54 protein-coding genes (2 of these 54 cut by a window edge) are annotated in these 54,900 nt (G+C 69.5%); 31 read left to right on the forward strand and 23 right to left on the reverse strand.

Features of this window, described 5'->3' with window-relative positions; translation table 11 throughout:
- From KF910_RS02470 to KF910_RS02490, 5 genes are all read left to right on the forward strand, one after another.
- A protein-coding gene (locus KF910_RS02470) for a leucyl aminopeptidase (protein ID WP_292258630.1) crosses the window boundary here: on the forward strand, positions 1-582 show its end. It extends 861 nt beyond the left edge of the window; only the last 582 of its 1,443 coding nucleotides appear in the window; its start codon lies beyond the left edge, outside the window; the stop codon is at positions 580-582.
- 88 nt (positions 583-670) lie between these two features.
- Positions 671-1,069 (forward strand): endonuclease domain-containing protein, encoded by a 399-nt coding sequence (locus KF910_RS02475; protein WP_292258631.1) that lies wholly within the window; start codon positions 671-673, stop codon positions 1,067-1,069.
- Complete coding sequence (locus tag KF910_RS02480; RefSeq protein WP_292258632.1) at positions 1,066-1,518, forward strand: DNA polymerase III subunit chi; 453 nt, start codon at positions 1,066-1,068, stop codon at positions 1,516-1,518. Before KF910_RS02475 ends, KF910_RS02480 begins: the two co-directional genes overlap by 4 nt.
- Positions 1,519-1,577: 59 nt before the next feature.
- Positions 1,578-1,829 carry a hypothetical protein gene (locus tag KF910_RS02485; RefSeq protein ID WP_292258633.1) on the forward strand — a complete coding sequence of 84 codons (252 nt, stop codon included), beginning with the start codon at positions 1,578-1,580 and terminating at the stop codon, positions 1,827-1,829.
- A 21-nt stretch (positions 1,830-1,850) separates the two neighbouring features.
- Positions 1,851-2,135 (forward strand): hemolysin, encoded by a 285-nt coding sequence (locus tag KF910_RS02490; protein WP_292258634.1) that lies wholly within the window; start codon positions 1,851-1,853, stop codon positions 2,133-2,135.
- 4 nt (positions 2,136-2,139) lie between these two features.
- Here the strand turns inward: KF910_RS02490 and KF910_RS02495 are convergent, their stop codons facing one another.
- Positions 2,140-4,071: an ATP-binding cassette domain-containing protein gene (locus tag KF910_RS02495; protein WP_292258635.1), complete on the reverse strand. Its 1,932-nt coding sequence runs from the start codon at positions 4,069-4,071 to the stop codon at positions 2,140-2,142.
- 45 nt (positions 4,072-4,116) lie between these two features.
- Between KF910_RS02495 and KF910_RS02500 the strand changes: the two genes are divergently transcribed.
- From KF910_RS02500 to KF910_RS02515, 4 genes are all read left to right on the forward strand, one after another.
- On the forward strand, positions 4,117-4,404 hold the full coding sequence (locus KF910_RS02500; protein ID WP_292258636.1) for a type II toxin-antitoxin system Phd/YefM family antitoxin: 288 nt from the start codon (positions 4,117-4,119) through the stop codon (positions 4,402-4,404).
- A complete protein-coding gene (locus KF910_RS02505) occupies positions 4,404-4,829 on the forward strand; it encodes a PIN domain-containing protein (RefSeq protein ID WP_292258637.1) in 426 nt (141 codons plus the stop codon). Before KF910_RS02500 ends, KF910_RS02505 begins: the two co-directional genes overlap by 1 nt.
- Before the next feature lie 76 nt (positions 4,830-4,905).
- A complete protein-coding gene (gene ndk / locus KF910_RS02510; protein ID WP_292258638.1) occupies positions 4,906-5,325 on the forward strand; it encodes a nucleoside-diphosphate kinase in 420 nt (139 codons plus the stop codon).
- A gap of 115 nt (positions 5,326-5,440) precedes the next feature.
- Positions 5,441-5,659, forward strand: coding sequence for a hypothetical protein (locus KF910_RS02515; RefSeq protein ID WP_292258639.1), 219 nt, complete (start codon positions 5,441-5,443; stop codon positions 5,657-5,659).
- A gap of 67 nt (positions 5,660-5,726) precedes the next feature.
- Here the strand turns inward: KF910_RS02515 and KF910_RS02520 are convergent, their stop codons facing one another.
- From KF910_RS02520 to purM, 3 genes are all read right to left on the reverse strand, one after another.
- On the reverse strand, positions 5,727-7,796 hold the full coding sequence (locus KF910_RS02520; protein ID WP_292258640.1) for a M13 family metallopeptidase: 2,070 nt from the start codon (positions 7,794-7,796) through the stop codon (positions 5,727-5,729).
- 103 nt (positions 7,797-7,899) lie between these two features.
- A complete protein-coding gene (purN, locus tag KF910_RS02525; protein ID WP_292258641.1) occupies positions 7,900-8,481 on the reverse strand; it encodes a phosphoribosylglycinamide formyltransferase in 582 nt (193 codons plus the stop codon).
- A gap of 4 nt (positions 8,482-8,485) precedes the next feature.
- Positions 8,486-9,523, reverse strand: a complete 1,038-nt coding sequence (gene purM / locus KF910_RS02530) for a phosphoribosylformylglycinamidine cyclo-ligase (protein WP_292258642.1) — start codon at positions 9,521-9,523, stop codon at positions 8,486-8,488.
- An 82-nt stretch (positions 9,524-9,605) separates the two neighbouring features.
- Here purM and rnd point away from each other — a divergent pair, with 82 nt between their 5' ends.
- On the forward strand, positions 9,606-10,757 hold the full coding sequence (gene rnd / locus KF910_RS02535) for a ribonuclease D (RefSeq protein WP_292258643.1): 1,152 nt from the start codon (positions 9,606-9,608) through the stop codon (positions 10,755-10,757).
- Here the strand turns inward: rnd and KF910_RS02540 are convergent.
- Genes KF910_RS02540 through KF910_RS02555 form a run of 4 tightly spaced genes read right to left on the reverse strand, consistent with a single transcriptional unit; the run spans position 10,754 to position 15,593 of the window.
- Complete coding sequence (locus tag KF910_RS02540; RefSeq protein ID WP_292258644.1) at positions 10,754-11,119, reverse strand: VOC family protein; 366 nt, start codon at positions 11,117-11,119, stop codon at positions 10,754-10,756. The genes rnd and KF910_RS02540 overlap by 4 nt on opposite strands.
- Positions 11,120-11,168: 49 nt before the next feature.
- Positions 11,169-12,653: a Ppx/GppA phosphatase family protein gene (locus tag KF910_RS02545; protein WP_292258645.1), complete on the reverse strand. Its 1,485-nt coding sequence runs from the start codon at positions 12,651-12,653 to the stop codon at positions 11,169-11,171.
- The gene (locus tag KF910_RS02550; protein ID WP_292258646.1) at positions 12,653-14,863 is read right to left on the reverse strand and encodes an RNA degradosome polyphosphate kinase; all 2,211 of its coding nucleotides are present in this window, start codon (positions 14,861-14,863) and stop codon (positions 12,653-12,655) included. Before KF910_RS02550 ends, KF910_RS02545 begins: the two co-directional genes overlap by 1 nt.
- 52 nt (positions 14,864-14,915) lie before the next feature.
- Positions 14,916-15,593, reverse strand: coding sequence for a DnaA ATPase domain-containing protein (locus KF910_RS02555; RefSeq protein ID WP_292258647.1), 678 nt, complete (start codon positions 15,591-15,593; stop codon positions 14,916-14,918).
- Positions 15,594-15,795: 202 nt separating this feature from the next.
- Here KF910_RS02555 and aspS point away from each other — a divergent pair, with 202 nt between their 5' ends.
- Positions 15,796-17,577, forward strand: a complete 1,782-nt coding sequence (aspS, locus tag KF910_RS02560) for an aspartate--tRNA ligase (protein ID WP_292258648.1) — start codon at positions 15,796-15,798, stop codon at positions 17,575-17,577.
- A 32-nt stretch (positions 17,578-17,609) separates the two neighbouring features.
- On the opposite strand, the gene KF910_RS02565 is transcribed toward aspS, so the two are convergent.
- From KF910_RS02565 to KF910_RS02575, 3 genes are all read right to left on the reverse strand, one after another.
- On the reverse strand, positions 17,610-18,539 hold the full coding sequence (locus tag KF910_RS02565; RefSeq protein ID WP_292258649.1) for a pentapeptide repeat-containing protein: 930 nt from the start codon (positions 18,537-18,539) through the stop codon (positions 17,610-17,612).
- A 59-nt stretch (positions 18,540-18,598) separates the two neighbouring features.
- Positions 18,599-19,093 carry a pentapeptide repeat-containing protein gene (locus KF910_RS02570; protein ID WP_292258650.1) on the reverse strand — a complete coding sequence of 165 codons (495 nt, stop codon included), beginning with the start codon at positions 19,091-19,093 and terminating at the stop codon, positions 18,599-18,601.
- A 74-nt stretch (positions 19,094-19,167) separates the two neighbouring features.
- Positions 19,168-21,912, reverse strand: coding sequence for a TSCPD domain-containing protein (locus KF910_RS02575; RefSeq protein ID WP_292258651.1), 2,745 nt, complete (start codon positions 21,910-21,912; stop codon positions 19,168-19,170).
- Between the two features lie 217 nt (positions 21,913-22,129).
- Here KF910_RS02575 and KF910_RS02580 point away from each other — a divergent pair, with 217 nt between their 5' ends.
- Positions 22,130-22,522, forward strand: coding sequence for an NADH:ubiquinone oxidoreductase subunit NDUFA12 (locus KF910_RS02580; RefSeq protein ID WP_292258652.1), 393 nt, complete (start codon positions 22,130-22,132; stop codon positions 22,520-22,522).
- A complete protein-coding gene (locus KF910_RS02585; RefSeq protein ID WP_292258653.1) occupies positions 22,519-23,217 on the forward strand; it encodes a DUF2155 domain-containing protein in 699 nt (232 codons plus the stop codon). Before KF910_RS02580 ends, KF910_RS02585 begins: the two co-directional genes overlap by 4 nt.
- On the opposite strand, the gene aat is transcribed toward KF910_RS02585, so the two are convergent.
- The 4 genes from aat to KF910_RS02605 all read right to left on the reverse strand — a co-directional run bounded on the left by aat (position 23,184) and on the right by KF910_RS02605 (position 26,378).
- Complete coding sequence (gene aat / locus KF910_RS02590; protein ID WP_416354675.1) at positions 23,184-23,885, reverse strand: leucyl/phenylalanyl-tRNA--protein transferase; 702 nt, start codon at positions 23,883-23,885, stop codon at positions 23,184-23,186. The genes KF910_RS02585 and aat overlap by 34 nt on opposite strands.
- Before the next feature lie 135 nt (positions 23,886-24,020).
- Positions 24,021-25,370, reverse strand: a complete 1,350-nt coding sequence (accC, locus tag KF910_RS02595; RefSeq protein ID WP_292258654.1) for an acetyl-CoA carboxylase biotin carboxylase subunit — start codon at positions 25,368-25,370, stop codon at positions 24,021-24,023.
- 5 nt (positions 25,371-25,375) lie between these two features.
- Positions 25,376-25,885: an acetyl-CoA carboxylase biotin carboxyl carrier protein gene (gene accB, locus KF910_RS02600; protein ID WP_292258655.1), complete on the reverse strand. Its 510-nt coding sequence runs from the start codon at positions 25,883-25,885 to the stop codon at positions 25,376-25,378.
- Positions 25,886-25,925: 40 nt separating this feature from the next.
- The gene (locus KF910_RS02605; protein WP_292258656.1) at positions 25,926-26,378 is read right to left on the reverse strand and encodes a type II 3-dehydroquinate dehydratase; all 453 of its coding nucleotides are present in this window, start codon (positions 26,376-26,378) and stop codon (positions 25,926-25,928) included.
- Between the two features lie 101 nt (positions 26,379-26,479).
- On the opposite strand from KF910_RS02605, the gene thiS reads away from it, so the two are divergent.
- The 3 genes from thiS to KF910_RS02620 all read left to right on the forward strand — a co-directional run bounded on the left by thiS (position 26,480) and on the right by KF910_RS02620 (position 29,268).
- A complete protein-coding gene (gene thiS / locus KF910_RS02610; protein ID WP_292258657.1) occupies positions 26,480-26,677 on the forward strand; it encodes a sulfur carrier protein ThiS in 198 nt (65 codons plus the stop codon).
- A 43-nt stretch (positions 26,678-26,720) separates the two neighbouring features.
- Positions 26,721-27,497, forward strand: a complete 777-nt coding sequence (locus KF910_RS02615; protein ID WP_292258658.1) for a HisA/HisF-related TIM barrel protein — start codon at positions 26,721-26,723, stop codon at positions 27,495-27,497.
- Between the two features lie 67 nt (positions 27,498-27,564).
- Positions 27,565-29,268 carry a hypothetical protein gene (locus KF910_RS02620; protein WP_292258659.1) on the forward strand — a complete coding sequence of 568 codons (1,704 nt, stop codon included), beginning with the start codon at positions 27,565-27,567 and terminating at the stop codon, positions 29,266-29,268.
- 26 nt (positions 29,269-29,294) lie between these two features.
- Here the strand turns inward: KF910_RS02620 and KF910_RS02625 are convergent, their stop codons facing one another.
- The 3 genes from KF910_RS02625 to KF910_RS02635 form a co-directional block, all read right to left on the reverse strand.
- Complete coding sequence (locus KF910_RS02625) at positions 29,295-30,065, reverse strand: thioredoxin domain-containing protein (protein WP_292258660.1); 771 nt, start codon at positions 30,063-30,065, stop codon at positions 29,295-29,297.
- A gap of 57 nt (positions 30,066-30,122) precedes the next feature.
- Positions 30,123-31,529, reverse strand: coding sequence for a M48 family metalloprotease (locus tag KF910_RS02630; RefSeq protein WP_292258661.1), 1,407 nt, complete (start codon positions 31,527-31,529; stop codon positions 30,123-30,125).
- 182 nt (positions 31,530-31,711) lie between these two features.
- The gene (locus tag KF910_RS02635) at positions 31,712-34,330 is read right to left on the reverse strand and encodes a ribonuclease E/G (protein ID WP_292258662.1); all 2,619 of its coding nucleotides are present in this window, start codon (positions 34,328-34,330) and stop codon (positions 31,712-31,714) included.
- A 496-nt stretch (positions 34,331-34,826) separates the two neighbouring features.
- Here KF910_RS02635 and KF910_RS02640 point away from each other — a divergent pair, with 496 nt between their 5' ends.
- Positions 34,827-36,020 (forward strand): N-acetylmuramoyl-L-alanine amidase family protein, encoded by a 1,194-nt coding sequence (locus tag KF910_RS02640; protein WP_292258663.1) that lies wholly within the window; start codon positions 34,827-34,829, stop codon positions 36,018-36,020.
- A gap of 4 nt (positions 36,021-36,024) precedes the next feature.
- Here KF910_RS02640 and KF910_RS02645 read toward each other — a convergent pair whose 3' ends face one another.
- Entirely contained in the window at positions 36,025-36,687 is a 663-nt protein-coding gene (locus tag KF910_RS02645; protein WP_292258664.1) for a J domain-containing protein, read from the reverse strand.
- A gap of 46 nt (positions 36,688-36,733) precedes the next feature.
- On the opposite strand from KF910_RS02645, the gene KF910_RS02650 reads away from it, so the two are divergent.
- The 7 genes from KF910_RS02650 (at position 36,734) to KF910_RS02680 (ending at position 45,222) form a co-directional block, all read left to right on the forward strand.
- Positions 36,734-37,036 carry a BolA family protein gene (locus tag KF910_RS02650; RefSeq protein WP_292258665.1) on the forward strand — a complete coding sequence of 101 codons (303 nt, stop codon included), beginning with the start codon at positions 36,734-36,736 and terminating at the stop codon, positions 37,034-37,036.
- A gap of 89 nt (positions 37,037-37,125) precedes the next feature.
- Entirely contained in the window at positions 37,126-38,946 is a 1,821-nt protein-coding gene (locus KF910_RS02655; protein WP_292258666.1) for a response regulator, read from the forward strand.
- A 123-nt stretch (positions 38,947-39,069) separates the two neighbouring features.
- Complete coding sequence (locus KF910_RS02660) at positions 39,070-39,522, forward strand: RcnB family protein (protein ID WP_292258667.1); 453 nt, start codon at positions 39,070-39,072, stop codon at positions 39,520-39,522.
- Between the two features lie 83 nt (positions 39,523-39,605).
- The gene (locus tag KF910_RS02665) at positions 39,606-41,291 is read left to right on the forward strand and encodes a cisplatin damage response ATP-dependent DNA ligase (RefSeq protein WP_292258668.1); all 1,686 of its coding nucleotides are present in this window, start codon (positions 39,606-39,608) and stop codon (positions 41,289-41,291) included.
- 50 nt (positions 41,292-41,341) lie between these two features.
- The gene (locus KF910_RS02670; protein WP_292258669.1) at positions 41,342-42,274 is read left to right on the forward strand and encodes a mechanosensitive ion channel family protein; all 933 of its coding nucleotides are present in this window, start codon (positions 41,342-41,344) and stop codon (positions 42,272-42,274) included.
- 1 nt (position 42,275) lies between these two features.
- Entirely contained in the window at positions 42,276-43,292 is a 1,017-nt protein-coding gene (locus KF910_RS02675; RefSeq protein WP_292258670.1) for a threonine aldolase family protein, read from the forward strand.
- Between the two features lie 46 nt (positions 43,293-43,338).
- On the forward strand, positions 43,339-45,222 hold the full coding sequence (locus tag KF910_RS02680) for an ABCB family ABC transporter ATP-binding protein/permease (RefSeq protein WP_416354676.1): 1,884 nt from the start codon (positions 43,339-43,341) through the stop codon (positions 45,220-45,222).
- Here KF910_RS02680 and KF910_RS02685 read toward each other — a convergent pair.
- Complete coding sequence (locus KF910_RS02685; RefSeq protein WP_292258671.1) at positions 45,219-47,285, reverse strand: transglycosylase SLT domain-containing protein; 2,067 nt, start codon at positions 47,283-47,285, stop codon at positions 45,219-45,221. The two genes, KF910_RS02680 and KF910_RS02685, sit on opposite strands and share 4 nt — an antisense overlap.
- 99 nt (positions 47,286-47,384) lie before the next feature.
- Here KF910_RS02685 and dapA point away from each other — a divergent pair, with 99 nt between their 5' ends.
- Positions 47,385-48,269, forward strand: a complete 885-nt coding sequence (dapA, locus tag KF910_RS02690) for a 4-hydroxy-tetrahydrodipicolinate synthase (RefSeq protein WP_292258672.1) — start codon at positions 47,385-47,387, stop codon at positions 48,267-48,269.
- Positions 48,269-48,739 (forward strand): SsrA-binding protein SmpB, encoded by a 471-nt coding sequence (gene smpB, locus KF910_RS02695; RefSeq protein ID WP_292258673.1) that lies wholly within the window; start codon positions 48,269-48,271, stop codon positions 48,737-48,739. Before dapA ends, smpB begins: the two co-directional genes overlap by 1 nt.
- Before the next feature lie 9 nt (positions 48,740-48,748).
- Here smpB and KF910_RS02700 read toward each other — a convergent pair whose 3' ends face one another.
- Both KF910_RS02700 and KF910_RS02705 read right to left on the reverse strand, forming a co-directional pair.
- Positions 48,749-48,946, reverse strand: a complete 198-nt coding sequence (locus tag KF910_RS02700; RefSeq protein WP_292258674.1) for a hypothetical protein — start codon at positions 48,944-48,946, stop codon at positions 48,749-48,751.
- Positions 48,947-49,079: 133 nt separating this feature from the next.
- The gene (locus KF910_RS02705; protein ID WP_292258675.1) at positions 49,080-49,628 is read right to left on the reverse strand and encodes an NYN domain-containing protein; all 549 of its coding nucleotides are present in this window, start codon (positions 49,626-49,628) and stop codon (positions 49,080-49,082) included.
- Between KF910_RS02705 and folK the strand changes: the two genes are divergently transcribed.
- From folK to KF910_RS02725, 4 genes are all read left to right on the forward strand, one after another.
- Positions 49,627-50,172: a 2-amino-4-hydroxy-6-hydroxymethyldihydropteridine diphosphokinase gene (folK, locus tag KF910_RS02710; RefSeq protein ID WP_292258676.1), complete on the forward strand. Its 546-nt coding sequence runs from the start codon at positions 49,627-49,629 to the stop codon at positions 50,170-50,172. The two genes, KF910_RS02705 and folK, sit on opposite strands and share 2 nt — an antisense overlap.
- Before the next feature lie 107 nt (positions 50,173-50,279).
- Complete coding sequence (gene rpoZ / locus KF910_RS02715; protein ID WP_292258677.1) at positions 50,280-50,639, forward strand: DNA-directed RNA polymerase subunit omega; 360 nt, start codon at positions 50,280-50,282, stop codon at positions 50,637-50,639.
- A gap of 146 nt (positions 50,640-50,785) precedes the next feature.
- The gene (locus KF910_RS02720; protein ID WP_292258870.1) at positions 50,786-52,939 is read left to right on the forward strand and encodes a RelA/SpoT family protein; all 2,154 of its coding nucleotides are present in this window, start codon (positions 50,786-50,788) and stop codon (positions 52,937-52,939) included.
- Between the two features lie 29 nt (positions 52,940-52,968).
- On the forward strand, positions 52,969-53,709 hold the full coding sequence (locus KF910_RS02725) for a TIGR00730 family Rossman fold protein (RefSeq protein ID WP_292258871.1): 741 nt from the start codon (positions 52,969-52,971) through the stop codon (positions 53,707-53,709).
- Between the two features lie 3 nt (positions 53,710-53,712).
- Here the strand turns inward: KF910_RS02725 and KF910_RS02730 are convergent, their stop codons facing one another.
- Positions 53,713-54,213: a hypothetical protein gene (locus tag KF910_RS02730; protein ID WP_292258678.1), complete on the reverse strand. Its 501-nt coding sequence runs from the start codon at positions 54,211-54,213 to the stop codon at positions 53,713-53,715.
- Positions 54,214-54,327: 114 nt separating this feature from the next.
- Between KF910_RS02730 and pyrE the strand changes: the two genes are divergently transcribed.
- Positions 54,328-54,900: the 5' portion of an orotate phosphoribosyltransferase gene (gene pyrE, locus KF910_RS02735; RefSeq protein WP_292258679.1), read on the forward strand. The gene runs 15 nt beyond the window's last position; 573 of the gene's 588 nt are visible here — the first part of the coding sequence; the start codon lies at positions 54,328-54,330; the stop codon falls past the right edge of the window.

The raw sequence follows: 54,900 nt of genomic DNA on the forward strand, positions 1-54,900 counted from the left end.
GTCAACGCCGTCGGCGTGCTGGGCCTGGTCGAGAACATGCCGGACGGCAAGGCCCAGCGTCCGGGCGACGTGGTGGTCTCCATGTCGGGCCAGACGGTCGAGGTGATCAACACCGACGCCGAGGGCCGCCTCGTCCTGGCCGACGCCCTCTGGTACACCCAGGACCGGTTCAAGCCGAAATTCATGATCGATCTGGCCACCCTGACCGGCGCCATGATCGTGTCCCTGGGGCTGGAATACGCCGGGGTGTTCGCCAATGACGACGCGGTGGCCCAGGGCGTCCTGGACGCCGGGCCGAAGGTCGGCGAGAATTTCTGGCGCATGCCCCTGCCGGACATCTACGACCGCCACATCGACAGCCCGATCGCCGATGTGAAGAACATGGGCAACGGGCGGGCCGGCGGCTCGATCACCGCCGCCCTGTTCCTGAAGCGATTCGTCAACGACACCCCCTGGGCCCACATCGACATCGCGCCCACCGCCTGGGTGGCCAAGAGCCAGAGCCCGGTGGTGCCCGACGGCGGCGTCGGCTTCGCCGTGCGGACCCTGGACCGGATGGTGGCGGATAGTTACGAACTCTAAAAACCTTCCCCCCTTGCGGGGGAAGGTGGCTCGCGGAGCGAGACGGATGGGGGGTGTCGTTGCGACATTCCCCGTCTAGGCTGGCGCCATGGCGATCCATTTCGACAGGGCGGGACAGACGGCGCGGCGGCTGCGCAAGGAACCCACATTGTCGGAAGCGGCGCTTTGGCGGTTGCTGCGAGGCAAGGCGCTGGCGGGCCTGCGCTTTCGTCGGCAGGTTCCCATCGGGCCGTACATCGCAGACTTCTGTTGTTTCTCTGCCCGCTTGATCGTGGAAGTGGACGGCGGCGTCCATCATTTCACTGAGGATAGGGACGCCGCGCGGGATGCCTGGCTGGCGACACAGGGATTTAGGGTGCTGAGGCTTTCGAACGAAATGGTCCTGTCGCACCCGGATCAGGCGCTGGAGGACATTCGCGGCGCGGCCAGTCCCCCCATCCGGCCGGCTCCGCCGGCCACCTTCCCCCGCCAGGGGGGAAGGGAATGAGTTGCGAAATCTGGTTCTATCACCTGGAGCGGTCGTCGCTGGACCAGGTGCTGCCCGGCCTGCTGGAGAAGACGCGGGAACGGGGCTGGAAGGCGCTGGTGCGGGCCGATGACGTTGCCCTGCTGGCCCATGTCGACGACCACCTGTGGACCTGGCGGGACGACAGCTTTCTGGCCCATGGCCGGGAGGGACAGCCGCATGCCGAGCGCCAGCCGGTGCTGCTGAGCGAATCGGGCCAGAACCGGAACGGCGCTCAGGCGCTGTTCATCCTGGACGGCGCAGACCTGGGTCCGACAGAGGGTTTCGAGCGATGCTTCATCATCTTCGACGGACGCGACGAGACGGCGCTGAACGGCGCGCGGGCGCGTTGGAAGGCGTTGAAGGAGGCCGGGTCGGACCTGGCCTACTGGCGACAGGATGGGGACGGGCGCTGGGAGCGGGCGGCCTGATCCTGGCCCTGGCGGCCTGTTCGTCGTCGGCGCCGACGGTTCCGGCCACCGCGCCGCGGATGGTTGAACATGCCGAACAGACGCGCCCCATCGGCGATCATCAGCCGCCGGCCGAGGCCGATCTGTGCCGGGCGCGCGACATGCAGTGGCTGGTCGGGAAACCCAAGGCCGAGATTCCCGTTCCGGTCCAGGTGGTGAACCGGCGGGTGACCTGCACGACCTGCCCCGTCACCGAGGACTATTCGGCCCACCGGCTGAACATCTTCTATGATCGTGAAACCGGCCTGGTCGAACAGGTCCGGTGCGGCTGAGCCGCGCAAAGGAGACGCCGAATGAAGATCCTGCTGATCCCGGCCCTCGCCGCCGTGGCCGGTCTGGCCGCCTGCAACGGGGCGACGCCGCCGCCTTCGGGCGAGCCGACCCCCATCGCCTGCAAGGCGACCGACTATCAGGGCTATGTCGGGCGCCAGCGGTCGGACATCCCGGCGGCGCCGGCGGGGCGCATCTTCCGGGTGCTGTGCTCGACCTGTGCGGCGACGATGGATTTCCGCGAGAACCGGGTCAACTTCACCTTCGATGAGGCGACCGGCCGGGTGACGCGCGTGTCCTGCGGCTAAGGCGTCATTGCACCTCCGCCAGGGCTTCCTCGGCCTGGATCCAGGCGGCTTCGGCGGCGTCGAGGTCGGACTGGGCCTTGGCGCGGGCGCGGGTCAGGCCCTCCAGCGCCTTGGGATCGGACACCGCCGCCTGGGCCAGGTCGTCGTCGATGCGCGACAGGTCGGCCGCCACCCGTGCCAGGGTCTCTTCCGCCTTCCTGGCCGCATGGCGCAGGGTGGAGGGTGAAGGACCGTCTTTTTTCTTGCCCCTATCGCTCGCGCCGCGGGCGCTCGCTGCTTGAGGGGCGCCCCTGTCGCTCGCGGCTTGAGGGGCGGGGACGGCTGAGGCTTCCTCGGTCTTGATCTGGGCGGGGCGGACAGCGCCGGCCTGTTTGGCGCGGTCCAGGACGAATTTGGCGTAGTCGTCCATGTCGCCCTCGAACGGCACGACCTTGCCGTCGGCGGCCAGCCACAGGCGGTCGGCCACCAGCTCCATCAGCGAGCGGTCGTGGGTGATCAGGATCACCGCGCCCGTATATTCGTTCAGCGCGTCCAGCAGGGCGCGGCGGCTGTCGATGTCCAGGTGGTTGGTCGGTTCGTCCAGGATCAGGATGTGCGGCGCATCCATGGCCACCAGGTTCAGCAGCAGACGCGCGCGTTCGCCGCCCGACAGGCTGTCGACCTTGGTCTCCTGCTTCTCGAACGGCAGGCCGAACTGGGCCAGTCGGGACCGGCGGCTGGATTCCGAGGCGTCCGGCATGGCCCGGCGGATGATCTCCAGCGGGGTGTCGGTCGGGTCCATGGCCTCGATCTGGTGCTGGTGGAACCAGCCGACGCGCATCTTGCCGTCGCGGTGGAATTCGCCCGCCTGGATATCGAGGGCCTTGGCGATCAGCTTGGCGAAGGTCGACTTGCCCGCCCCGTTGACGCCCAGAAGGCCGATGCGGTCGTCCAGGTCCATCCGCAGGTTCAGGTGCTTCAGCACCGCCTTGCCGGGCTCATAGCCCACCGACGCCTTCTCCAGCCGGATCAGGGGCGGGGGCAGGGGACGTTCGGGCGACGGCAGGACGAAGGGGGCCACCCGCTCTTCGGGCGGCAGTTCGATCCGCTGCATCTTCTCCAGCTTCTTGACGCGCGACTGGGCCTGGGTGGCCTTGGACGCCTTGGCCTTGAAGCGATCGACGAATTTCTGGAGGTGGGCGCGCTCGGCGTCCTGCTTGGCCTTGTTGGCCTCCATCAGGCGCAGCTTCTCGGCGCGGGTCTTTTCAAAGGTGTCGTAGTTGCCGGTGTAGAGGTCCAGCTTGCGGTTCGACAGGTGCAGGATGTGGGTGCAGACCTCGTTGAGCATCTCGCGGTCGTGGCTGATGATCAGCGCCGTCGCCGGATATTTCTTCAGCCGGGCCTCAAGCCACAGGGCGCCCTCCAGGTCCAGATAGTTGGTCGGTTCGTCCAGCAGCAGCATGTCGGGCTGGGCGAACAGGGCGGCGGCCAGGGCCACCCGCATCCGCCACCCGCCCGAGAAATGCGCCATGGGGCGGTGGATGTCCTCCTGGCTGAAGCCCAGTCCGACCAGGATTTCGGCGGCGCGTGCGGGGGCGGCGTCGGCGTCGATCTCGATCAGGCGCGACCAGATCTCGCCCATTTCTTCCGGTTCGGCGGTTTCCAGCCGGGTCAGCAGGTCGTGGCGTTCGGCGTCCGCCTCCAGAATGGTTTCCAGCACGCTGACGGGGGTGGCCGGGTGTTCCTGATCGACCGAGCCGATGCGTGCGGTCTTGGGCAGGCTGACCTCGTCGCCCCCGGCGACCAGTTCGCCCAGGATCACCTTGAACAGGGTCGACTTGCCGATGCCGTTGCGGCCCACCAGCCCGACCTTGGCGCCGGGGGGCAGGCTGACGGAGGCGTTGTCCAGGAACTGACGGCCCCAGGCGTTGAGGGTCAGGTTGGTGATCTGAAGCATGGAGAAGGCTTGACTTTCGAACTGGTCATTTCAATATGACTGGTCATGACGCATGACCATGTGACCGGCGAGGTCGTCATAACGGCGACGGAGTTCAAGGCCAAGTGCCTGGACCTCATCGACCGCCTTCAGCGCGGCGCCTTAAGGAAGGTGACGATCACCAAACGCGGAAAGCCGGCGGCCGTGGTCAATCAGGCGCAGGCCGAAGAAGCCTTCGATCTGCGCCGCATGGTCGGCGCCATGAAGGGCACGGTCATCGCGCCCGCGGGGTTCGACTGGACGGCGCCGATGGACCTCGATCCGCTCGATTCCGAAAACGGGATCATCGACTGATGCGGGAGGCGGTGCTTCTCGACACCAATGCGATCATCGATCTGGCCACCGGGACCGGGCTGGCGCCGATGGCGATGGACGCCGCTGCGAAAGCCTCTGCCGATGGCGTTCTGCTGGTATCGCCCGTCTCCGCCTGGGAGATCGGCAATATCAGCCGGCCGCGCAACACGCGCAGCGGCCTGGACTTCCTGCCCGACCCGCTTACTTGGTTTCGACGGTTCATCGACAGCTATCGCGTCGCGGTGACGCCGCTGACCATCGAGGCCGCGATCGCAGCGGCCGCCTTGCCGGAAGGGATGAACGCCGATCCGGCGGATCGATTGCTGACGGCGACGGCGCGGAATCTGGACGCCGTGCTTATCACGCGCGACAAAAACATCCTGGCTTATGCCGCGCAGGGGCACGTCCGCGCCATCTCGTCCTGACGCATGGGTTGGAAACCGTTGGGGCCGTCGCTATAAGCCCGCGACCTTCAATCTCCCAACAAGAAGTCGCTCTCTCATGACCGAACGCACCTTCTCGATCATCAAGCCCGACGCCACCCGTCGCAACCTGACCGGCGCCATCAACGCCGTCATCGAAGGCGCGGGCCTGCGTATCGTCGGCCAGCGCCGGGTCCATCTGACCGAGGCCCAGGCCAAGAAATTCTATGAAGTCCACGCCGAGCGTCCCTTCTACGGCGAACTGGTCGGCCAGATGACCGCCGAGCCGGTGGTGGTCCAGGTTCTGGAAGGCGACAACGCCGTGGCCCGCTATCGCGAAGTCATGGGCGCCACCAACCCGGAACAGGCCGCCGAAGGCACGATCCGCAAGCAGTTCGCCCTGTCGATCGGTGAAAACTCGGTCCACGGCTCGGACTCGGTCGAGAACGCGGGCATCGAAATCGCCCAGTTCTTCACCGACGATCAGATCGTCGGCTAAGGCCTTGTTCCTGGGCCGCGATCGTCGGCCCTTGCAAACAGCACGGCCCGCGACCGGAACCGGTTGCGGGCCGTTTTCGTTTTCATCCCACTCTCTCGACGCAGGAGCTGAAACGATGAAGACGATCATGAAACCCGCCGCTGTCGGCCTGGGCGCCCTGATGGCCCTGTCCCTGGCGGCTTGCGGCACGACGATGGAACAACGGGCGGCCTCGGGCGCCCTGGGCGGCGCCGTGGCCGGTCAGGTGATCGGCGGCAATACCGGCGCCACGGTCGCGGGCGCGGCTATCGGCGCGGCCGCCGGCGCGGCCACCACGCCCAACCGCCCGCGCTGATCGCGGCGGATGACGACAAAAGGCCCGGAGCGAGGCTCCGGGCCTTTTCTTTGGGCCGATCCGGACCTTACCAGATGCGGGCGCGGTTCTCGGGCGCGATATAGCCCGCCTCGCCCGGCTGGACGTCGAAGGCGTCATACCAGGCGTCGATGTTGCGCAGGTTCAGCGAGGCGCGGGCCGGGCCGGGGCTGTGCGGATCGGTCGCCAGCTGCTGCTGCAGGGCGGCGTCGCGGGTCTTTTCACGCCACACCTGGGCCCAGCCCAGGAAGAAGCGTTGGTCGCCGGTCAGGCCGTCCAGGACCGGGGCGGGCCGGCCGTTCAGCGACAGGTGATAGCCGTCCAGCGCCACCAGCAGGCCGCCCAGGTCGCCGATGTTTTCGCCCATGGTCAGCCGGCCGTTGATGTGGATGCCCGGCAGGGGTTCGGCGGCGTCGAACTGGGCCCCCAGGACGGTGATCCGCTGCTCGAACTTGGTCGAATCCTCGGCCGTCCACCAGTCGCGCAGGACGCCGTCGCCGTCGACGGTGCGGCCCTGGTCGTCGAAGCCGTGGCTGATCTCGTGGCCGATCACGGCGCCGATGCCGCCGTAGTTGACCGCCGGATCGGCGTTCGGGTCGAAGAAGGGCGGCTGTAGGATGGCGGCGGGGAAGACGATCTCGTTGCGCGGCGGGTTGTAGTAGGCGTTGATCGTCTGGGGCGTCATGCCCCATTCCAGCGGATCGACCGGCCCCTTAAGCTTGTTCAGGTTGTAGGCCCATTCGAAGGCGGCCGCGCGCTCGACATTGCCGTACAGGTCGTCAGGCCGAATCTCGAGGCCGGAATAGTCGCGCCACTTCTCGGGATAGCCGATCTTCACCGTGAAATGGTCGATCTTGTAGAGCGCCTGCTGCTTGGTCTCGTCGCTCATCCAGTCCAGGCCCTGAAGACGCACGCGCATGGCGGCGATCAGGTTCTGGACCAGGGTCTCCATCTGGGCCTTGGACGAGGCCGGGAAGTGGCGGGCCACATATTCCTTGCCCAGGGCCTCGCCCAGGGTGCCGTCAACCAGGGTGACGCCGCGTTTCCAGCGGGGGCGGTTCTCGGGCGTGCCGTTCAACACCTTGCCGCGGAAGTCGAAGCGGGCGTCGACGAATTCCTGGCTCAGATAGGGGGCCGCCTGATCGGCCACATTGAAGGCCTGCCAGGCCTGCAGGGTGGCGACCGGGGTCTCGGCGAACAGCTGGGCCAGGCGCGGGAAGGCGGAGGCCTCGCTGACGATCAGCTGGGGCCGGTCGGCGAAACCGGCGGCCTCGGCCCAGGCGCGCCAGGGGAAGCCCGGCGCGTCGGCGGCCAGCTGGTCCAGGGTGGCGGGGTTGTAGGTCTTGACCATGTCGCGGCGGTCGGCGATCAGCCAGTGACGCTCGGCCACCTGGGTCTCGAAGGCGACGATGTCGGCGGCGGCCTGGTCGGCGTCGGGCCAGCCCGCCAGGGTCAGCATCCGCGCCACATAGGCCTGATAGGCGGTCTTGGCGGCGGCGAACTGGGGGTTCAGGTAATATTCGCGCTCGGGCAGGCCCAGGCCGGCGTGCGATAGATAAACGGCGTAGGCGTCGGGGTCCTTCAGGTCCTCGAACACCGAGGCGCCGAACAGGCTGGAGCCGAAACCGCCGAACGAACGGCCCATCAGGACCGCCAGCTTCTCATGGCTGTCGGCCGCGCGGATCGCCTGCAGGTCGGAGGCCAGGGGGGCGGCGCCCAGCTGGTTGACCCGGGCCTCGTCCATGAAGCTGCTGAACAGGCCGCCGATGCGGGTCGCCTCGGGCGAGCTGGTCGGATTGGCGGCGGCGTTCTCGATGATGGCCTTCAGATAGTCCTGGGTCTGGTCGAACAGGACGTGCCAGTTGCTCCAGGAGGTCCGGTCGGCCGGAATTTCCGTCGCATCCAGCCAGGCGCCGGAGGCGTAGCGGTTGAAGTCGTCGCCCGGCTTGGTCGCCAGGTCGCGGGTGACGGGATCGAAGCCCCAGGTTCCGATGGCGGCGTGGGTCGCGCCGGCGCTCTCGGCCGTGGCGGGGGCGGCGGTCTGGGCCGTGGCGGCGCCGGCCGAAAGGATGACGGCCAGGGCGGCGGTGACCGCATAGAAACGAGACGTTCTGCTCATGAAGAGCTCTCCTGCGAAATGGCGACGCACATTCACGCCCAATCGGGCGCGTTGTCGCCCGCCGAACACCGACATTACAGAAATATAATCCGGCGGCGAGGGCTCAGGCCGGGTTCTGTCGGCAGAAGGCGTCCAGGGCGGCGGGATACAGGCCGTGCTCGGCCGCCAGCACTCGCTGGGCCAGGACGGCGGGGGTGTCGTCCGGCAGGATCGGCACGCGCGACTGGGCCAGGATGGGGCCTTCGTCACAGCCCTCGGTGACCAGGTGGACGGTGCAGCCCGCCTCGGGATCGCCGGCCGCCAGGGCGCGGGCGTGGGTGTCCAGCCCCGGATATTTCGGCAGCAGGCTGGGGTGGATGTTCAGCATCCGGCCGGCCCAGCGCCCGACCAGCCAGGGCGTCAGCAGCCGCATGTATCCGGCCAGGGCCGCGACCTGGACGCCGTGACGGGCCATTTCGGCGTCCAGGGCCTGTTCATGCGCCTGCCGATCACGGCCGAAGAGGCGATGATCGATGGCGACGGCCGTCACCCCCTTGGCCCGGGCCACGGCCAGGCCCCCCGCTTCGGGATTGTTGGACAGGACCAGGGCCACCTCGAAGGCGGCGCCTTCGGCCCGGCCGGCGTCGATCAGGGCCGCCATGTTCGATCCGGCGCCGGAGATCAGGACGGCGACGCGGGTCTTCATCGGCTCAGCCGGCGACCAGCTGGCCGCAGACGAAGGCGGCCTCGCCCGCGTTCAGCAGGGCGGCCAGGACCGGCTCGGCGTTCTCGGGCGCGACGATCAGGATGAAGCCGATCCCGCAGTTGAAGGTGCGGCGCATCTCGTGATCCGAGACCCCGCCGGTATTCTGCAGCCATTCGAAGACATGGGGCAGGGGCCAGGCGTCCCAGTCGAAGGCGGCGCTCAGGCCCTCGGCGATACAGCGCGGGGGATTCTCGATCAGGCCGCCGCCAGTGATGTGGGCCGCCCCCTTGATCAGCCCCGCCTTCATCAGCGGCAGGACCGGCTTCACATAGATGCGGGTCGGCTCCATCAGGGCCTGGGCCAGGGTGCGGTCGCGGGCGAAGGGGGCGTCGTCGCCCCACGACAGGCCCGAGGCCTCGACGATCTTGCGCACCAGGGAATAGCCGTTCGAGTGCGGGCCGGAAGAGGCCAGGCCGATGACCAGGTCGCCGGCCGACTGGCGGTCCAGATAGGGCAGGACATGGCCCCGCTCGACCGCTCCGACCGAGAAACCGGCCAGGTCATAGTCGCCGCCCGCATACATGCCGGGCATTTCGGCCGTTTCGCCGCCCACCAGGGCGCAGCCGGCCTGGCGGCAGCCCTCGGCGATGCCCGCGACCACGCGACGCGCGGCGTCCACGTCCAGTTTTCCGGTGGCGTAATAATCCAGGAACATCAGGGGCTCGGCGCCCTGGGCCAGCAGGTCGTTGACGCACATGGCCACCAGGTCGACGCCCACGCCATCATGCCGCCCGGTCTCGATGGCGATCTTCAGCTTGGTGCCGACGCCGTCGGTGGTGGTGACGATCAGCGGGTCCTCGAACCCCGCCGCCTTCAGGTCGAACAGGGCGCCGAACCCGCCCAGGGAGGCCTCCGCACCGGGGCGTTGCGTCGACCTGGCCAGGGGCTTGATGGCGTCCACCAGCATTTCGCCGGCGTCGATGTCCACGCCCGCATCGGCATAGGTCAGGCCGTTGGTGGGCGAATCCTTGTGCGCCGTCATCGGGAGGGGAGCCTTGAATCGGTGAACGAAAAGTCCCGGCGGCTCTTGCCACACGGGGCGTCGCGGGGGCTATAGCATCCGAATGACGCCGATCACCACCAATGACGCCCTGGTCGCCTTCTGCGAGCGGCTGGCCGGGGCCCCCTTCATCGCCGTGGACACCGAGTTCATGCGCGAGACGACATACTGGCCCAAGCTGTGCCTGATCCAGGCGGCCTCGACGACGGACGCGGGCAATATCGATCCGCTGGCCGAGGGGCTGGACCTGACGCCCTTCCTGGACCTGCTGCGCAATCCGGACATCCTGAAGGTCTTCCACGCCGCCCGGCAGGATGTGGAGATCTTCGTGCGGCTGGGCGCCATGCCCATGCCGATGTTCGACACCCAGGTGGCCGCCATGGCGGCCGGGTTCGGCGACCAGGTCAGCTATGAATCCCTGGTGCGCCAGATGCTGCGCCAGGAGGTGGACAAGGGCAGCCGCTTCACAGACTGGGCGCGGCGGCCCCTGTCGGACGCCCAGCTGACCTACGCCCTGGGCGACGTGACCCATCTGGCGGCCCTGTATCCCAAGCTGCGCGACCGGCTGGACCGGGACGGGCGTCTGGACTGGGTCATGGCCGAGATGCAGGGGCTGACCGATCCCGCCGTTTACGACACCAATCCAGAAAACGCCTGGAAACGACTGAAACCCAAGAAATATTCCGCCAAATATCTGGCGGCGTTCAAGGCGACGGCGGTGTGGCGCGAGCGGGCGGCCCAGGAGCGGGACCAGCCGCGCGGCCGTATCCTGAAGGACGAGGCCATCGACGAGATCGCCACCCAGGCGCCGACCGATCCGGACGCCTTCAACCGCCTGCGCTCCGTGTCCAAGGGATTCGGCGCCTCGCGCCTGGGCCAGGAGTTGAGCGAGGAACTGAGGCGCGTCCTGACCGATCCGGAGGCCCATGCGCCCAAGCTGGAGCGCCCCGCCCACGGCCAGCCGGCGCCGCCGTCGGTGGTGGAGCTGCTGAAGGTGTTGCTGAAGGCCAAGAGCGACAATGCCGGGGTGGCGACCAAGCTGATCGCCAATGTCTCGGACCTGGAGAAGATCGCCCTGGACGACAATGCGCCGGTGGACGCCCTGTCGGGCTGGCGCCGCCAGCTGTTCGGCGAGGACGCCCTGAAGCTGAAACGCGGCGAGATCGCCCTGGTGCTGAACGGGGCGCGGGTCGAGGTGGTCGAGATCGAGGGTTAGGCCCCGGCCGGCGGCTGCCAGAGTTCGATGGGGTTGCCTTCGGGGTCGTGGATGCGGGCGAAACGGCCGATTTCGGGCGTCGCGTCCCATTCGGCCTTGGTCGTGACCTCGATCCCGGCCGCGCGCAGGGAGGCAAGGAGGTCGTCCAGACCCTCCACCCGAAGATTCAGCATCCATCGCTTGTCGGCCGCGAAATAGTCACTGGTTTCCTTGAACGGTGAGAAGACCGTAGGACCGGCCTGCTGGGGCCAGAGATAGACGCCTTCGGGCGCGCCGACGCCCAGATGGGTCAGATACCAGTCGGCGAGGGCCTTGGGGTCCTGCGCGCGAAAGAAGAAGCCGCCGATTCCGGTCACGGGCATGATCGCCTCCGTCCAATGGGATGACCGTGGAGCGGCCGAGGCGGCCTGTCTAGAGGACCAGGGTCAGATCCATGGTCTCGGCCAGGGCCCTGGCCCGGCGCCGGGTCTGTTCGCCCAGCAGAAGGTCAGAATAGTCGGGCGCGGCCGCCAGGCGCAGGGCGCCGCCATCGACCTGCAGACTGGCGTTGGACAGCAGCTCTGGCGACCGCCCCGACAGGTCGCAGCCCAGGCGCATGGCCAGGCCCAGGGCACGGGCGCGGGTCGCGGCGGCGGGCGACAGCAGGCGCGCCATCGTCTGGGGTTCCGGCGTGGCGGAGCCGCCGCCGTAGCGGGCGTTCAGGGCCGTGGCCAGGAAGGCGCGTTCGGAATGGGTCTGGCCCGGCACCGGCGCCCTCAGGACCTGGTCGAAGACCAGTTCGACGCGATGGTCCGGATGAAGGCGGGCGCCCAGGTCGGCCAGGTTACAGGCGGCGTGGGCCAGGACGGCGTCGCGGTCCGGACCGAAGGCGGCAGGCAGGGCGCTCAGGATCGGCGCGATCCAGGCGTCCAGGGCGGCGGGCAGGGCGGGCGAGACCCCCTGACGCAGGCCCAGGGCCGCGCTGCCGGCCAGCAGGGGATCGGCGCCGGCGGTTTCGACGTCCAGGGACTCGAACAGAAGCCCTTCGCGCACGCCCCAGGCCGAGAACTCGATCCGTTTCAGCCCCAGGTGTTCGATCAGCCGGTCCAGGACGACGGCGGCGTGCGGCAGGGTTTCGGCCCGTTTCTTCGACAGGCCCGGGACCTTGTCCAGCGAGCCGGGGGACGCCCGGCCGATCAGACGGGCCAGGTCGCGCGCCTCGTCCGCGCTCATGGCGAACTGGTGGACGATCCGCAGGGGATGGTCGCCGAAGGCCATCCGCACCTGGGCCAGGCTGCGCCAGGCGCCGCCGACGGCGTGAAGGGTCGGGGTGCGGTAGGCGTCGGCGACCCGCGACAGGGCCTTGTCCGCGGCCCCCCTGACGCGCGGGGCGTCGAAACCCTTCTTGCCGGTCAGGGAGAAGGGGCCCAGCGGCAGGGTGACGCCCCGACCGACGCCGCCGTCATCGATGCGGATCAGCTCCAGGCTGGCCCCTCCCATGTCCGCCACGACGCCGCGAGCCGCCGGCGCGCCGGCCAGGACGCCCAGGGCGGCGTAACGGGCCTCGTCCTCGCCCGACAGGATGCGCGGCTGCAGCCCCGTCTCGGCGGCGATGCGGTCGCGGAATTCGGGGCCGTCGGCGGCGTCGCGCACGGCGGCCGTGGCGGCGACGAACAGGGCCTGGGGCTTTACTCCGTCCAGCACGGCGGCGAAGCGGCGCAGCGCCGTCAGGGTCATGGCGCAACCCTCGGGCGACAGGCGGCCGGTCGAGGCCAGATCCCGCCCCAGGCCCGCCAGGACCTTTTCGTTCAGCACCGTCCAGACCGCCCGGCCCTCCAGCCGATACAGGACCATCCGCACCGAGTTGGAGCCGATGTCTATGACCGCGACCTCGCGCGGGGGCTGGGCCGGGGCCATCAGCGACGCTCGTACCGAAGACGGGCGGGCAGGGTCTTCACCTTGCGGCCCCGTCCGGAGAGGCTGGGGTTGGTCATGAAATACTGGTGGGCCGAGAAGGGCCGGTCCGGATCGGCGGGAGCCACGCGCTGATAGGTTCCGTCGGGCTGGAGCGTCCAGGACTGGGCGTCGTCCTTCAGGTTGGCCACCATGATCTGGTCCAGCACCTGGTCGTGAACGGTGGCGTTCAGCACCGGGGTCATCAGCTCCACGCGGCGGTCCAGGTTGCGGGGCATCCAGTCGGCCGAGGCGATATAGAGTTTGGCCTTGTCGTGCGGCAGGTCGTGGCCGTTGGCGAAGCAGACGATGCGGCTGTGTTCCAGGAAGCGGCCGATGATCGACTTGACGCGGATATTCTCCGACAGGCCCGGCACGCCGGGCCTCAGGCAGCAGATGCCGCGCACCACCAGGTCGATGCGAACGCCCCACTGACTGGCGCGGTAGAGGGCGTCGATGATCTCCGGATCGACCAGGGCGTTCATCTTGGCCCAGATGGCGGCCGGCCGGCCCCTGGACGCCGCCTTCATCTCGCGGCTGATCAGGTCGATCAGGGTGGCCTTCATGTTCAGAGGCGAGACGACCAGTTCCTCCAGGTCGTCCGGCGGGGCGTAGCCGGTGATGTAGTTGAACACCCGCGAGGCGTCCCGGCCCAGAACCGGATCGGTCGAGAACAGGCTGAGGTCCGTATAGATGCGGGCCGTCACCGGGTGATAGTTGCCGGTGCCGAAGTGGCAGTAGGTCTTCAGCCCGTCGCCCTCGCGCCGGACGACGACGGACAGTTTGGCGTGGGTCTTGTAGGCGACGAAGCCGAAGACGACGTGGACGCCCGCCCGCTCCATCGCCCGCGCCCAGCGCAGATTGGCCTCCTCGTCGAAGCGGGCCTTGATCTCGATCAGGGCGGTGACGTTCTTGCCGTTCTCGGCCGCCTCGATCAGGGCGGCGACGATGGGGCTGTCCTTGGAGGTGCGATACAACGTCTGTTTGATGGCGATGACGTTCGGGTCGCGGGCGGCCTGGCGCAGGAACTGGACCACCACGTCGAAGCTCTCGAACGGGTGGTGGATCAGCATGTCCTTTTCGCGGATGGCGGCGAAGACATCGCCCGACTGGTCGCGCACCCGTTCGGGGAAGCGCGGCTCGAAAGCGGGGAATTTCAGGTCGGGATGGCCGTCGCGGATCAGTTCGTCCAGCTGGGCCAGGCCCAGCATGCCGTTGACCAGGATGACGTCCTGGGGTGCGGCCTCAAGCTGGTCGATGATGAAGGCGCGCAGGTCGTCCGGCATGGAGGCCTCGATCTTGATGCGCACGACCGAGCCCAGGCGCCGCTGCTTCAGCGCCTCCTCGTATTCCAGCACCAGATCCTCGGCCTCTTCCTCGACCTCGATGTCGCTGTCCCGGATCAGGCGGAACACGCCCTTGTCGAGCACCTCGAAGCCGGGGAACAGGTGGTCGATGAACAGCAGCAGCAGGGTTTCCAGGGTGATGTAGCGCCTGCGCCTCGGCCGTGAACGGCCGTCCCCCGTCAGCCGCCAGAAGCGGCGCACCTGGGTCGGAACCGGCACCAGGGCGTATTGCACCCGTCCGTCCTTGATCCGCCGCAGCCGCAGCGCCAGCGAAAAGCCCAGGTTCGGCAGGAAGGGGAAGGGATGGGCCGGATCGACCGCCAGCGGCGTCAGGACGGCGAACAGCTGGCTGAGGAACTCGGGCTCCAGCCGCTCGCGCTCGGTGCGGCTGACCTTGCCGATGTCGACCACCTCCATGCCGGCGGCGGACAACTCCTTGCGCAATTGGGCCCAGCGGCCCTGCTGCTGGACCATCAGGGCGCCGGCGGCGGCGTTGACCTTCTCCAGCGCCTCGGCGGGGGTCAGGCCATCGGGGGAGACCACCCGCACCCGTTCGCGCACCTGGCCCTTCAGCCCGGCGACGCGGGTCATGTAGAATTCGTCCAGGTTGTTGGCCGAGATCGACAGGAACCGCAGCCGCTCCAGCAGCGGGTGGTCCGGATTTCCGGCCTCCTGAAGCACCCGGGCGTTGAAGGCCAGCCAGGACAGTTCGCGGTTGAAGAACCTCTGGGGCGACTCCATCAGGGCGGGGTCGGCCGTCGACTGGGCCGCGCGCGAGGAGGGAACTTCCTCGCCGGTGGTGGCGTCCGTGATGGCGGCGTCGCTCATGCGTCGGTTCTGGCGCGGTCGTGTGACAGTCGCAAGCGCGAAGGCGTGGCTGTCAGGCCTGCGTGTCGCGGTCGGCGGCGTCCAGCACCAGCCGCGCCGTGGCGCGGGTGACGGGGCGGGGGTCGGCGTCCAGCCGTTCGACGACCTGGGCCGCCGCCTGGGCCGAACGGTCGATGCGCCGCACCAGATAGGCGATCAGGTCGTCGGTCGGGCTGATGCTGCGTTCGGCGAAGCGGGCGCGCAGGATGGCCGACAGGATGGCGTCGTCCGGTTCGGAAATCGCCACGGCCGGGGTGGCGTCCAGCCTGGAGCGGAGATCGGGCAGGACGTGCGGCCAGAGATTCGGCGCGACCCCGGAGGCCAGCAGAAGGGCGCCGCCCGGCGCCCGCGCCAGGTTGAACAGGTGGAACAGGCTCTCGTCGTCCGCCTGGTCCGCATCATCCAGGAGGACGGGGCGGCCCTCCAGTTCCAGCGGGTCGATCAGGGCCGCCTCGACCCCGTCCAGGGCCACCGCCCCGGTCCGTTCGGCCCACAGCCGGGCCAGGTGGCTCTTGCCGCATCCGGCCGGGCCGTGCAGGGCCAGGACGGGGGTGAAGCCGTCGGGCCAGGCCGCCAGGCGCGTGACGGCGGCGCGATTGCTGTCGCTGACGACCAGATCCTCGGCCCGCGCGGGGCGGTCGGCCTGGAGCGGCAGGCGCATCTGCGGCGGCGGAACGGTTCGCGCGGACATAGTGAACGCCATATCATCCCCGACGCCGACGGCGAGCGAGCTTCCATCCACTTCGGTGGACAAGGCGCGGCAACTGTTCAAAACCCGATTGCGCGTGCGGACCGGCCAGGGCCCGTCAGCCTTGACTTTCCGGGGCGATGATGCGCCCTTCCGCCCCTCTCAATTCCCGCCGTTTTCCGCGGCCGTTCCAGACGACATCATCATGCACGCCTATCGCTCCCATACCTGCGGCGCCCTTCGTTCGAGCGACGCCGGATCGAATGTCCGGCTTTCGGGCTGGGTGCACCGCAAGCGGGACCATGGCGGCCTGCTGTTCATCGACCTGCGCGACCATTACGGCCTGACCCAACTGGTGCTGCACCCGGAAACGCCGGGATTCGCGGTGGTCGAGCGCCTGCGCGCCGAAAGCGTGATCCGCATCGACGGCGAGGTGGTCCTGCGTGAAGGCGCCACCGTCAACGCCAACCTGCCGACCGGCGAGGTCGAGGTTCGGGTCCAGGCGGTCGAGGTTCTGTCGGAAGCCGCCGAACTGCCGCTGCCGGTGTTCGGAGAGCCGGAGTATCCCGAGGACATCCGCCTGAAGCACCGCTATCTGGACCTGCGGCGCGAGACCCTGCACCGGAACATCGTGCTGCGCTCGCGGGTGATCGATTCGATCCGCAAGCGCATGGTGGCCCAGGGCTTCCTGGAATATCAGACGCCGATCCTGACGGCCTCCAGCCCCGAGGGCGCGCGCGACTTCCTGGTGCCGTCGCGCCTGCATCCGGGCAAATTCTATGCGCTGCCGCAGGCGCCGCAGCAGTTCAAGCAACTGCTGATGGTCTCGGGCTTCGACCGCTATTTCCAGATCGCCCCCTGTTTCCGCGACGAGGACCTGCGCGCCGACCGGTCGCTGGAATTCTATCAGCTCGACGTCGAGATGAGCTTCGTCACGCAAGAGGATGTTTTTGCGGCGATTGAGCCGGTGATGCATGGGGTGTTCGAGGAGTTCGCCGACGGCAAGGCGGTCGACGCCTATCCCTTCGTGCGCATCCCCTACCGCGAGGCGATCCGCAAATACGGCACCGACAAGCCGGACCTGCGCAACCCCATCGAGATGCAGGACGTCAGCGATCATTTCCGCGACGGCGGCTTCGGCCTGTTCAACAAGATCCTGGCGGCCGACGCCAAGAACGCGGTCTGGGCCATTCCGGGGCCGAAGGGCGGATCGCGCGCCTTCTGCGACCGGATGAACAGCTGGGCCCAGGGCGAGGGCCAGCCGGGCCTGGGCTATATCTTCTGGTCGGACGACCAGGGCGGGTGGGGCGGCCCCATCGCCAAGAACCTGGGCGCCGACGCGACCGACGTCCTGATGAAGGCGGTCGGCATGGGCCAGGGCGACGCCTGTTTCTTCGCCGCCGGCGACCCGGCCGTGTTCCACAAATTCGCGGGCAATGCGCGGACCAAGCTGGGCCAGGACCTGAACCTGATCGGCGACGACGCCTTCCGCTTCTGCTGGATCGTCGACTTCCCGATGTTCGAGTGGAACGAGGACGAGAAGAAGGTCGATTTCAGCCACAACCCCTTCTCCATGCCCCAGGGCGAGATGGAGGCCCTGACCACCAAGGACCCGCTGGACGTCCTGGCCTATCAGTATGACATCGTCTGCAACGGCTATGAGCTGTGCTCGGGCGCGATCCGGAACCACAAGGCCGAGATCATGCTGAAGGCCTTCGAGATCGCCGGCTATGGCGCCGAGGTGGTCGAGAGCCAGTTCGGCGGCATGCTGAACGCCTTCCGCTATGGCGCGCCGCCGCACGGGGGCCTGGCGCCGGGCATCGACCGCATCGTCATGCTGCTGGCCAACCAGACGGCGATCCGCGAGGTCATCGCCTTCCCGCTGAACCAGCAGGGCGAGGACCTGCTGATGAACGCTCCGACCGAGGCGGGCGAGCGGCAGCTGAAGGATGTCCATATCCGCACGGCCCTGCCCCTGAAGGGCTGAGGCCGACGGGTCTCGTCAGGCCGGCCGAGGCGTCAGCGTCCGCGGTCGGACAGGACCAGGGTGCGGGGCGGGGCGGGCGGCGCCGGCGGGGCCGGACGCGCCGGGGCGATGATCTGCAGCCGGTGGCCCGAGCAGGACCGCGCCACCAGGCCGTTGGGCAGGCGAGTCGAGCTGTCGCCGCAGGCGTCGTTGACCTGACTCTGGGTCAGGCCGCGGGCGCCGCTGAGATCGGCGCGGCGGATATCGGTCCGCTCCATCGAGGCGTCAGAGAAGTCGGCGCGGTTGAAGACGCCGCCGGCCAGCCGGGCGCTGTCCAGGGTGGCGTCACGGAACCGGGCGCGGGTGAAATCCCCCGAGGTCAGGTTGGCGGCGCTGAGATCCGAATCGCTGAAATTCGCGCCGACCGCCGTGACATTGGTCAGGGTGGCGCCGAACAGTTCGCTGTCGCTCAGGTCCGCGCGGCTGATGTCCGCACCCCGCAGATTGACCCCGCCCAGTTCGGCGTCCGACAGGTCGGCCTCGATCAGGCGCGCCCCGACGAAGGATGCGCCCTGGGCCTCGGCGCCGCGCAGGTCGGCGCGATTGAACACCGCCCCGGCGAAATTGGCGCCGACCACGGTGACGCCGCGCAGGTCGGCGCGGGTGAAGTCGCTGCCCGAGAAGTTGGAGGCCACCAGTTCGGCGCCGCGCAGATTGGCGCCCACCAGGGTGGCGTTGACGAAGGTGGCGCCGGTGAAGGTGGCGCCGTTCAGATTGCGGCCCGACAGTTCACAGCGGTTGCACGAGCCGCCCAGGGCCACAACCCGCGCCACGTCGCGTTCCTGGAACTGGATCTCGGGCAGGCCCCACGGCCGCTCCAGGGCCTGGGCGGCGGCCGGGACGGAAACCAGGCCCAGCACGACGGCCAGCGCGGCCAGGGGCCGGCTGCACGAACGGTCGGGATTGGGGGACAGGATGCTCACGTCGCCCTGAATGCGCCGGTCGGTCTGCAAAAACCACTTAAATTGCCGTAACCCATGCGTCAGCAATGGGGGATGCGCAGCCCCGGGGGCAGGGTGGTGGCCTCGTCGCCGCAGGCGGCGTTCAGCCGGGCCTGGCTCAGCCCGGTCGCCCCCACCAGCTGGGCCCCGGAGAAGTTGACGCCCGTCAGGTTGGCGCCGGCGAAGGACGATCCCTGCAGATAGGCGCCCACGAAACTGGCGTTGGTCAGGTCGGCGCCCGAGAAGTCGGAACTGGAGAAGACGCCGCCATAGGCCTCGACATCGCGCAGGTCGGCGTTGGTGAAACGGGTGCGGTTCATGACGCTGAGGCTCAGGTCCGCCTGGCGCAGGCGGGCGCGGCCCAGGTTCAGCCCCCGCGCCTCGAGGCCGGAAAAATCGCCCTGGAACAGGTTGCAGCCGGGACAGGAGGCCCCGCGGCGCACCTGGGCGATCTGGCCGGCGTTCTGAGACAGGGCCGGCCCTGCGGCCGCGGCGACGAGGGCGACGGCGGCCAGGATTGAGGACAGGGTGCGCATCTGTGGGGCTCCGCGCGGACCAGAAGGACGCCAGCCTAGGCGCAAAGCCGTTAACCGAGCCCTGCGACGGCGTTTCAGCCCTGGGCGCCCTCGGGCATGGCCGGGGCCGCCCCGCAGGTGTCGCAGATCCAGTCGCCGCCGCGCTGCTGCAAGGCGAAGTCGCCGCAGGCGGGGCAGGCGACGGCTTCGGTGGGTTCGGCCGGCGGCGGCGAGGCGTCGGACCGCTTTCCAAAGGGCAGGACGACCAGATTGTCGGGCGCCGCGCCGCGGGCGAACCCCTTGGAGATGAAGCGCGCCGCCGGCACGGTCTCGACCTCGGGGCCTTCGCCCTCCAGAGCGCCCATGCCCTTGGCGGCCAGAGGGTCGGGATCGGCGTTGGCCAGTTCCTGCCGATCCAGGTAGCTGACCCCCAGCTCGCGGAAGATGTAGTCCAGGATCGAGGTGGCCGAACGGATGGAATCGTTGCCGGTGACCCGGCCGGCGGGCTCGAACCGGGTGAAGACGAAGGCGTCGACGAACTCGTCCAGCGGCACCCCGTATTGCAGGCCGATGCTGATGGCGATGGCGAAATTGTTCATCAGCGACCGGAAGGCGGCGCCTTCCTTGTGCATGTCGATGAAGATCTCGCCCAGTTCGCCATCGTCGTATTCGCCAGTGTGGATATAGACCTTGTGGCCGCCCACGGCCGCCTTCTGGATATAGCCCTTGCGGCGGTCTGGCAGTTTGCGGCGGGTGCGGTCGCGCTCGATGATCCGGGGCGCCGTGGCGGCCGGGGCGGGCGGCGTCGCCTGGAGGGGACGGGCCGCCGGCTCTTCAACGCGCAACAGGTCGGGCAGGAGACCCGCAGGGGGCGTCGCCCGGTGCAGGGTCGCGGCGCGGGCGCCGTCCCGTGCGGCCTGGCCCAGGCTGCGCGCCGCCTGGGCCGCCGTGGCGCGCCAGTCGAGGGAAATGGACGCCGGCGCCGGCAGGTCGCTGAAGGGCTCGGCGGCCGCGCGGGTCAGGGCCTCGATCCCGCTCAGATCGGCGAGGACGGCCTTCAGGGCCTCGGGCGCGTCGGGCCAGTCCTCCAGCCCGTCGTGGCCGAAGGCGTGGGCGGAGGCCTGGGCGATCCGGGCGTCCGAAAGGCCAAGGCGCGTCAGCAGCGACGCTGGGTCCCCTGGGTCCAGCCCCAGGACATCGCGGATGAAACCGGGGTCGAGGACCGGCGGCGCGAAGGCCTGGTCCAGGCTCTGGACCTGATCCAGAGCCCGCTCGACCGCCTCCAGCTCGATGTCGGTGAAGCCCAGGCCGCGCAGGACGCCGTGATCCAGGCCCGGCGCCTCGGCCAGGGTGCGTCGCCCCAACACCCAGCGTTCGGCCGAAACGAGATCGCCGTCGTGGGCCCGGATCGCGCGGGCGACATCCGGGTCGAGGCGAGGCGCGATCTCGCCGTCCTCGGTCTGCCAGGCGTCGCGGGCGGCCAAGGGACCACGGCCCAGGCGCAGACGGGCTTCCGCGTCATCGACGAACAGGCCGATGGCGCCGTGGCGGGCCGCCCTGGTCTTCGCCGCCAGCAGGGACGCGGCGCGGTCGGCGAGGGGATCCGCGAGAGCTTTGGCCGCCTCGGCCCGCTGAACGGCGCGGTCGGACAGTCCGGCGGGCTCGGCCTCGGTCGCGGGGCGGATCGCCTGGGCCAGATCGGCCGATGCGGCGCGCGCGGCGCCGGCGACCAGTGCGGCCAGGGCGGCGGCGCGGGCGGGGGCCGTCTCGCCCAGGGGCAGGCATAGCCGGTCCAGGCCGCCGAGACCCAGGGCGATGGGGCGGACGGCCTCCCTGCGTCGCGCCGCCGCGCCGTCGGAGGCGAAGTCGCAGGAAAGGCTGATATCCAGGACCACGACCCACAGCCGAACCAGGGCTTCCAGCGCCGGGCCCAGGTCGTCACCCGCCAGGGCCGCCAGACGCGGCAGGTCCAGCAGAGCCCGCGCCGCCAGGGGGGCGTCGGCCAGGGTCTCCGCATCGGCGGGATCGAAGGCGACGAGGGTCTGGGCGCCCAGGGCCGCCGTCGCGGCCATCGCCGCCTGGGGCGCGCCCGAGGCGATCAGTTCGCGGTCGGCCAGAAGGACCAGGGGATCGAAGCTGGGCTGAGGCTGGGGCGAGGCGGTCGGAACCTCTCCGGCCAGGGCGCGCAGGATGTCCGCCTCGGCGGCCCCGCAGCGACGCGCCTGGTCGACGGCGCGGGCGGCGGCGGGATTGCGGGCCGGGTCGGCGCAGTCGGTCATGGGGCCCTCGCAGCGGGCGACCGATTGGGCCACGGCGTCCAGCGCGCGAACCACGGCCCCCACGGCGCCGTCGGCGAGCCGCGCCGCCTGACGATCGGCCAGGGCCCGGTCGATGTCGCGCTGGGCCGCCGGGTCGCCCAGGTCGATCAGGCGTGGGGGCGGAGCGGGCAGGGCGGGGTCGTCGGCGATGGGGTGGACCCGCGCGCCGTCGGCGGGGCCGGCGACGGGGGCGGCCAGGCCCAGCAGGACCGAAGCCTCCAGTTCCGCCCGAAAGGTCTCGGCCTCGCGGCCGTCCAGCATGCCGATGACCCGACCCCAGGCGGCCAGCCGCGCGGCCCAGCGGCCGACGCCGCCGCCCAGAACCTGTTCGGACAGCGGCGGGGGCGCGCCCAGGGCGGGCCAGTCGCGCGGCTGGGCGTCGCCCCAGTCCAGCCAGGCCTCGACCTGGACGTCGCTCCATCCCGCGGGGGCGGTCACGGTCTCGACGCCGCCCGACCGCTCGAGGCGCCGAGGCTCCATCGGCGTCTGGGGCAGGTTGGAGAAACGGGGCGAGAAGCGCATCGGCCGGTCCGGACCTCCCTGTGGCGTCGGCGTGCGCCGAGCCTAGGACGTCCGTGGCCTTCAGACCAATAGATGTAGCGGGGTGAGGCCCAGTTACCCCCAAGATATTGGAGATACGCGTTGCGCCAGAATGCTGGACGCGAAGGCGCGCGGTTTCTATGATCCGGATGCGTCGCGCGTCTGTCGCGCGGCGGGCTTTCGCGTGGGTGTCCCGGACGTGCTGAAAAAGATCTTCTCCTGGTGGAACGGCGCGACGATCGGCGCCCTGTTCACCATCGCCAAGCGGGGCGTCCTGGTCGGGACCGACGATTTCGGCAACCGCTATTACCAGTCGCGCGACAACGTCAGCTATGACGGCCGCCGCCGTCGCTGGGTCATCTACAATGGCTATGCCGAGGCGTCGAAGGTGCCGGCCGAATGGTTCGGCTGGCTGCACTACACCCTGGACGAGCCGCCGACCGAGGCGCCGCTGCCGCGCCGGGCATGGGAGACGGATCACCGGCCGAACCTGACTGGCACCCCGATGGCCTGGCGGCCGCAGGGTTCGCTGGCGGCCGAGGCGCGCCGTCCGGCGGCGACCGGCGACTATCAGGCCTGGACGCCGGAATGAGGCGCCAGCGGGCCCTGTTCGTCGGCGCGGGCCTGGCCGTCATCCTGGCGGCGGGCGCCGTGGGCGCGGGCGCCCTGATGGACCTGCCGCAGGACGCCGTCCCCACCTCGCCGGACCCTATCGGCGACATCCTGAAGAACACGCCCCAGACGCCGCCTCCGCAGGCGGTCCAGCCTCAGGCGACCAGCCCGGCGGTCCGGCCTCCGGTCGAAACCGCCCCGGCCGCCGAACCGGCGCCGTCGCGTCCGGTGGTGGCGACGCCGGTCGATCCTGTCGTCGTCGCCCAGGTCGAGGAAAAGGCCGCCGCCGTCGCCGATGACGCCCAGGCCGAGGAGAAGGCCGCGCCCGCGCCGGATGGCCCGCCGGCTCGCCGCCAGAGGCGGCCCGTGGCGGTGATCCAGGCCATCGACAAGATCACGGCCGAGACCATGCAGTTCGAGGTCCAGGTCGGCGGCCGCCCCGTGCGGTTCAACAAGGCCCTGATCTTCAGCGTCCGCGCCTGCGAGGTTTCGGCGCCGGACGAACAGACCGAGGACGCCATCGCCTATGTCGATGTCGCGCTTCAGCCGCGCGGCGCCGCCGCCGGGACCGAGCCGCGCCAGATCTTCCGGGGCTGGATGTTCGCCTCTTCGCCCAGCGTGAACGGGCTGCAGCACCCGATCTATGACGCCTGGGTGGTCGGCTGTAAGGGCTGAAGCGCGGCCGTGACGGCCTGATCTCCGCTCAGGGGCGCGGCCAGAAGCGTCTTGTCCGGGGTGACCCGCAGCGCGGCCTTCAGCAGGCGCAGATAGGCCGATTGCGGTGTCTCGACCGCGCCGAACCCTTTCAGGTGCTCGGTCATGAACTGGGCGTCCAGCAGGGTCCAGCCCCCCAGACGCAGGCGCGCCGCCAGATGCACCAGGGCGACCTTGGACGCGTCGCGTTCGCGGCTGAACATGCTCTCGCCGAAGAAGGCGCCGCCCAGGGTGACGCCATACAGCCCCCCGACCAGCCGCTCGTCCCGCCAGCATTCGATGGAATGGGCGAAACCGCGGGCGTGGAGTTGGGAATAGAGGGCGCGGATCGGGGCGTTGATCCAGGTGTCCTCACGACCCGCCGCCGACTGGGCGCAGCCGGCCACCACGGCGTCGAAGGCCGTGTCCATGCGGATGTCGAACGGATCGCCCCGCACCGTGCGGCGCAGGCGGGCGGGGATGTGGAACCGGTCCAGGGGCAGGACGCCCCGGTCGTCCGGCTCGACGAGGAAGACACGCGGATCGTCGCGCGCCTCGCCCATCGGAAAGACGCCCGAGGCGTAGCAGGCCAGAAGATCGTCGGCGTCGAAGCCTTCGATGGAAGCGGCGCTGAAATCGGGATCGGTCACGGAAATCCTCCCCCATCGGGGGAGGGGGACCGCGTAGCGGTGGAGGGGGCTGACCACTGAAGCCGGAGTTTGGGGCTGGCCCCCTCCACCATGCTGCGCATGGTCCCCCTCCCCCGATGGGGGAGGATCATCGCTTCACTCGGCCTTCTGGCGCTTGGACCATTTCTCCAGCCAGTGGATGTCATAGTCGCCCGACAGGATGTCCGGCTCCTGCAGCAGCTTCTGGAACAGGGGGATGGTGGTGTCGACGCCGCCCACGACCATCTCGTTCAGGCTGCGGCGCAGGCGGGCGACGCATTCCTCGCGGTCGCGGCCGTGGACGATCAGCTTGCCGATCAGGCTGTCGTAGAAGGGCGGGATCGAATAGCCGGCGTAGATGGCGCTATCCAGCCGCACGCCCAGGCCGCCGGGGGCGTGGAAGTCGGTGACCGTGCCGGGTGAGGGGGTGAAGGTCTCGGAATTCTCGGCGTTCACGCGCACCTCGATGGCGTGACCGTCGAAATGGATGTCGTCCTGGGTGAAGGATAGGGGCAGGCCGGCGGCGACGCGGATCTGCTCGCGCACCAGATCGACGCCGGTGATGGCCTCGGTGACCGGATGTTCGACCTGCAGGCGGGTGTTCATCTCGATGAAGAAGAACTCGCCGTCCTCCCACAGGAATTCGATGGTGCCGACACCCAGGTAGCCGATGGCGGCGATAGCCTTGTTGACCGTCTCGCCGATCTTCTTCCTGCCTTCAGCGGAAAGCGCGGGAGAGGGGGCTTCTTCCAGAACCTTCTGGTGGCGGCGTTGCAGGGAGCAGTCGCGTTCGCCCAGGTGGACGACATTGCCGTGGCTGTCGGCGATGACCTGGATCTCGATGTGGCGCGGCTTCTGGAGGTAGCGCTCCATATAGACGGCGCCGTTGCCGAAGGCGGCCTTGGCCTCGGACTGGGCGGTCTGGACGGCCTCGACCAGGTCGTCGGGGGTCATGGCCACCTTCATGCCGCGCCCGCCGCCGCCGGCCGCCGCCTTGACGATCAGGGGGAAGCCGATGGTCTTGGAGGCTTCGATGGCCGCCTCGACCGTCTCGACCTCGCCGTCAGAGCCGGGGACGACGGGGATGCCCGCCTCCATCACCGTCTTCTTGGCGGTGATCTTGTCGCCCATGACGCGGATATGCTCGGCCGTTGGGCCGATGAAGGTCATGCCGTGGGCGGCCACGATCTCGGCGAAGCGGGCGTTTTCCGACAGGAAGCCGTAGCCGGGGTGGATGGCCTGGGCCCCTGTGATCTCGGCCGCCGCGATGATCGAGGGGATGTTCAGATAGGACTTGGCCGCCGGGGCCGGGCCGATGCAGACGCTCTCGTCGGCCAGGCGCACCCACATGGCGCCGCGGTCGGCCTCGGAATGCACGGCGACGGTGGAGATGCCCATCTCCTTGCAGGCGCGATGGACCCGCAGGGCGATCTCGCCGCGGTTGGCGATCAGGACCTTGGTGAACATGGCGATCAGGCTTCCAGGACGACCAGGGCCTCGCCGAACTCGACGGGCTGGGCGTCGCCGACCAGGACCTCGGCCACCACGCCGTCGCGCGGTGACTGGATCGGGTTCATGGTCTTCATGGCCTCGACGATCAGCAGGGTCTGACCCTTCTTGACCTTGTCGCCGACCTTGATGAAGGGCGGGGCCTCGGGCGAGGGCTGCAGATAGGCGGTGCCGACCATCGGCGACTTCACCTCTTCGCCCGAGCGGGCGACGATGGTGGCGGGATCCGACGGCATGGCCGCCGGCGCGGCCACGGGCGCAGCGGCCGGAGCGGGCGCGGCCATCGGGGCGGCGGCGTACTGGACCGGCGCCGGGGCGGCGAACAGTTCGCGGGCGACGCGGATTCGCAGTTCGTCGCGCTCGACCTCGATCTCGGTCAGGTCGGTTTCCTTGAGGATTTCCGCCAGCTGCCGGACCAGGCCGGTGTCGATCTCGTGCGAGGGTTCGTTCTTGATCTTCTTGTCGTCGGCCATGGGACCTTGAGCCTCGTTTCTTCTATGGGATCGAACGGCGTCAGGCCGCCGCCCGTTCCTGAGCCAGTTTCAGAGCAGACCGGACGGCGGCTGCATAGCCCTCGGCGCCCTGGCCCGTGATGATGTCGTCGGCCGCCAGGGACACATAGGAGTGATGGCGGAAGGCCTCGCGGGTCGCCGGATCGGACAGATGGCATTCCACGACGGGAATGGTCAGCGTCTTCAGGGCGTCGAGCAGGGCGATGGAGGTGTGACCGTAGGCCGCCGGATTGATGACCAGGGCCAGGGCCCGGGTGCGGGCCTCCTGGACCCAGTCGACCAGAACGCCTTCGTGGTTGGACTGGCGGAAATCGACCGGAACGTCGCCGGCGGCGGCCTCGCAAAGGCCGCGAACATCGTCCAGGGTCTGCGATCCGTAGATTTCCGGCTCACGCACCCCCAGAAGGTTGAGGTTCGGGCCGTTCAGGACGTACAGGGCGAGGGCTTCGGGCATTCGCTCGGGAAGATGACATCCGGCCGCGCGGATTCGGACCGGCCTTTTAGCTTAGGCGTCGCGGTAATCAAACCATGCGCCGGAAAGAGTGACGTAGCGTCATGCGCATCCAGGTCAACGGCGAACCGCACGAAACCCAGGCCGAAACCGTCCTGGCCCTGGTCCAGGAACTGGGGCTGGACGTTCGCAAGGTGGCGGTCGAACGCAATCTGGAGATCGTGCCCAAGAGCCTGCACGGCGCCACCCCGGTGGCCGAGGGCGACCGGATAGAGGTGGTTCAATTCGTCGGCGGAGGCTGAGCCGGGCCTTTCTAAGCCGCTCGACACTGCCTAAGTCCGGCGCATGAGCAGCACCGACACCTGGACCGTCGCCGGTCGCACCTTCTCCTCGCGCCTGATCGTCGGCACCGGCAAATACGCCGACTACGCCCAGAATGCCGCGGCGGCCGAGGCGGCGGGGGCCGAGATCGTGACCGTGGCCCTGCGCCGGGTGAATCTGAGCGATCCAAGCCAGCCGATGCTGGTGGACCATGTGCGGCCAGACCGGTTCACCTTCCTGCCCAACACCGCCGGGTGTTTCACGGGCGAGGACGCGGTGCGGACCCTGCGGCTGGCGCGTGAGGCGGGGGGATGGGGCCTGGTCAAGCTGGAGGTGCTGTCGAACACGGCGCACCTGTATCCCGACATGGTCGAGACGCTGCGGGCGCTGGACCTGCTGGTGAAAGAGGGCTTCGACGTCATGGTCTACTGCACCGACGACGTGGTCATGGCCAAGCGGCTGGAAGAGGCGGGCGCCGCGGCCATCATGCCGGCGGCCAGCCCGATCGGCTCGGGCCTGGGCATCCAGAACCGGGTCAATATCCGGCTGATCGTGGAACAGGCCAAGGTTCCCGTGCTGGTGGATGCCGGGGTCGGGACGGCTTCGGACGCGGCCATCGCCATGGAACTGGGCTGCGACGCGGTGATCGCCAACACCGCCATCGCGGCGGCCAAGGACCCCATCGGCATGGCGCGGGCCATGAAGCACGCGGTCATCGCCGGACGCGAGGCCTATCTGGCGGGCCGGATGCCCAAACGGATGTACGCCAGCGCCTCGTCGCCGCTGAACGGCCTGATCTGAACCGGCGAATTGCGGCTTGGCCTCGGCGGCGCGACGCGCGATGGTGCGGGCGGGAGGCTTCATCATCATGCGCAAGACCCTGCTGACGCTGGGCGTTCTGACCTTCGGCATGGCCGCGCCGGCGGCGGTGGCCGACGCCACGCTGGACGCCGCGACCCTGGCCCTGCTGCAGAACCCGCCGATCTGCGGGGAGGCGGGATCGGCCGACAGCGCCGATCCGGCGGCTTCCATGGTCATGGTCGACGGCTTCGGGACCGGGGGCTTCGCCGTCGATACGGCCAACCCCGAGGCCCAGGCCTGGTTCAACCATGCGGTCAAGCTGCGCTGGGCCTTCGAGCATTCGGAATCGGTGCGCGCCTTCCGCAAGGCCCAGTTGCTGGATCCGGCCTGCGCCATGTGCGTCTGGGGCGAGGCCTGGGCCATCGGCCCCAACCTGAACGGCGGGGGCAATGACGACGCCTCCCTGGCCGTGGCCCTGAAACAGGCGCGCAAGGCCCGCAAGATGGCGCGCCACGTCTCGCCGATGCAGCGGCAGATGATCGACGCCCTGGTCCAGCGCTATTCCGGCCGGACCGAGACGCGCGCGAGCCGCTTCGCCCGCGCCATGGACCGCATCGCCGTGGCCCATCCCAACGACGTCACCGTGGCGGCGATCACGGCCGACGCCTGGATGCTGAAGGCCGACGACTGGTGGACGCCGGAGGGGGAGGCGGCCGATGCGGGCATCACCCGGGCCATGGGCCTGCTGGAGCACGCCCTGGCGGTCAATGCCGACGATCCGGGCGCCATCCACCTGTATATCCATCTGACCGAATGGTCGGACGACCCGCACAAGGCCATCCCCTATGGCGAGCGGCTGGCCGCCCTGGCGCCGGGGGCCAGCCACCTGGTGCACATGCCGTCGCACACCTTCTATCGCGTCGGGCGATACAAGGACGCCATGATGTCCAACGTCAACGCCGTGGCGCTGGACCGCCGCTATGACCAGTTGGCGCGGCCGCCGGGCGGGGTGCCGGGCATGCCCCTGCATGGGCACAACATCCATTTCGGCATGGGCGGCGCCCTGATGGCCGGAGGGGGCGAGGAGGGGCTGAAGCTGGCCGAATGGTTCCTGGCCACCTATCCCGACATTCCGGCCCAGAACGTCTGGCGCCAGGCCATGGCGCACAACGCCTACGCCAACTACGGCCGGTTCGCCGACCAAGCCGCCATCGACGCCCTGGCCGAGCCGGACGCGAGCCGGCCGATGCTGCGGATCAGCTGGCGCTATGCGCGGGGCGAGGCGGCGGCGCGGCGCGGCGACGCCCTGGCCGTCAGGGCCGAGGCCGAGGCCATCAGGACCCTGCGCGAGGCCATGACGGCGGCGCCCGGCCGGATGGGCAAGCTGCAGGCCGAGTTCACCGAGGTGTCCCAGCGGGTGCTGGAAGGTCGGGCCGCCATGATCGAGGGCAATGCCGCCGCCGCCGTCGCCGCCTTCACCCGCGCGGCCCAGCTGCAGGCCGGGGATGACGGCCATGAGGGCGGCGACCCGCCCGCCATCTGGTATCCGACCCGCCGCAGCCTGGCGGCCGCCATGCTGGTGGGCGGCGATGCGGAGGGGGCGCGGGCCAAGATTCTGGAACTGCTGGAAGACTGGCCCAGCGATCCTTACAGCCTGTTCGTCCTGGCCGAGGCCGAAACCGCCCTGGGCCATGCCGAGGCGGCCGAAGAGGCGCGTCGTCGCGCCCGCGTCGAATGGGTCGGCGGAGACATGGCCCTGACCCTGGCCTGACCCTGGCCTGATCCTGGCCTGATCCGTCAGGCGGCGGGCGCCGCCGTGCGGTGCGGCGTTTCGGCCGGGGCGGACTTGGCGGCGACGATCATCCGCTCGACCTCGGCCGGTTCGATGGTCGTGGTGGTGCGGCCGTTGATGAAGAAGGTCGGGGTGCCGACCAGGCCCAGGGTCGCCGCGGTGGTGTGGATGTCGGCCAGGTGACGGCTGGTCTCGGGCGCGTCGATGACGGCGTGGGCCTGGGCCGGATCGACGCCGTTGGCGGCCAGGATGCGGGCGATCGCGGCCTCGTCCAGGGCCGGCTCGCGCAGCATGGCCTCATAGACGGCGAGGTATCGGCCCTGTTTGTGCGCCGCCAGGGCCGCCCGCGCGGCCAGTTGCGACGTCGCCGCCTGGCCCGGACGGTCCAGGATCGGCCAGTCCTTGAACACGAACCGCACCTCCGGATGGGCCCGCATCAGGCGCAGGAAGTCGGGCGTCACCGCCTTGCATCCCGGACAGCGGAAGTCGAAGAATTCGATCACCGTCACCTTGGCGTCGGCGGGGCCGAAACTGGGGTCGCGCGGGTCGGGCGCCAGCAGGCCCGGATTGGCCGCCGCATTGGCGTTGATCGTCTCGACCCGGTTGGAATCCTCGCGCGCCTGACGGGCCTGGACCATCTCGTCCAGCAGTTCCGGATGGGACAGGAGATAGCCTCTGACCCGTCCGTCCATCCCGCCCAGCCAGGATGCGGCCGACAGGCCCAGGGCGACGACGGCGACGGCCAGGGCCGCCAGTCCGACGCGGCGATCGGTCATCCAGGGGCGCGCGGCCGGGTGATCGTTCGTGGAAGGGTCTTGGGTCATTGTGTCGGCTCAGGGAACAGGTTGCATCTGCACGCCGGCGGTGCGGCGCTGGCGGCGTTCGAGGTCGTCGAGATCGTCCTGGGTCGCGCCGGACGCGAAGACGATGTCCAGGGCGCGCCGATATTCGGGCGTGTTCCGTTCCAGCATGTCGCGGGCGCGCAGGGCGAACTGGGTCGCCTGCTGGGTGTCGCGGGCGGCGAAATACATCTCGGCCGAGGCCAGCCGCGCCTCGCCCTCCTTGCCCTGGCGGGCATAGGCCTGGCCCAGCAGCCGCCAGGCCATGGTGTTGTCGGCCTCCATGGCGGTGGCGCGTTTCAGCTGATTGACGGCGGCGTCCAGGTTGTCGGCGTCGCCGCTTTCCAGCAGGGCGTGGGCCAGGTTGACGCGCAGCAGGGGGGCGTCGGGCTTCAGCTCCACCGAACGCTGGTGCGCCGCCACGGCGTCGGAAGGGCGGCCCTCCTCGAACAGGATCTGGCCCTTCAGCTCCCAGAAGTAGGGGTTCTCAGGATCACCCTCCAGAAGGGCGTCCACGGCGTTCAGCGCCTTTTCCGTCTGACCGGCGCGATACCAGGCGATCGCGCGGGCGTAGCGGGCCGGCAGGCTGTCGTCGGTTTCCGGATAGAGGCCCAGGGTCGCGTTGGGGTGGTCCATGAAGCCGTGGATCTTGGCCAGGATCAGGGCGTGCTGGGCCATCCGTTCGGGACTGTCCGTGCGGCCGTAGTTGGCCGAGGCCTCGGCCGGACGGCGCAGGGCCTCGATCCGCTGGGACGACAGGGGGTGGCTGCGGAAATAGGGATAGCGGCGGGCGTCCGAGAAGACCTCCTGAGCACGGAAATTCTCGAAGAACTGCACCAGGCCGCGGCTGGATTCTCCGGCCCGGTCCAGGGCGCGCAGGGCGGTCAGGTCGGCCTCGCCCTCCTGGCTCTGCATGTATTTCAGCGCGCCCAGGGTCCCGAAATACTGGCTGGAGCCCAGTAGGGCCATGGCGGCGTCGGGCGCGCCCGCGGCCATGGCCAGGGCGCCCAGGGCCATGCTCATCCAGAAGGGCTGGGCGCCGGCGGCCTGGGCCCCGTCGCGCATGGGGTGGCGGTTCTTGATGTGGCCGGCTTCGTGGGCGATCACCCCCAGCAGCTGATTGGGGTTCTGGGTCCGCAGGATCAGGCCGGTGTTGACCCCCATGATCCGGCCGCGCGTGGCGAAGGCGTTCAACTCCGCGTCATTGACCAGCAGCAGTTCCACATCGCTGGGCTCCAGCCCCATGGCGACGAAGACCGGGTCGGACCATTCGCGGATGATGCCTTCGATCTCGGTGTCCCGGATGATGCTCTGGGCCGAGGCGGGGAAGGCGGCCAGCAGCATGGCCAGCCCCGCGAGCGGGGCGGCGACCAGGGCGCGAAGGCGGACCAGCCAGGACATGACGACTCCCTAAAGCCAGGCCCGGTCAGGCGGCCTCCGGGTCGGATCGAGGTGATCTGACGCCAAAAGAGACCGGCTGACCAGCGCGGAGCGAAACCGGCGTCCGGCGGGACAGCGTCCGACCGAACCGACTTCACTCCAAGGCCTTGCCTGAACCTGGGGCCGCTTTATGGCCCCGGGCGCTATTTGCGGCCCCACCAGCCGCGCTTGGGCTTGGCCGGCGGCGCCGCGATCTGGGTCGGATCGTCGGCGATGATCGAGGCCAGGTCGGCCTCGGGCGCCGGGGCGGCGACCGGTTCGGCCAGGACGGCCGGTTCCGGCTGGGGCTGGGTTTCGGGCTGCGCCTCCGGTTCCGGAGCCTGTTCCGGCTCCGGCGTGGATGGGACGAAGGGTTCGCCCTCGGGCTCGGCCTCGTTCGGCTCGATGGCCGTTTCGACAGCCGAGTCCGGCGTGGCCGAGGCCGAGGCCTTGCGGCGAACCCGGCGGCGTTTCGGTTCGGCCGGGATGACCGGGGCGGATTCGGCCGCTTCGGGAGTTTCGTCAGCCAGGATCACGGCGGCGGGGGTGCCGGGCGAGCCGTCCGGGGGCATGCCCTCGGCCGTGGCCCGGGCCTCGACCTTGACCTCGTGGGCCAGGCCGCCGCGACCCCGGCCGCGACGCCGCCGACGACGGCCGCCCTCGCGTTCACCGCCCGCCTCGCCTTCAGCCTGCTCACCGTTCGCCTCGGCAGCCTCGGTCGAGGGCGCGGAGGCGCGTTCCGGACGTTCCGGGTTCAGCGGGTCGAACCAGACATAAGGATCGTCCAGCGACGGGGTGCGGGCGCGGACCCAGCCATAGACGTCGCGGTCGCCGTCCTCGCGGACACGGCGGCCGCCGCGACGGCCCCGGCGACGGCGGCGGCCGCCTTCGGAATCGTCATCGTCGTCCTCGGCCGCGACCGGCGCCTCGTCGGAGGCGTCATCCGGCCGGCCGCCGCGACGGCGGCGACGGCGGCCCCGACCGCGACCGTCCTCGGCGCGCTCCGAGCGTTCGCGCGCCTCGTCGTCGTCATCGTCCTCGCGGTCGAGATCGGACTCGTCCTCGTCGTCGATGATCTCGTCGTCGTCGCCGTCGTCCTCCTCGGTCCAGGCGGCGTCGTCATAGCCGTCATCCAGATCCGACAGATCGGCGGTCGTCTCGGGCGGGGTGAAGTCCTCGTTGGTCTCGGTGCGGTCCAGAGCGTGTTCGCCCTGGGCCAGGCTGTCGTCGATCTGGATGACGACGTTCAGGCCGCGGCGCTCCAGCAGGCGCTGCAGATAGTCGCGCTTGTGGTTCAGGATATACAGGGCCACCGCCGTGCACAGACGCAGGGTGACCGACCCGGCCCCGTTCTTGCCCGCCTCGATATCGACGGCGCGCAGGGTCATCAGGGCCGCGCTCTCGGCCGAACGGATGCGGCCGGCGCCCTGGCAATGCGGACAGACCTCGGTCGCGCCCTCGATCACGCCCAGGCGGCGGCGCTGGCGGCTGATCTCCATCAGGCCGAAGCCCGAGATGCGGCCCATCTGGATGCGCGCGCGGTCGCGGGCCAGGGCGTCCTTCAGCACCTTTTCGACGGCGCGGTTGTTCTTCGACTCCTCCATGTCGATGAAGTCGATGACGATCAGGCCGGCCAGGTCGCGCAGGCGCAGCTGGCGCGCCGCCTCGACGGCGGCCTCCATGTTGGTCTTGTAGGCCGTTTGCTCGACGTTCCGCTCCTTGGTGGCGCGGCCCGAGTTGACGTCGATGGCCACAAGGGCCTCGGTCTGGTTGATGACCAGATAGCCGCCGGACTTCAGCGGCACGACCGGCTGGTGGATCTGGCCCAGCATTTCTTCGATGCCGTTGGCCGCGAACAGCGGACGCGAGCCCTGGTACAGGTGGATCTTCTTCGCCTGGGACGGCATCAGCACCCGCATGAAGTCGCGGGCCTGTTTGAAGCCTTCGACGCCTTCCACCTGGATGCCGTCGAATTCCTTGTCGTACATGTCGCGCACGGCGCGGCGGACCAGGTTCTCCTCCTCATAGATCATCGAGGGGGCGTGGGAACGCAGGGTGGTCTCGCGGATCGTCTCCCACAGGCGCAGCAGATATTCGTAGTCGCGCTTGATCTCGGCCTTGGTGCGCTTGGCGCCGGCGGTGCGGATGATCAGGCCCATGCCCTTGGGCACGTTCAGGGCCGAGGCGGCGGCCTTCAGCCGCTTGCGGTCGGTGGCGCTGGTGATCTTGCGCGAAATGCCGCCGCCCTTGCCGGTGTTGGGCATCAGCACGCAGTAGCGGCCGGCCAGCGACAGCCAGGTGGTCAGGGCCGCGCCCTTGCCGCCGCGCTCGTCCTTGACGACCTGGACCAGCAGGATCTGGCGGCGCTTGATGACGTCCTGGATCTTGTAGCGCCGCATCAGGCGCCGTTTCAGACGTTCCTCGTCGGCCAGCTTGGCTTCGGGATCGGCCTCGTCGTCGGTCGACTCGCGGCCCAGATCGTCTTCGTGATCCTCGTCGCTGTCCGCCTCGGCCATGATGGCTTCGCGGTCGGCGACCGGGATCTGATAGTAGTCCGGGTGGATTTCGTTGAAGGCCAGGAAGCCGTGGCGGTTGCCGCCGTATTCGACGAAGGCGGCCTGGAGGCTGGGCTCTACGCGGGTGACCTTGGCCAGGTAGATATTGCCGCGAAGCTGGCGCCGGGCCTTGGATTCGAAGTCGAATTCCTCAAGCTGGCGGCCGTCCACGATGGCGACGCGGGTTTCTTCCGCGTGCGCCGCATCGATAAGCATGGTCTTTGACATCAAAAGTCTCTCTCTGGCGCGCCAGGCCGGGCGGCCGGAGAACGGGTCTCCGATCGTGGGCGGCTCGCCGAATGGGATGGGGGGCCGGGGCGCGCATCATCCCTCCGCCGATGGCGGAAGCGGCTCCGAGGAGCTTCAAGGGAGCGCAGGCGGTCAGGCCCATGGTTTCAGATCGGTCCTGGCTCCCTCCGCGACCAGGCGCGAAGACCGGAGCCGGTCCTCGAACCGTCGGACGGGCCGGACGATTCTCGGAGAGGTGAAAGGTCTAGGCCGCGAGGAGGACGCATCCGAAGCCCGGGGGCCTGGGGACGCGGTCGGTTCGCGAGCGGACAAAGCATAGGGATTGCGTCACGGAATTGAAAGCGTCCTGGCCTTAACCCAATGCAAGGACTGATCGGGCATGGTGCCGCCCGAGTATGGTCACCAGACAGGCGCCGTCAGAATGAACGGTCAAAGGCTCTCAGGGCTCCGGAGGTGGGGCGCGCGGGAATGGACGATGACGGCCCTGGCCCTCGTCGTGGTCTGCGCCGTCCTGCTGACGGCCGGGCGTGGGCTGGCGTCGGGCGCGACGGGCGAGGTGCTGGGCCTGCGGTTCGGCGGCGACGGCCAACGAACGCGCGTGGTGGTCGACCTGGAGCGTTCGACCCGGGGCGTGGTCATCGATGACGGCGCCGGCGGCCGCGTCACCCTGGCGCTCAGCGGCGTCGCCGCCGGGCGGGGGCTGGGCGGCGCCGGTTCGGGCCTGGTCAGCGGCTATCGCGTGGCCAATGCGGGCGGGGCGTCGCGGGTCCAGCTGGACCTGGCCCAGACCGCCGAGATCGAACGCCGCTTCCTGCTGCCCCCCGGCGACGGGGTGCCCCAATTCCGTTATGTGATCGACCTGAAGGCCAAGTCCGCCGCCGCGGCGACGCCTCGCGCATCCACGGCGGCCGCCGCGCCGGCTCGGGCCCCGCGTCGGCAGGCGACCAGCGGGCGGCGGCTGATCGTGGTGGACGCGGGCCACGGGGGCCGCGATCCCGGCGCAGCGGGCGCTCAGTCGCGCGAGAGCGCCGTGACCCTGGCCGCCGCCCTGATGCTGAAGTCGGAACTGGAGCGCACGGGCCGGTATCGCGTCCGCCTGACCCGCGACAGCGACGTCTATGTGGGCCTGTATCGCCGGGTCCAGATCGCCCGCGACGCCGGCGCCGACCTGTTCATCTCGCTGCACGCCGACGCCGGGGCCGATCCCGCGACGCGGGGCGCCAGCGTCTATACCCTGTCGGAACAGGGGGCGGGCCGCGCCGTGCGCGAGTTCACGCGAGGCGATAACTGGCACCGGTCGCTGAACCTGCCGGGCCGCGACCCGTCGGTGGACCGTATCCTGCTGGACATGACCCAGCGGGCGACCCAGAACCGCTCGGCCCAGTTCGCGCGGGTTCTGCTGACCCATCTGGAGGCGGCCGAGCGTCCGCTGCTGCGTCGCAGCCATCGTGACGCCGGCCTGGCGGTCCTGCTGGCGCCCGATGTGCCGGCCGTGCTGCTGGAGATGGGCTTCATCACCAATCCCGAGGACGAGCGGGCGCTGAACGACGAACGCGCGCGCCGCCGCCTGATGCGCGCCGTGGCCGAGGGCATCGATCGCTATTTCAACGAGCCCGCGCCCGGCATGATGATGGCGTCCGCCGCCCTGTCCTCGGGCGGGCGGCCCTGAACACCTAGACCATTCCGGCCTTCTTCAGGGTCTTCCAGGCCTTGATGACCCGCTGCAGCTTGGCCTCGGCCCCGCGATCGCCGCCGTTGGTGTCGGGGTGGCAGCGTTTCAGAAGCTCATGATAGCGGCGCTTGATGTCGGCGCGGGTCGCCCCGGCCTCGAGGTCCAGGTCGGCCAGGGCGCCGCGTTCCAGCTTGCCCAGGCGCGACGCCTCCTCGGCCTTCGCCGTGGAATGCGAGGCGGTGCGGCGACCGAACAGGCCGAAGCTGTCGCGCCATGATCCGGCGCCCGTATTGGCGTTCGAGCCGAATTTGGCGGCGAAGGCGGCGGCTTCGCGGGTGAATCGCCCGGCCTTCATCTCCCAGGTGGGACGGCCGCCGGTCATGGCTTCGTTTTCCTGGGCCGCGCGGACCTCGCCCTCGCTCATCCCAGCATAGAAATTCCAGCCCTTGTTGTATTCGCCGGCGTGCCCCTGACAGAAGTCATAGAATTCCCCCAGCTTTTCGCGCGACTTTGGCGCGCGCGCGGTCGCCGGGCGGCTGCAGTCGGGCCACTGGCAGGGCGTTTCGCCGGGCTTGAGGCGCAGCACATCCTCCGCCGCCGGGTCCTCGGGCGGGCGGATACGCATGTCCTTGAAGCGGGGCTTGTACTGGAATGAGGCCGACATCGCCTCCAAGTGTAGGCGCGAATTGGACGTCATCAAGGAAGTCGCCGTGTCCGAAGGCCCGATCACCCAGGAAATCCACCGCAAATTGACCGAGGCCTTCGCGCCGACACGGATTCGGGTCGAGGACGACAGCGCCCGACACGCCGGCCATCATCACGAAGGCGGGGTCGACGGCCGCCCGGGCGGCGAGAGCCATTTCAACCTGACCCTGGTCTCGACCGCCTTCAAGGGCCAGTCGCGGGTCGCCCGCCAGCGGGCGGTCAACGCCGTGCTGAAGGCCGAACTGGCCGGGCCGGTCCACGCCCTGTCCATCCGCGCCCTGACCCCGGACGAGGATATGGCGGGGTAGCCGGGGGTTGAGGAAAATCAGCGTTCACTTCGTCTTAGAAACTTGGTCCTAGCGTCACGCCCAACGACAAATCGCTGAGGGGCGGGGGCATGGTGGGATCGGAAGGCGCAGCGAAGAGTCTGGCTCCCGGGCAAAGGCCCGGGGAGGCCGCACAGGCCCTGACCGCCATCCTCCAGACCCAGTATCTGCGTTATGTGATCATCGCCAGCTGGGGCCTGGGCCTGTGCGGCGTGGTCGGCTGGCGCACGGCCCTGGTCTGGTTCGTGGCCACGGTCGGGGCCGGCGCCCTGCGCGGCGCCTTCGAGATGCGTCTGAGCGACCGTGTCGGCGCGGGCTGGGGTCTTCTGTTCCCGGCCGTGGCGACGGCGACGACCGCCGTCTGGGCCGTGGCGCCGCTTCTGGCCTGGTTCTCGGGCAAGCCGTTCGGCCATGAACTGGCCGTGGCCCTGCTGGTGTCAGGCTATGTGCTGGTTTTCGCCCAGCTGCGCAGTTCGCCGCGACAGGCCCTGGTGATCTCCTCGCCCTATGGCGTCGCCGCCCTGGCCGTCCTGGCCAGCCTGTGGGGCGGGCCGCTGTTCTGGCCGTTCCTGGCCGCCGCGCCCCTGACCGGGGCGGGGCTGTTCGTCCTGGTCATGATGACCATGCTGCGTGAAGAGCGCATCCGCGCCTTCCAGGAACACCAGGCCCATCTGATCGAGGAGCTGGAGAGCGCACGCGACAAGGCAAATGCGGCGTCCGAGGCCAAGTCCAACTTCCTGGGCGTCATTTCGCACGAACTGCGTACGCCGATGAACGGCGTCCTGGGCGCGGCCCAGCTGCTGAGCGCCACCCGGCTGGAGACGACCCAGCGGGAATACCTGTCGATCATCCGCAACTCGGGCGACAATCTGCTGAGCCTGCTGAACGACATCCTCGACATGACCAAGATCGAGGCCGGCAAGATGACCTTCGAGGTCGTCGATGTGAACGTCGAAGAGCTGGCGCGGCGCGTGACCGGCCCCTTCGAGGCCCAGGCCGAGGCCAAGGGTCTGACCTTCATCTCGGAGTTCGAGGGCGAGGTGCCGTCGGTGGTGCGCGGCGATCCGCTGCGCGTCTGCCAGGTGGTGCAGAATCTTCTTTCGAACGCGGTGAAATTCACCGACCGGGGCGAGATTCGCTATTGCGTCCGTGGCGAGCGGATCGGCGAAAATCGGGTGCGCTTCGACTTCGTGGTGACCGACAGCGGGTCCGGCATCGCGCCGCATGACCTGGAGCGGCTGTTCCAGCCCTTCACCCAGGTCGACGCCTCCTCGACGCGCCGCTTCGGCGGCACCGGCCTGGGTCTGACGATCGCCCGGCGCATGGCCAATATCATGGGCGGCGACATCACGGTCGAATCCGAGATGGGCAAGGGCTCGGTCTTCTGCCTCAGCCTGGAGGCCGAGGTGGTCGAATGGGCCCCCGTGCGCGAAACCGAGGTCATCGACGCCCAGATCGAGGACGGCGAACACCTGAATGTGCTGGTGGTCGAGGATCATCCGGTCAACCGCATGATCCTGGAAGCCTGGATGGGCTCGGCGGGTCACCAGGTCACGGCCGCCGAAAACGGCGAGATCGCCGTCCAGGTGGCCAAGGGCCAGCGGTTCGACCTGATCATCATGGACGTCAACATGCCGGTCATGGACGGCCTGACCGCAACCCGCCTGATCCGCGAGGAGGAGGGGGCCAACCGCGAGACGCCGCTGGTCGTTCTGTCGGCCTCGGCCCGCATCGAAGACCACCAGGCGGGACTGGACGCCGGCGCCGACGCCTATCTGAACAAGCCGATCGATTTCACCGCCCTGGCAGCCCTGATGGGGCGGGTGTCCGGCGGCCGAGAGGCGGTCCGTGTCGCCGAGGGGCACCCGACCCTGTCGTCCGTCGCCGCCTGATTGCGGCGGAAAGCCGGCGCGCGCCTGAACGACAAGTGAGCGTAGCGGTTCAGGCGCGCCTCAGCCTGGCCGGTCCATTCTGCACCCGGGTCGATCGGACCCGCCCGCAGAAGGACTATCGAGATGAGCCATAAATTCCTCGCCGCTTCGGTCGCTGCGGTCATGGCCCTGGGTTCGCTGGGCGCCGCGACCGCCGCCGCCGCCCAGGCCCGCCCGGGTCATCCGGCCGCCCATGCCCAGGCCCGTCCGGGCCAGGCGCCGACCCGGGCCCAGCCGCCGCACGTTCGGCCGGCTCCGGCCCCCGCGCCGTCGATGCAGCGCTGGCAGCGGTCTTCGCATCGCTATCAGGCTCCCCGCTATGTCGCGCCGCGCGGCTATCTGGCGCGGACCTGGTCCTATGGCCAGCGGATGCCGACGGCCTATCGCACCCGGACCTATGTGGTGAACGACTATGGCCGCTATGGCCTGCGCGCGCCGCCCCGCGGTTATCAATATGTCCGCAGCGGCGATGACGTGGTCCTGGCCGCCGTGGCCACCGGCCTGATCGCCGCCGTCATCGCCGGCCTGTTCAACTAAGGCCGGTCCGGCCGATCGGCGCCCCGGAGGGAAACCTCCGGGGCGCTTTTCGTTTGAGCAGGGCCGTGCGTGAATGAGGTCGGATGCGCGCCTTCGCCGAATTGCTGGACCGCCTGTCGCTGACCGCGTCACGCAACGCCAAGCTGGTGCTGGTGCGCGACTATCTGCGCGCGGCGCCGGATCCTGATCGAGGCTGGGCCCTGGCGGCGCTGAGCGGCGACCTGACCTTTGATGCGGCCAAGCCGGCCATGATCCGCAAGGCGGTCCAGGCGCGGGTCGATCCGGTGCTGTTCGGCTGGTCCTATGACTATGTCGGCGACCTGGCCGAGACGGTCGCCCTGATCTGGCCGAGCGACCCCGGCCATCGTCCGAACCGCGAGCCGCAACTGTCGGAGGTCGTCGAGGCCCTGCGCGTCGCGGGGCGCGGAGAGGTTCAGGGGCTGCTGGAAGCCTGGCTGGACGCGCTGGAGCCCAAGGGGCGGTGGGCCCTGCTGAAGCTGATGACCGGGGGACTGCGCGTGGGCCTGTCGGCGCGCCTGGCCAAGACGGCGGCGGCCATGATCCGTCCGGCCGCCACGCCCGAGCCGCCCGATCCGGAGGGTGGGGAGGGCGACCGCAGGCTCGATCCGGTCGATGTGTCGGACATCGAGGAGGTCTGGCATGGGCTCAGCCCGCCCTATGCCGACCTGTTCGCCTGGCTGGAAGGCCGCGCCGAACGCCCCAGCACCGAGGCCCCCGGCCGTTTCCGCCCGGTCATGCTGGCGGTCGCCGTCGACGAGGCGGTCGACTTCCCCAAGCTGGCGCCGGCCGATTTCGCCGCCGAATGGAAATGGGACGGCATCCGGGTCCAGGCGGTGCGCGAGGGCGGGGTCGAGCGCCTGTTCTCCCGAACCGGCGACGAGATCGCCGCGACCTTTCCCGACCTGATGGCGGGCCTGCATTTCGAGGGCGTCGTCGACGGCGAGCTTCTGGTGCGCCGCGATGGGGCGGTGGCGCCGTTCGGAGACCTGCAGCAACGGTTGAACCGCAAGACGGTCGATCCGAAACTGGTCGAGCGGTTCCCGGCGGCCATCCTGGCCTATGACCTTCTGGCCCTGGACGGCGAAGACCTGCGGGGCCTGTCTCTGGCGGAACGGCGACGACGACTGGAGGCTCTGGTCGCGGGTCATCCAGGGGACCGTTTGCATCTTTCGCCGGTGATCCCGTTCCGGGCCTGGGACGATCTGGCCGCGCTTCGGGCCGATCCGCCGGTTGGGGCGGCGGCCGAGGGGCTGATGCTGAAGCGCTGGGACAGCCCCTATGTCGCCGGCCGGCCCAAGGGGCCGTGGTTCAAGTGGAAGCGCGACCCGCACCTGATCGACGCCGTCCTGATGTACGCCCAGCGGGGGCACGGGAAACGCTCCAGCTTCTATTCCGACTACACCTTCGGCGTCTGGACCGAAGAGGGCGCCCTGACGCCGGTCGGCAAGGCCTATTTCGGTTTCACCGACGAGGAGCTGAAGCAGCTGGACAAGTTCGTGCGCGACCACACGGTGGAGCGGTTCGGCCCCGTGCGCTCGGTGCGGGCCGAGCGGGAGTTCGGCCTGGTGCTGGAGGTGGCGTTCGAGGGGTTGCAGCGTTCGACGCGCCACAAGTCCGGCGTCGCCATGCGCTTTCCGCGTATCAGTCGCATCCGCTGGGACAAGCCGGCGCGCGAGGCCAACACTCTGGACGACGTCATGGACCTGCTGGACCGGATCGAGGCCGGTGGCGGGCGAATAGTCGTCTGATTTCAGCGCTTCGGGCTTCCAATCCGGCCTTTAGGCGTTAGACCCGGCGGATGACCGATCTGACGACGCCGCTGAACAACGCCTTGACCGCAGGCGAACGGGCCGTGGCCGTGGATGCGGCCATGCTGGCCAAGCTGACCGACGTCATCGGCGATTTCGCGATCAACCTGTTGATCGCCGTCCTGATCTTCGTCGCCACCCTGTTCGTCTCGCGCTGGGCCAGCGCGGCGGCGCGACGGATGCTCGGCCGGGTGCGCGGCTTCCGGCACGACCCGACCGTGCTCAGCTTCGCGGTCCAGGTGGTCCGGGTGGTGGTGATGATCATCGGCCTGATCGCCGTCCTGCAACGGCTGGGGGTCCAGACCACCTCGATCATCGCCGTCCTGGGCGCCGCCTCCCTGGCCGTCGGCCTGGCGCTGCAGGGCACACTGTCGAATGTGGCGGCGGGGGTTATGCTGCTGGTGCTGCGCCCCTATCGCGTCGGGGAGGTGATCGACCTGAGCGGGGTTGCCGGGACGGTGAAGCGGCTGGACCTGTTCACCACCACCCTGTCCAACGCCGAGAATTTCCGCATCACCGTGCCCAACGCCAAGGTGTTGAGCGACGTGGTGGTCAACCTGACGGGCCAGAAAACCCGCCGGATCGAGATCGGCTTCGGCGTCGGCTATTCGGACGACCTGAACCAGGCTCGCGCCGTCCTGGCCGAGGTTGCAAAGGCGCACGCCAAGGTCCTGCCCGATCCCGCGCCCTGGACGGGGGTTACCGCCCTTCAGGACAGTGCGGTGCAGATCACCCTGCAGGCTTGGGTCAAGGTCGAGGACTGGTGGCAGACCCGGTCCGACCTGATGCAGGGCGGCAAGGAGGCGCTGGACGCCGCCGACATCGAAATCCCCTTCCCACATCAGGTCTCCGTGCCCTATGGCGACGAAGCGGATGCGCCGTCGCCAGAGGCGAAGCCGGCGCGCAGGACCAGGGCGGACTGACGTGCGTTACGACTTCGGATCGGACAACACCGCCGGCATGGCGCCGGCCGCCCTGGAAGGGTTGATCGCGGCCAACGCCGGACCGACGCCGGCCTATGGCGCCGATCCCGTCACGGCGCGCGCCGCCGACCAGATCCGCCGGCGGCTGGACGCGGACGCGGAGGTGCGGTTCGTCTTTTCCGGCACGGCGGCCAACGCCATCGCCCTGTCGATGCTGGCCTGGCCGTTCGAGGCGGTGCTTGCCCACCACGCCGCCCATGTCTGCACCGATGAGACCGGGGCGCCTGGCTTCTTCGGCCAGGGCCTGGGCCTGATCGGCCTGCCGGGCTTTTCCGGCAAGATCGATCCCAGGGCGCTGCAGTCCGCCCTGGAAGAGCCCGAGGTCAGCCATCGCCAGCCCCCGGCGGCGCTCAGCCTGACCCAGGCGACGGAATACGGCGCGGTCTATTCGGTCGATGAATTGCGCCACCTGATCGAGCCGGCCAAGGCGCGGGGCATGGGGGTGCATTTGGACGGCGCCCGCCTGGCTAATGCGGCGGCGGCGGGCTTCGACCTGACCCAGATCGCGCGGTTGGGGGTGGATGTGCTGGTCTTCGGCGGGGCCAAGGCGGGGGCCAACTGCGCCGAGGCCATCGTCATGTTCGACAAGAGCCTGGCCCGGCGCGTCGACAATCGGCTGAAACAGGCGGGGCAGACGGCGTCCAAGACGCGGTTCCTGTCGGGCCCCATGCTGGGCCTGCTGGAGAGCGAGGCCTGGGAGACCGGGGCCGCCCACGCCAATCTGATGGCCCAGAGACTGGCCGAGGGGATCACCGTCCGCTCGCCCTTCGTCCTGGCCCACCCGGTGGAGGCCAACACCGTTTTCGTGCGCATGCCCGAGGCGACGCACGCCCGACTGAACGCCGCCGGCTGGGCCTGCTACCGTTTCGACGACGGCTCGGTGCGGTTCGTCTGCTCCTGGGCCACGACCGAAGCGGCTGTGGACGAGATCATCGAGGCGATCGCCGGCCTCGATTGAGCCCTTTCGCCCGCGCCCGGTCGCGGCCATATGGTCGGCGATGACGATGCGAGGCGAACGATCCGGCGGGCGACGCGGCGACATGGCGACCCGGGCGGCCCAGGCGGGCGTGCCGGCGTCGGAGAGTCGGGGACCGGGCGCCTGGCGCGCCCTGGCCGATCTGGCGGGGGTGGTGCGCCGGTCGCAGGCGCCGCAACTGCCCTGGCGGGTTCTCGGGGCGATCCTGCTGACCCTGGCGGGCAAGGCCCTGGGCGTTCTGGCGCCGCTTGTGCTGGGGGCGGCGGTCAACCGGCTGGCGGCGGGACAGGGGGCCGGAGTGGCCCTGGCGGCCGGGTTCGCCGGTTTCGCGGCCGGCTGGGCCCTGGTGCGGTTCCTGTCCTCGGCGGCGCCCCAGTTGTCGGACGTTGTGTTCGCGCCGGTGCGGCAGGCGGCCATGCGGCGGGCGGCGGCCGAGACCTTCGCCCACGCCCTGAACCTGTCGCTGGATTTCCACCAGACGAAGCGGTCCGGCAGCCTGTCGCGCACGGTCGAGCGCGGATCGCGGGCCACGGACTTCCTGCTGCGCGTCCTGGCCTTCAACCTGGTCCCGACCGGGTTGGAACTGGTGCTGGCCGCCGGGGTGCTGGCGGGCAAATACGACTGGCGGTTCGGCGCCGTGGCGGTGGTGGTGGTGGCCGTCTATGCGGTCTCGACCTTCGCCCTGTCCAACTGGCGGCTGGAGCATCGCCGCATCATGAACGCCGCCGACAGCGAGGCGGCGGGCCAGGCGGTGGATGCCCTGCTGAACTATGAGACCGTCAAGGCCTTCGGGGCCGAGGCGCGGGCGGCCCGGGGCTATGACGACGCCCTGGGCGTCTATGGCGAGGCGGCGCTGAAGGCCAATGCGTCCCTGGCCCTGCTGAACGCCCTGCAGGCCGCCATCATGAACCTGGGCCTGGGGGTCATGGCGGTGATGGCGGGCTATGAGGCCCTGGCCGGGCGCATGGGGCCAGGGGACGTGATGGCCTCTGTCCTGATCCTGATTTCCCTGTATGCGCCCCTGAACATCCTGGGCTTCGCCTATCGGGAAATCCGACAGTCCTTCATAGACATGGAGGAGATGCTGAAGGTGACGCGTCAGGCGCCGCAGGTGGCCGATGCCCCGGACGCGGTTCCCCTGCCTCGCCCCGCCGATGCGCGCGGGGCGGCCCTGAGGTTCGAGCACGTGGGCTTCCGCCATGACGCCCGCTCGGCGGGGTTGGAGGATGTCAGTTTCGACGCCGCGCCGGGCACGACGACGGCCCTGGTCGGACCGTCGGGTGCGGGCAAGTCGACCATCGTCAAACTGGCCATGCGGCTGATCGACCCCCAGGCGGGCCGGGTGCTGATCGACGGGCTGGACGTCCGCGCCGTCAGCCAGGCCTCGCTGCGCGCCGCCATCGCCCTGGTGCCGCAGGACGTGGCCCTGTTCAACGACAGCCTTCGCGCCAACATCGCCTTCGCCCGGCCCCAGGCCGACGAGGCGGCGATCTGGGCCGCGGCCGAGGCGGCGGAATTGGCCGACTTCATTCGCAGCCTGCCCGAGGGGATGGAGACACGGGTCGGCGAGCGCGGGCTGAAGCTGTCGGGCGGCGAGCGTCAGAGGGTGGGCATCGCCCGCGCGCTCTTGGCCGATCCCTGCATCCTGATCCTGGACGAGGCGACCAGCGCTCTGGACAGTCGCACCGAGGCGGCGATCCAGAAGACCCTGCGAAAGGCGCGGGCGGGGCGCACGACACTGGTGGTCGCCCACCGGCTGTCGACCGTGGCCGACGCCGACCAGATCCTGGTGCTGAAGGATGGCCGGGTGGTCGAGCGCGGCGGACACCACGAACTGGTCGCCCGCGTCGGCGGGGAATACGCGGCCCTGTGGCGCAAACAGACGCGAGGGGCGCGGACGGGCGCCGCCTAGTTCGCCTCGACCGGCGTCGTGTCGGCGGTATAGGGGCGAGGCCCGGCCGGGGCGCCGGCGCGCAGGTCGGCCGAAGGGGTCAGCGGCGCCGAACCGCCGTTCAGCCGCGCCTTGTAGATGGCCATGTTCTCCAGCACCCGCATCATGTAGTCGCGCGTCTCGCTGAAGGGGACGCATTCGATGAAGTCGGCCGGGTCGACCTGACCGCCGCGGGGATCACCGCAACGGCCGACGAACATATTGATGCGACCGGCCCCCGCGTTGTGGGCCACGGCCGACAGCAGGTAGGAGCCGCCGCTGCCCGACAGGGTTTCGCCCAGGTGATAGCTGCCCAAGGTCATGTTGAAGTCGGGGTCGTACAGCTTTTCCGCCGTGAAGGGCAGGCCCAGTCGGCGGGCCACGGCGGCGCCGGTGGCGGGCACGAACTGCATCATGCCGCGGGCGTTGGCGCCCGAGGTGGCGCGGGGGTCGAAACTGGATTCCTGGCGGGTGATGGCCAGGGTGAAGGGCAGGGGCGCCGCGCCCGCCACGGGCGGCGGCATACGCACCGGATACTGGCGTTCGGGCATCAGGAAGCCGCGCTGGCTGGCGGCGCGGCCGACCATCATGGCGGTGAAGGTCTCGCCATAGCCGCGCGTCATGTCCATCAGCAGGGCCAGGTCCGCCGCCGTGGGCAGCTGGTCGTCGGCGGCGTAGGCGAAGACGCGATACAGGGACATCTCGCCCGTCTCGCCCAGGATGCGCAGGGCGCGGACCAGTTCGTCGCCCTCGAACCGCGCCACGTCATCCGGCGTGGGGGCGGGGTCGCCAGGCAGGACCAGGGTCGTGATCCCGGCCTTTTCCGCCGCCAGCTGGCCGTAGAAGGACTGAATATGGCGCCCGCCCTCGGCGTAGAAGGCCTGGGCCGCCGCCTGATCGCCGCGCGCCTCGGCCGCGCGGCCCAGCCAGTAGAGGGCCCGGCCCTGGGTGATGGGGGTCGATGACATCTCGCGCAGGGCCTGGAAGTGGCGCGCGGCCGTGACCGGATCGTTCAGCCGCGTCAGGGCGGCCCATCCAGCGAAGAACTCCCCATCCACCTTGCGGTCGCCCGAGGGGAAGCCGTGGCCGGCCATGGCGTCATAGGCGGCGCGCGGGTTGCCGAAGCGCAGGGCGTCCAGGAAATAGTTGCGCCGCTCGCGCCACAAGGCGTCCTGCCCGTCCTTGTGCGTGGGGGCGGCGGGCAGGGCGGCGAGAAGCGGGAAGGCCTCGCTCTGGCGATTGGCGGCCCTCAGGATGCGGACCCGTTCCAGCACCACGGCCGGGTGCATGGCCTGGGCGGGCGTCAGGCCGGCGACGATGGTCTCGGGCGAATAGGCGGTGCGCAGGGCCATGGCCGCCTGGGCCACGGCGCGCATGTCGGGCGACGCCATGCCGGTCATGGCCCGTGTCGCCGGGCCGTGCGGCCCCAGCAAAAGCATCGACAGGCGGGCGTCATGGTCATCCGTGGTCAGGACGCCGGGCCAGCGGTTCAGGATGCGTGACTGTTGAGCATCGTCGAAGGACCGGGTGCGCCACCAGTCACGGATCAGATCGCGCGCCTCGTCGCGGCGACCGCGCTGCTCCAGGGCGTCGGCCAGGGCGATGGCGCCCTGGATCGTGACGGGCGGGGTCTGGGCGAAGGCGGCCAGGACGGCGTCGGGCCCGGGGTTGGCCAGGTCCAGCGAGGCCTCCATGGCGGTGCGGCGGCTGTCGCCGCGGGGCCAGCGGGCCATGGTCTGGGCCGCCTGGGCCAATTCGCCATAGGACAGCTGACTGGCCGAGGTGTCGATCAGCGCCCATTCGACCAGACGACGGGCCGTGGGATTGGAAATCTGGGACGCGGCCATGCGGGCGCCGCCGACATCGCGGGCGCGGGCGGCGGCCAGGCCCTGGCGGAACAGGGCGGTGTCGGCGTCGCTCAGCACCCGGGCCTGATAGGACGGCGCCGAGGCGTAGGGCGTCGGCTGGCTGTTCAGCGACTGGGGCAGGGGGGCGGTCGCTGCGAGCACCGTGGCCAGGGCCGTCACGATCATGAAGCGCGTCATCCTCATTCTGACTGGTTGCGGCGCGGGCGGCGCCGACCTAAACCTCCTGCGTATCGGCAAAGGCGCATCGCGCCCATCCCACACAGGCCTGTTGTTTCAATGACCGCCCCCCTGTTCAAGGGCGTGATCACCGCCCTGATCACACCTCTTCGTGACGGAAACGTGGACGAGGACGCCTTCGGCCGTCTTCTGGAGCGGCAGATCGCGGCCGGGGTGCATGGCGTCGTGCCCATGGGAACCACCGGCGAGAGCGCCACCCTGCACCTGGACGAACACCAGCGGGTGGTCGAGATGGCCGTGAAGATCGCCGCCGGGCGGGTGCGGGTGATCGCCGGGGCGGGGGCGTCGGCCACTGACAAGGCCATCGAGATGGCGCGCCACGCCAAGACCGTCGGCGCCGACGGCGCCCTGATTGTCACCCCCTATTACAACCGCCCGTCCCAGGCTGGGCTGAAGGCGCATTTCGAGGCCATCGCCGATGCGGTCCAGCTTCCGATCCTGCTCTACAACGTGCCGGGCCGCACCGGCGTGGACATAAGCAACGAGACGGTCGCGGCCCTGGCGGCCCATCCGAACATCGTCGGCATCAAGGACGCCACCGGCGACCTGGGCCGTGTCAGCTGGATGCGGGCCAATATCGCCGAGGGCTTCGCCCTGGTCTCGGGCGACGACCCCAGCTGGCTGGGCTATCAGGCGGCGGGCGGTCACGGGGTGATCTCGGTGACCTCGAACGTCGCGCCCGAGGGGATGGCGGCCCTGTATGACGCGGTCCAGGCCGGCGACCTGGAGGCGGCGCGCCTGTGGCAGGACCGGCTGATCGGACTGCACAAGGCGCTGTTCCTGGACGCTTCGCCGGCGCCCGCCAAATACGCCCTGGCCAGGCTGGGCCTGTGCGGGGACGAACTGCGGCTGCCGCTGGTTCCGATGCGCGAGGATGCGCGCCCGGCCGTGGACCGCGCCATGGCCGAGGCCGGCGTCGCCTGATGGCCAGCGACAAGCCCAAGACCAAGCTGATCGCCGAGAACCGGCGGGCGCGGTTCGACTATTTCCTGGAAGACAATCTGGAAGCCGGCATCCAGCTGCTGGGCACCGAGATCAAGGCGCTGCGCGACGGCCGGGCCAATATCGCCGAATCCTATGTCTCGCCCGAGGGGCGCGAGATCGTCCTGATCAACGCCGACATCCCGCCCTACAAACAGGCCAACCGCTTCAACCACGAACCGCGCCGGCCGCGCAAACTGCTGCTGCACCGGCGCCAGATCGACAAGCTGATCGGGGCGGTCCAGCGCGAGGGGCGGACCATAGTGCCGCTGCGGCTGTATCTGAACGAGGCGGGCAAGGCCAAGGTCGAGATCGCCCTGGCCAAGGGCAAGAAGGTTCACGACAAGCGCGAGACCGAGGCCGCGCGCGACTGGCAGCGCGACAAGGCGCGACTGCTGCGGGACAAGGGCTGAAGCGCCGGCTCAGGCGTTGGCCGGTCGGGCGTCGATCACGCCGGGCAGGGTCGCCGGTCCGGACGAAGCGTAGACGCCCAAGGACGGCCGGCTCCAGACGCCCTGAACCGTCGTGCCAAGCACCGCCAGCGCGGCCGCCAGGACCACCGCCCACATCGCCACTCGCCGTTCGGAGCGGCTGAACACGGAATTCGATCTGCTGGACATCCCCAACCTCCTGTCAGGTTGGAAACGCGAGCCCTGGCGTGGCTGTTCCCTCGCCTGGCGGGTGAAGGTTGCGGGCGTTGATTCGCGTGGCCGGGGCGCCACAGGCGGCGGCTGGCCTGTTCGGGGCCGAGGTTCAGCGGTCGTCGCGCGGCGCGCGGGGGCGGCCCACATCCTGGGCCAGGTCGGCCAGGTCGATGAAGGCGTCGGCCTGACGGCGCAGTTCGTCGGCGATCTGGGGCGGCTGGCATTTCACCGACGACACCACGGTGACGCGCACGCCCCGGGCCTGAAGGGCCTGGACCAGGCGGCGGAAATCCCCGTCGCCCGAGAACAGCACGGCATGGTCCAGCCGCGGCGCCAGCTCCAGCATGTCGACGGCGATCTCGACATCCATATTGCCCTTGGTGCGGGTATGGCCCTGGGCGTCGGTGTAGCGTTTGACCGGCTTGGTCACGACGGTGAAGCCGTTGTAGTCGAGCCAGTCGACCAGCGGCTTGACGGGCGAGAACTCGTCCCCCTCGATCAGGGCCGTATAGTAGTAGGCGCGCAGCAGCTGGCCCTTGGCCGCGAAGGTGTCGAGCAGCTTGCGGAAGTCCAGATCGACGTTCAGGGCCTTGGCGGCGGAATAGAGATTGGCCCCGTCGATGAACAGGGCCAGCCGGTCGGTGTTATGAAGGGTCATGAATAGGTCCGTCGAAGGCGAATATGGCCGCGACGCCGATGCGGGCGCCGCGTTGGATGACGCCGTCATCGTCGCCCTGGGCTGCAATGACAAGGGGGTCTGGCGCGATTGCGAACAGGCGCTGGAGGCGGCCCTGGCTCGATTCCGGGCGGAGGGGGTGGATGTGCTGGCCCGGTCATCCTGGTGGCGTTCGGCCGCCTGGCCTGACCCGGACGACCCGCCGTTCCTGAATGGCGTGGTGATTGTCCGCACCGAACATGAGCCTCACGCCCTGATGGCCGCCCTGGGCCGGATCGAGGAGGCGTTCGGCCGCCAGAGGGGACGGCGCAACGCGCCGCGCACCCTGGATCTGGACCTGGTCGCCTATGGCCGGATGAGCGGCGATTTCGACGGGCTGATCCTGCCGCATCCGCGCGCGGCGGAACGGCTGTTCGTGATGGGGCCGCTGGCCGAGATCGCGCCGGATTGGCGGCATCCGCGCGGCGGCCGGGCGGCGGATCTGGCCAAGGCCGCGACCGTGGGGCGAGACGCACGGCGGACTTGAGGGCGGATGCCGGCGTTCGGCGCCCAAATCCCGCCCTCACTGCATTGCACAATGCGCCCCAACTCTATATTTTGCAGGGTCCACTCCCCGCGCCACCCGAGGAATTCATGGCTCGCGTCACTGTCGAAGACTGCATCGAGAAGGTGCCGAACCGGTTCGGCCTGGTTCTGCTGGCCGGTCACCGCGCCCGCAACATCGCCAATGGCGCGCCGCTGAACCTGGATCGCGACAACGACAAGAACCCGGTCGTGGCCCTGCGCGAACTGGCCGAGGACGCCGTGGTCCCCGACGAACTGCGCGAGAACATCATCACCACCCTGCAACGGGTCGATGAGCGCACCGAGGCCGAGGACGAGGCCGAGACGGTGGCCCTGCTGGCAGAGCCCCAGCACATGAACATGGCCGAGCAGGAGCTGATCCGCGCCCTGCAGAGCGATCGCGACGGCGGACAGGAGGAGCGCTACTGACGGCCGAGGCCGGCACAGGCGTCACCATCCTGCCGGCGCAGCCCGAAGAGGTTCCGCCGAAACTCCGTCCTGCGAACCGCAACGATCCGCCGCCGACGCCCGCCGTCGGCGGCGATGTCGTATCCGGGGCCCGGCGTTCGCCGGTCCTGCGCCAGTTCGAACTGGTCGATGCGGTTCGCGCCTATGACCCGACCGCCGACGAGGACCTGCTGAACCGGGCCTATGTCTATGCGATGAAGATGCACGGCTCGCAGCTGCGGGCCTCGGGCGATCCCTATTTCGCCCATCCGATCCAGGTGGCGGGCATTCTGACCGACTACCGGCTGGACACCGCCGCCATCGTCACCGCCCTGCTGCATGACGTGGTGGAGGACACCTCTGCGACCCGCGCCGACATCGCCGCCATGTTCGGCGAGGAGGTCGCCATCCTGGTGGAAGGCGTGACCAAGCTGTCGCGGCTGGAGCTTCAGGCCGAACATACGCGCCAGGCCGAGAACCTGCGCAAATTCATCCTGGCCATATCGAAGGATGTGCGGGTGCTGCTGGTCAAGCTGGCGGACCGCCTGCACAACATGCGGACGCTTCAGTATGTGAAGCCCGAAAAGCGCGAGCGCATCAGCCGCGAGACGCTGGAAGTCTATGCGCCCCTGGGCCGGTCGATCGGCATCCACTCGATCGCGTCCGAACTTGAAGAACTGGCCTTCACCTATCTGAACCCCACGGCCAAGACCGCCATCGAGCGGCGGCTGGAGGCCCTGAAGCTGGAGCATGGCCGGGCCATCGACGGGGTGGCGGCCGAGGTCCAGCGGGTCCTGGCCGAGGCCGGGGTCAAGGCCGAGGTCTTCGGCCGCGAGAAGACCCCCTATTCGATCTGGCGCAAGCTGCAGCGAAAGTCGGTCGGATTCTCGAGCCTTTCGGACATCTATGGCTTCCGCGTGATCGTGGAGGCCGAGGACGACTGCTATCGCGCCCTGGGGGTCATCCACCGCGCCTGGCCGATGGTGCCCGAGCGGTTCAAGGACTTCATCTCGACGCCCAAGTCGAACAACTACCGCAGCCTGCACACCACCATCGTCGGGCCGGGCGGCCTGAGGGTTGAGATGCAGATACGCACCCAGGCCATGGACCGGGTGGCCGAGGACGGGGTGGCGGCGCACTGGCGCTACAAGAACCAGTCCTATGGTTTCGACCGCGAGGCCATGGAGGAGGACGGCGGGCGCGACCCGCTGCAGAACCTGCGCCACCTGGTGCAGGTGATCGAGCACGGCGAGGGCGGCGAGGACTGGGTCGAACACGCCAAGCTGGAGATGTATCTGGATCAGGTCTTCGTCTTCACGCCCAAGGGCGCCCTGATCACCCTGCCGCGCGGGGGCATGCCGCTGGACTTCGCCTACGCCGTCCATACCGAAGTGGGCGACACGGCGGTTGGGGCCAAGATCAACGGCGAGCTGAAGCCCCTGCGCACCCAGCTGCAGAACGGCGATGTGGTCGAGATCGTGCGCGGGCCGAAACGCGACATCCCCGCCGACTGGCGCAATCTGACCGTCACGGGTCGCGCGCGTTCGGCGATCCGGCGGCATATCCGGGTGTCGGAGCGCGAGGAGCTGATCAAGCTGGGGCGCGCCGCCCTGGAGCAGACTCTGACGCGGGCCGAGAAGGTGCTGGCCGAGGTCTCGCTGAAGCCCGTGCTGGAAACCCTGGCCGTGGCGTCCGAGGACGACTTGTTCGAGGCCATCGGGCGCGGGCGGCTGGCGCCGTCGCGGGTGGCCGAAACCCTGTTTCCCGCCCTGAAAGGCCGGCTGAAGGCCGGCCCGGAACGGCGTCGGATCGGTGAGGACAAGCCGCGCCTGTTCGTGCGCGGCGGCGGCCTGACGCCGGGCGTCAGCGTCCATTTCGGTTCGTGCTGCACCCCTGTGCCGGGCGACCGGATCGTCGGCATACTGGAACCTGACGTGGGCCTGACCGTCCACACCATCGACTGCGGGCGCCTGGCCGAGTTCGCCGACGACGACAGCGTCTGGCAGGACCTGCAATGGACGCCCCAGGCCGAACAGTCGGCGGTGGGGGCGGTGCGTATCCGCGCCACCATGCAGAACGCGCCGGGGGTGCTGGGCCAGGTGGCGACCGTGATCGGCGAGGCCGGCGGCAACATCCTGAACCTGGTCATGAGCCGTCGCCAGCAGGATTTCTTCGACATCGACATCGACGTCGAGGTCGAGGACGCCAAACACGCCACCAGCATCATCGCCGCCCTGCGCGCCAATCCCTCGGTCGATACGGTAGAGCGGGTGAAGGGGTGAGCGGCGACACGCCCAGCAACGCCGACAACATGGCCTCGCCGTCCTATCGTCTGGCGGCGCTGGACCAGGATTTCCTGCTGGGCGATTCCATGCGGGGCGTGCGCTTCCTGATGGAATACGCCAAGGCGGAAGAGGCCCTGCGGGCCTGGGGCGTGCGATCCACGATTGTCGTGTTCGGCAGCGCGCGCATCGGACCGGACGGCGGCGAACGCCATGCCCGCTGGTATGAAGAAGCCCGCGCCTTCGGCCGCATCGCCTCCGAACGCGGCGGCGCCCTGGTGGGCCAACCGGGACAGCCGCGCGACAATGTCATCGCCACGGGCGGCGGGCCGGGCGTCATGGGGGCGGCCAATCGCGGCGCGCACGAGGCGGGGGCGCCGTCCATCGGCTTCAACATCACCCTGCCGCACGAGCAGGAGCCAAACCCCTGGTCCACGCCGGCCCTGACGTTCCGGTTCCACTATTTCGCCATGCGCAAGATGCACCTGGCCATGCGGGCCAACGCCCTGGTGGTGTTTCCGGGCGGGTTCGGCACCTTCGACGAACTGTTCGAGATCCTGACCCTGCGCCAGACCGACAAGGCGCCGCCGATCCCCATCGTCCTGTTCGATGAAGCCTATTGGCGCTCGGTGATCAATTTCGACGAACTGATCGCCCACGGCATGATCGCGGCGGGCGATCTGGACCTGTTCCGTTTCGCCGAGGACGCCGAGGGCGTCTGGTCCTGCCTGCTGGACGGCGGACTGAAGCCGCACCAGTCGATCGAATAGCGCTTATTTCTGGCTGCGCATCATATGCAGGATGTCGCGGCGGAAGTTGATGCAACTGCCGGTCAGGGCGTCGGTCAAGACGAAGGTTATCGGCATTCCAGGCTCGACATCCTGAACGACCTCGGCGCGAAAACCCTTGGACTGCAGGAATTCGGCCGCATCCGCCGCCGCCGCCGCCGGGTCGCTCGCCACCAAGCCAATGCAGGCGTCGGCCCCGCCAACCAGGCCCATAACCGCGGGCGTGGAATGGTTGATGATGGTGCCGTCCATCATGATCGACCGCCGGACCTGGGCCGAGTCGGCCCGGAGCCGTTCCTTGCCGCCATACCGTTCCAGCAGGGCCACGACCGCGTCCTTGCCCTCAACGGACGAGGCGGTGAAGATCCGCGATCCCGGATCAGGGAAGGGCAGGGGATTGCGCCCCATGGCGACCATCACCGACCAACCTAGGATCGAGGCGACCAGCACCAGAACCACGGCCAGCAGCCATTTGGGAATGAACATGAGGGCGCCCCTGCTTTGCGGCGACGATCATTGGCGAGACCGGACCGTTTGACAAGCCAACGTTATGCAAGGGCGTGAATTGCGGGACGCGCGGCCAGGGTCTAAGCGCAGAGCATGACCAGCGAAGACGTCCTGAACGAATTCCGCGCCGCCGGCGCCCTGCGCGAAGGCCATTTCGTGCTGTCCTCGGGGCTGCACAGTCCGGTCTTTCTGCAGAAGAACCTGGTCTTCATGGATGCGCGCCGCTGCGAGCGGCTGTGCCGGGCGCTGGCCGACAAGGTGACGGCGGCGGTCGGGCCTGTTGACCTGGCCATTTCCCCCGCCGTGGGCGGACTCATCCCCGGCTATGAGACGGCGCGTCACCTGGGCGTTCCATCGATGTATGTCGAGCGCGAGGGCGGCGAATTCAAACTGCGGCGCGGCTTTCATGTCGCGCCGGGCCAGAAGGTGGTGATGGTCGAGGACATTGTGACCACCGGCCTGTCGTCGCGCGAATGCATTGCGGCGATCCGGGCGGCCGGCGGCGATGTGGTCGCCGCCGCCTGCGTCGTCGACCGCTCGGGCGGGCGGGCCGATGTGGGCGTGCCCCTGATCGCCCTGGCGACGCTGGACGTTCCCGCATACCCCGCCGACGCCCTGCCGCCCGAACTGGCGGCCCTGCCGGTCGAGGACCCGGGCAGCCGCAGG

This window comes from Brevundimonas sp., assembly GCF_019636155.1.
Classification (GTDB): domain Bacteria; phylum Pseudomonadota; class Alphaproteobacteria; order Caulobacterales; family Caulobacteraceae; genus Brevundimonas.

Excerpts from the sequence above, each read along its gene's own strand:
- KF910_RS02475 (WP_292258631.1), top strand. The coding sequence starts at position 671 with ATGGCGATCCATTTCGACAGGGCGGGACAGACGGCGCGGCGGCTGCGC.
- KF910_RS02480 (WP_292258632.1), top strand. The coding sequence starts at position 1,066 with ATGAGTTGCGAAATCTGGTTCTATCACCTGGAGCGGTCGTCGCTGGAC.
- KF910_RS02485 (WP_292258633.1), top strand. The coding sequence starts at position 1,578 with ATGGTTGAACATGCCGAACAGACGCGCCCCATCGGCGATCATCAGCCG.
- KF910_RS02490 (WP_292258634.1), top strand. The coding sequence starts at position 1,851 with ATGAAGATCCTGCTGATCCCGGCCCTCGCCGCCGTGGCCGGTCTGGCC.
- KF910_RS02495 (WP_292258635.1), bottom strand. The coding sequence starts at position 4,071 with ATGCTTCAGATCACCAACCTGACCCTCAACGCCTGGGGCCGTCAGTTC.
- KF910_RS02500 (WP_292258636.1), top strand. The coding sequence starts at position 4,117 with ATGACGCATGACCATGTGACCGGCGAGGTCGTCATAACGGCGACGGAG.
- KF910_RS02505 (WP_292258637.1), top strand. The coding sequence starts at position 4,404 with ATGCGGGAGGCGGTGCTTCTCGACACCAATGCGATCATCGATCTGGCC.
- ndk (WP_292258638.1), top strand. The coding sequence starts at position 4,906 with ATGACCGAACGCACCTTCTCGATCATCAAGCCCGACGCCACCCGTCGC.
- KF910_RS02515 (WP_292258639.1), top strand. The coding sequence starts at position 5,441 with ATGAAGACGATCATGAAACCCGCCGCTGTCGGCCTGGGCGCCCTGATG.
- KF910_RS02520 (WP_292258640.1), bottom strand. The coding sequence starts at position 7,796 with ATGAGCAGAACGTCTCGTTTCTATGCGGTCACCGCCGCCCTGGCCGTC.
- purN (WP_292258641.1), bottom strand. The coding sequence starts at position 8,481 with ATGAAGACCCGCGTCGCCGTCCTGATCTCCGGCGCCGGATCGAACATG.
- purM (WP_292258642.1), bottom strand. The coding sequence starts at position 9,523 with ATGACGGCGCACAAGGATTCGCCCACCAACGGCCTGACCTATGCCGAT.
- rnd (WP_292258643.1), top strand. The coding sequence starts at position 9,606 with ATGACGCCGATCACCACCAATGACGCCCTGGTCGCCTTCTGCGAGCGG.
- KF910_RS02540 (WP_292258644.1), bottom strand. The coding sequence starts at position 11,119 with ATGCCCGTGACCGGAATCGGCGGCTTCTTCTTTCGCGCGCAGGACCCC.
- KF910_RS02545 (WP_292258645.1), bottom strand. The coding sequence starts at position 12,653 with ATGGCCCCGGCCCAGCCCCCGCGCGAGGTCGCGGTCATAGACATCGGC.
- KF910_RS02550 (WP_292258646.1), bottom strand. The coding sequence starts at position 14,863 with ATGAGCGACGCCGCCATCACGGACGCCACCACCGGCGAGGAAGTTCCC.
- KF910_RS02555 (WP_292258647.1), bottom strand. The coding sequence starts at position 15,593 with ATGTCCGCGCGAACCGTTCCGCCGCCGCAGATGCGCCTGCCGCTCCAG.
- aspS (WP_292258648.1), top strand. The coding sequence starts at position 15,796 with ATGCACGCCTATCGCTCCCATACCTGCGGCGCCCTTCGTTCGAGCGAC.
- KF910_RS02570 (WP_292258650.1), bottom strand. The coding sequence starts at position 19,093 with ATGCGCACCCTGTCCTCAATCCTGGCCGCCGTCGCCCTCGTCGCCGCG.
- KF910_RS02575 (WP_292258651.1), bottom strand. The coding sequence starts at position 21,912 with ATGCGCTTCTCGCCCCGTTTCTCCAACCTGCCCCAGACGCCGATGGAG.
- KF910_RS02585 (WP_292258653.1), top strand. The coding sequence starts at position 22,519 with ATGAGGCGCCAGCGGGCCCTGTTCGTCGGCGCGGGCCTGGCCGTCATC.
- accC (WP_292258654.1), bottom strand. The coding sequence starts at position 25,370 with ATGTTCACCAAGGTCCTGATCGCCAACCGCGGCGAGATCGCCCTGCGG.
- accB (WP_292258655.1), bottom strand. The coding sequence starts at position 25,885 with ATGGCCGACGACAAGAAGATCAAGAACGAACCCTCGCACGAGATCGAC.
- KF910_RS02605 (WP_292258656.1), bottom strand. The coding sequence starts at position 26,378 with ATGCCCGAAGCCCTCGCCCTGTACGTCCTGAACGGCCCGAACCTCAAC.
- thiS (WP_292258657.1), top strand. The coding sequence starts at position 26,480 with ATGCGCATCCAGGTCAACGGCGAACCGCACGAAACCCAGGCCGAAACC.
- KF910_RS02615 (WP_292258658.1), top strand. The coding sequence starts at position 26,721 with ATGAGCAGCACCGACACCTGGACCGTCGCCGGTCGCACCTTCTCCTCG.
- KF910_RS02620 (WP_292258659.1), top strand. The coding sequence starts at position 27,565 with ATGCGCAAGACCCTGCTGACGCTGGGCGTTCTGACCTTCGGCATGGCC.
- KF910_RS02625 (WP_292258660.1), bottom strand. The coding sequence starts at position 30,065 with ATGACCGATCGCCGCGTCGGACTGGCGGCCCTGGCCGTCGCCGTCGTC.
- KF910_RS02630 (WP_292258661.1), bottom strand. The coding sequence starts at position 31,529 with ATGTCCTGGCTGGTCCGCCTTCGCGCCCTGGTCGCCGCCCCGCTCGCG.
- KF910_RS02635 (WP_292258662.1), bottom strand. The coding sequence starts at position 34,330 with ATGTCAAAGACCATGCTTATCGATGCGGCGCACGCGGAAGAAACCCGC.
- KF910_RS02640 (WP_292258663.1), top strand. The coding sequence starts at position 34,827 with ATGACGGCCCTGGCCCTCGTCGTGGTCTGCGCCGTCCTGCTGACGGCC.
- KF910_RS02645 (WP_292258664.1), bottom strand. The coding sequence starts at position 36,687 with ATGTCGGCCTCATTCCAGTACAAGCCCCGCTTCAAGGACATGCGTATC.
- KF910_RS02655 (WP_292258666.1), top strand. The coding sequence starts at position 37,126 with ATGGTGGGATCGGAAGGCGCAGCGAAGAGTCTGGCTCCCGGGCAAAGG.
- KF910_RS02660 (WP_292258667.1), top strand. The coding sequence starts at position 39,070 with ATGAGCCATAAATTCCTCGCCGCTTCGGTCGCTGCGGTCATGGCCCTG.
- KF910_RS02665 (WP_292258668.1), top strand. The coding sequence starts at position 39,606 with ATGCGCGCCTTCGCCGAATTGCTGGACCGCCTGTCGCTGACCGCGTCA.
- KF910_RS02670 (WP_292258669.1), top strand. The coding sequence starts at position 41,342 with ATGACCGATCTGACGACGCCGCTGAACAACGCCTTGACCGCAGGCGAA.
- KF910_RS02680 (WP_416354676.1), top strand. The coding sequence starts at position 43,339 with ATGCGAGGCGAACGATCCGGCGGGCGACGCGGCGACATGGCGACCCGG.
- KF910_RS02685 (WP_292258671.1), bottom strand. The coding sequence starts at position 47,285 with ATGACGCGCTTCATGATCGTGACGGCCCTGGCCACGGTGCTCGCAGCG.
- dapA (WP_292258672.1), top strand. The coding sequence starts at position 47,385 with ATGACCGCCCCCCTGTTCAAGGGCGTGATCACCGCCCTGATCACACCT.
- smpB (WP_292258673.1), top strand. The coding sequence starts at position 48,269 with ATGGCCAGCGACAAGCCCAAGACCAAGCTGATCGCCGAGAACCGGCGG.
- KF910_RS02700 (WP_292258674.1), bottom strand. The coding sequence starts at position 48,946 with ATGTCCAGCAGATCGAATTCCGTGTTCAGCCGCTCCGAACGGCGAGTG.
- folK (WP_292258676.1), top strand. The coding sequence starts at position 49,627 with ATGAATAGGTCCGTCGAAGGCGAATATGGCCGCGACGCCGATGCGGGC.
- KF910_RS02705 (WP_292258675.1), bottom strand. The coding sequence starts at position 49,628 with ATGACCCTTCATAACACCGACCGGCTGGCCCTGTTCATCGACGGGGCC.
- rpoZ (WP_292258677.1), top strand. The coding sequence starts at position 50,280 with ATGGCTCGCGTCACTGTCGAAGACTGCATCGAGAAGGTGCCGAACCGG.
- KF910_RS02725 (WP_292258871.1), top strand. The coding sequence starts at position 52,969 with ATGGCCTCGCCGTCCTATCGTCTGGCGGCGCTGGACCAGGATTTCCTG.
- KF910_RS02730 (WP_292258678.1), bottom strand. The coding sequence starts at position 54,213 with ATGTTCATTCCCAAATGGCTGCTGGCCGTGGTTCTGGTGCTGGTCGCC.